The following is a 56,773-nucleotide window of genomic DNA, read 5'->3' as shown; positions in this document are numbered from 1 at the left end:
CACGGTTTGGACATCATCCAGCGAGGGTGGGAATATGAAGCCCCCCTGACCGCAGATATCATGGCCGCTATTCTGCTGGTGCTGGTTCTGGAGGGTATACGGCGTGCTGGCGGTTCTGTGTTGCTTATAACCGCGCTGTTGTTTGGGACATTCCCGCTTTATGCCGGACACATGCCGGGCTTCCTTTGGGGCACACAGTTCTCGCTATTGGAAACTGTACGGGCCCATGTTCTCGGGGTCGAGAGCGTCGTTGGAATTCCGATGCAGGTTGTGGCCGAGCTAGTGATCGGGTTTGTCATTTTCGGCTCTGTTCTTGTTGTGACCAAGGGCAGCGAATTTTTCATGGATCTGGCGGCTGCGTTGCTGGGCCATCGCAGGGGGGGACCTGCCAAGGTTGCCGTTCTGGGATCGGGTATTTTAGGGTCCCTGTCGGGGAGCGTGATCTCCAATATCCTCACATCCGCCCCGTTTTCAATTCCAACCATGCGCCGTGTCGGATATCCGGCAAGCTATGCCGCCGCGATCGAGGCCTGTGCCTCGACGGGAGCTACGTTGATGCCGCCAGTGATGGGGACTGTTGCTTTCGTTATGGCCTCATTTCTGGGCGTGCAATACTCTACAATCGTGATTGCGGCGATCATTCCGGCCCTGATGTTCTATGTGGCGTTGCTGTTGCAGGTTGACATGTTCGCGGCACGCAATGGGCTGCAAGGTCTGCCCCGTTCCGAGATACCGAAAGTCTGGCCCGTGCTGATAAGAGGTTGGCCCTATCTACTGAGCCTTGCTGTTCTCATCTATGTGCTGATGGTGCTTCGGCTTGAGTCGCGGTCGCCTTACTATGCTTCGGTCGTGATGCTGGTCGCGACATCGTTCCGCAAGGACAGCCGCCTCACGCTGGTGCGCGCTCAACTTCTGCTGATGGATATTTCTGTCAATGTAGCCAAACTGGTCGCAGTTCTGGCCGGTATTGGGCTGGTTGTTGGCGGGCTTTCTTACACAGGTGTGGCGGGCGCATTCTCGCGAGAGTTACTTCTCTATGCGGATGGGAATGTGCCGTTGATGTTGCTTGCCGGCGCAGTTACCAGTTTCGTGCTGGGGATGGGGATGACGGTGACGGCGTGCTACATCTTCCTGTCAATTTTGTTGGCACCGGCATTGATACAAGCAGGGCTTAATCCTTTGGCCAGCCACTTGTTCATTCTCTACTGGGGTATGCTGTCCTACATCACGCCGCCCGTCGCGCTGGCGGCCATCACCGCGGCGCACGTGGCTGGCTCCAAGCCGATGGAGACAGGGTTTCGGGCGATGCGTCTGGGGCTGCCTCTGTTCATTCTGCCCTTTATCTTTGTTTATGACCCCGCCCTGATCATGGTGGGCAGCGTCATTAACATCGTAGAGCGGATCGCGCTGACATTGATTGCCATCTGGGCGATTACGTCGGCCTTCGAGAGCTGGATTTACGGGGTCGGCCAGATTGGCCTGACCAGCCGCGGCCTGTTTTTGGCGGGTGGCCTGTTAATCATCGTGCCCGTGTTCATAACCGGCCTTGTGGGTGCGGCTCTTTTGATTGCGGTGATCGCAGTGAATTTGATCCTGCAACGCCGCAAGAACGCAGCAAACCTTTAAGGAGTGGGGCCATGGATAAGCGGTGCAAGGATCTGGTCGAGGCTGTTGACCCAATAAAAGACGGCGCGCGGATTATGATTGGCGGTTTCGGATCGTCAGGTATTCCTTTTGGTCTGATTGATGCGCTTTTGGGAAATGGCGCGCGGGGGCTTACCATTATCGCTAATAATGCGGGGGCGGGCGAAACGGGTATCGCCAAGCTGCTCAAGGAAAAACGGGTGGCGAAGGTCATTTGCTCTTACCCGCGTACACCTGGTTCCATCTGGTTCGAAAAGCGGTACGAGGCCGACGAAATCGAACTGGAGATCGTTCCGCAAGGTACGCTTGCAGAGCGTATCCGCGCAGCGGGGGCGGGCATTGGCGGTTTTCTGACGCCCACAGGGTATGGCACGCTGTTGGCCGAGGGCAAAGAAACGCGCGTCATCGACGGACGCGGCTTTGTCATGGAGCAACCCCTGCCTGCGGACTTTGCGCTGCTGCGCGCCGAGCAGGGTGATCCTTGGGGCAACCTGAGGTATCACGGCACCGCACGGAATTTCAATCCGATCATGGCAACCGGGGCGCGCCATTCCATCGCCGAGGTCCGCCATCTTTCACCTGCCCCCCTTGAGCCTGAGCACGTTATAACGCCAGGCGTTTTCATAAAAAGTGTCGTCGAATATAAGGTGCGCCCATGATCCATCTCAGTGATAATGCCTTGGCCGCGCGTGTGGCACGCGACATTCCCGACGGCTCGTATGTGAACCTAGGGATCGGAAAGCCGACCCATGTGTCCGCCCATATGCCTGAAGGCCGCGAGGTCATCTATCATTCCGAAAACGGGATACTGGGCGTAGGCCCCACGCCGCCCGACGGTCAGGAGGATCCCGAGATGATCGACGCGAGTAAGCGGTTCATCACGGCCGCACCTGGAGCGTCATTCTTCGAGCACTCGGATAGTTTTATGATGATGCGGGGCGGGCATCTCGATATTGCTGTTCTGGGCGCGTATCAGGTGGCCGAGAACGGGGATCTGGCAAACTGGGCGACGCTTGACCAGAAATTTCCGCCAGCCGTTGGCGGTGCGATGGACCTTGTGGTCGGGGTGCCCACGATTTTTGTGATGATGCGACACACCAACCGCGATGGCAGCCCCAAACTGATGCGCAAATGCACATATCCGCTGACCGGATTGGGTGTGGTCAATCGGGTCTACACCGATCTTGCGGTGCTTGATGTGACCAAAGACGGGTTCCGCCTGGTTGAGCTGACAGAGGGAAACACGGTTGCGGATGTCCAATCCGCCACCGAAGCGACCATTCACACATAGGGCCTTTAACCGCGATATGTGTGAATGGTCATTGCAAGAGGCTTGGCAGATATAGAACCAGATCCGGAAAGGCGACCATAAGGCCAAGGATCAAGATGTCCGCAAAAATGAACCACATCACACCGCGGAAAATCGTGCTAGTGGATATCTGCTCGCCCATCACACTTTTCAGCACAAAGACGTTCAGTCCGATTGGCGGAGTGATCATCCCAATCTCCAGTAGCTTGACGACCAGAATACCGAACCACAGCAGGTTAATTTCGGCGGTTTCGATCAGCGGTAGCAGGATCGGCATTGTCAGCAGCATCGCCCCGATCGGCTCCAGAAACATACCCAGCAGAATATAGAGCAACGCCACCACCATGATCAGCAGCAACGGACTGACGCCCATTCCCTGAACGATCGCCGCGATCTCATCACCAGCCCCGGAATAGGCAAAGAACCGGGTTAGCATGCTTGCCCCGATGGCGATGATGAAGATGGAGGAAGAGATCGTAAGTGTCTCCATTAGGGAAGACCAGATTCCGCGCAAGTCGATGGAGCGTTTGAAGAACGCAATCGTCAGCGACATCGCGGCACCAACCCCACCCGCTTCCGTCGGGGTAAAGACACCGGCAAAGAGCCCGCCAAAGACGCCAAGAACCAGCACGAGGACCGGCCAAACATCCGCCAGCGCGACCAGGCGCATCTTCCAGCTGATCTCTTCCGCAATCGGGGGGGCCAGATCCGGATTGCGCACCACGCGCACGATGATCACGGCGCTATAGGCGGTTGCGGTCAGCAGGCCAACGGCCAGACCGCCAAGAAATAGCTGGCCAACCTGCACCTTGACGATGATGCCGTACAGAATGAACAGGATAGAGGGCGGGATCAGCGCGCCAATCGTCCCTGCCGCGGCGATGGATCCAGCCGCCAGACCCGGATCATAGCGATAGCGCAGCATCTCGGGCACCGCGATCCTGCCCATAGCAGCGGCGCAGGCGACCGACGACCCGGTCACAGCTGCAAAGCCTGCAGACCCCAGAACCCCGGCAATTGCCAACCCGCCCGGCAGCGCCGACAGCCACAATCGCGCCGCGCCGAACAGACCCTTGGTCAGCCCGGCATGGAAGCAGAAGAACCCCATTAGAACGAACATCGGGATCGAGGACAGATGCCAGGTTGCCGAAAAGGCGTAAGGAAAGACCCCAAGCGCGCCAAAGGCCGGGCGTTCGCCCACCAGTATAAATATCCCACCGAAGGAGACGGAAATCAGGGCCAGACCAATAGGCACCCGAAAGGCGATCAGGGCCAGAAGCACGGCAACGCCAGCATACCCTATCTGAACATCAGTCATGATGTCGGGCCTCGATTTCTGTTAGGCTTGTGTGTTGGGCGAAGGAAGGTGTCATACGGTCCCCTGGGTGGTCACGTCATTTTTGGCGGGTGGGGTATCATCCCCGTAGCCGGTGAAATAGCAGGCCAGCTTGTAAAACATAACGAGCGTGAGTAGCCCTGTACCAAGCGGTACGATGTAATAGGTCGGCCATGTCAGGATTTTATGGCCTTGCTCATAACTGAAGGTGCCTACGGAATATTTCCGCCCTGCCTCGATCAACGCGCGCCAGGTCAGCAGGCCGAACATGATCGTGCCAAGGGCACAGGCCAGCATCGCGATGAAGTCTTGCATCCTCTTGGGGAAATTCTGGACGATGATCTCGACCGAGATATGAGAATTGGCACGTTCCACCATTGCCAGCGGCAAGAAGGTCGCGAAGACCATGTAGAACTGCGAAACAATTGGAATTGTGCCCGGTAGGGGCTGGTTGAAGACGAACTTCCCGATCACATCCGCCGTGATGTGAAGCATCATCAGCGCCACGGAAATGGCCCCGATCACCGCATAGGCGCTGGCCACCGCAGCGAGTATCTTATTGGCTTGCTTCATCACATCCTCCTTATATGCGTCAAAAAAAAGGGCGGCCGCATCGCACCCGCCCCTTCAATGAATTTAGTCCATGTAGTAGGTGTCAGGCGCGACTTTCGAAAAGATTTCTGCCGCATAGACTTGCGCCAGAGCGTCTTTGTCGTTGTAGATTCCGTCAGTCAAGCCTTTCCACTTTTCAATCAGAGCGATGATGATTTCGACTTTTTCATCAACGTTCTGTAGGCCATAGTCATTGGCAAAGTTGGTCTTGATCAGCTCAATGTCCTGTGTGACGAAAGCTTCGGTCGCATCCCGCAGCGCCTGCGGTGCCTCGATGATTTCGACACCCATTTCTGTGGCCTTTTCCAGATCGGTCGCGGCATTATCTGAATAATTCACCGTCACATAGGAAGTGTTATAGGGGGCCATCGCGATCAGGCGCGCCCGGTCTTCCGCCGACATGTCATGCCATGTGTCCAGATTCACATTCAGCGCGCCAACACCGGAAAAAGATCCGCCGGGTGCATTCAGCGTGATATATTTAGTCACATCAAACAGTTGCAGGTTGCCCAATTCTGGGGCGGAAATCATCGCGCAGTCCACCACGCCCTGCGACATCGCCTCGTAGATGTCGTTGGCCGGCAGCGACACTTTGGTCCCGCCAAAGCTTTCTGCCCAACGGCCCATCGCGGCGATGGAAGAACGCATCTTTTTGCCCTTCAGGTCCTCAGCGGCGCGGATCGGAGACGTACACAGGCTGACGTATTCCGAAGTGCCCATCGCCCCCAGGAATACTTGGTTCTCACGTTTGAATTGCGCCTGACAATCGAGGCAATGCAGCATTGCGTATTCGGTGATCACTCCAGCCATCACAGCGCCCGAAGATTTGGGCGGCGTGCCGATATTGGTCAGCATCGACATTTCTGCCGGCAAGTTGATTTCGGAAAATTCTGCCGGGTAATAGGCGGTGATGACATAGCCCGCATCAGCCAGACCATCGCGCACGCCCGGTGCGGTTTCTTTCAGATTCAACAGCGAGAGTTCAAAGACCTTCAGCTTGACGTCGCCCTCGGCTGACAGCAACTCGTTGAACTCCTTGATGCCGTCGGTTGCGGCACCGCCGGGCGGAAAGCCGATGGCGTAGTTCAGGGTTTCTGCTGCAACGCCTGTGGCGCTGAGAGTAGCCACAAGGCCAAATCCCGCTGTCGTGAGCTTTAGTTTCTTCAGATAGTGCATGTATTCCTCCAGTTCGATATCATAGTGTTGGCGCCTCACTTGTTGATGACGCCGATCATCCGCACGGCATAATCGCACGGGTGTTTCGTTTTGTGGTTAGGTTGTTCTTCTATCGGTTCCCATTGCTCGCGCTGTCCTTAGCTTTGACACGTGATTTCTCCGCGTTCAGACATATTCATGGCATCCAACGCCTGAGGTGACGGCCAAGTTTTGGCAGGATCAGCACCCCGTCGCGCGCAGGCTTCATTCAAATTGCGACTCCAGGACGATAGCGAACATAGCTCACTAGGCGACCCCGAAAGGCGAAGCTTCGATTGTGCTTTGCCAGCGCTATTCGCAAAAAAACTATACCCTCCCCAGAGTTTTTTCCGCTCGTTGCCGATGGCAGAGTTTCATGTGCCAACGGCGAATCGCCGAGTCCTATAGATTTCTTATACAGAAGATCGTTCTTCCGAAGAAATAGAAAAGTTCCTGAATTCAGTTTTCATTTAGACGCACCCAAGAATTTGAAAATGCATGAATATTTTGAGCTCCCGGTGTTGCTGAGTAAGTAAATGGGCGCTGAAGCGGCTCGCCTCATGGAGCTGCCCCCTCAACCTAACCTGAGAGATGAGGTGTTTGACCTGCTGATTGGTGGCGCACACCGCCCCGCCCACGCGTTGTCCTGGCCGGTGCCTCCAAGCGGAAAGAATAGGACGGCCGAAACCTTCTGGTGTTGGAGGGCATCAAACCCCAATCTGTGTGGGGCGCATGTCGGGGGCGGGAGAACTGTCGCGAGCCCACAGATCGACCCGCCCGGTCCGTTTTGTAGGCGTACAGAAGAAGCGGCTCGGCCACACGCAACGGTTGCAATCCCAATGACGGAGCGATTTCAGCGCGCCAAGCCCGGGCAGGGGCCTGGCCTGGCGCAGAGGTGTCTCGCCTGTGCGTGATGATGTCCTCACCCTTTTCCGAGCGGCGCCTCTATTGCGAAGGTGGTCAGTATCAACCTTGTTCACAGGCTGGCTGATGGCCCGAACTCCTTACGCAGCACCTCTGTGTGTTCGCCTGTACCCGGCACCCGGCGTGACTTGATATCATCACGCACAGGCGAGGCCGGAAGTGTAGCGGTCTGGTCCCCCTCCAGTGAGATGTCGATCCGGCGCAGGGCGGGGTGGGTGGACAAATCGGGCAGGGTGGAAACATTGGCCCAGGGCAGTTTCCAGGCATCCAGCCGTTTTGTGATCTCAGCGCGGGTAAGCGTGGCGCAGACTTTGCCGATAATTTCGAACAATGACTCCAGGTTGGCGACGCGGTCCGCATTGCTGATAAACCGTTTATCCTGGGGCAGGTCAGGCATTTGCAGCACGCCCTCACAAAAGCGGAGCCATTCTGAGTGCTGCTGACAGACCAGAATGATATCGCCATCCTTACAGGAAAATTTGCCGTAAGGGGCGATCACCGTGTGCGCCAACCCAACCCGCTTGGGTGTTTTCCCGGCATAATCGTAATGCAGCAACGGCACGCTCATCAGTTCGGCCATCACATCGAACATGCGGATTTCGATCGCCTTGCCTCTGCCGCTGATGCCGCGTTCCAGCAGGGCTTCGAGCACGGCTGAATAGGCGGCAATGCCAGTGCTGAGGTCTGCGACCGAAACGCCTACCTTTACAGGCTCTTCCGGGGTTCCCGTGACGTCGCAAAGGCCACTTTCCGCCTGAATCAGCATGTCGTAAGCCAACCGTTTGGCATAAGAACTGTTCTGGTCATAGCCAAAGATATCCACCACAATCAGGCGCGGGTATTTCTCGGCCAGATCTTTCGCATCCAGCCCAAGCCGTGCCGCCGCACCGGGCGCAATGTTGCGAATAAAGACATCTGCCGTGGCGATCATGCGTTCTAGCACATCACGATCCGATGGCTCTTTTATGTTCAGCTCGGCGCTTTCCTTGCCACGGTTCAGCGATGCGAAATAAGCGCTCGTGCCTTTCACAACGGCATCATAATGGCGCGCGGTTTCTCCGCCGACGCGCTCGATCTTGATGACCCGTGCCCCGGCATCCGCCAGCCGTTGGCTGGCCATCGGCCCGGCAACGGCTTGCTCCAGTGAGATAACAAGAAGCCCGTTTAATGGTTGCATGGTTCAACTCCTCAATTGGATCGCGGCATGCCCGGCACATTCGGGGCTTCTTGGCGCCGCGCGCTGTTTGCGTTCTGATCATGCGCGCGTGACCGGGGCGATCAGAACGAATGTCGGCCGATTTATCAGTTGGGTTCTGGTCGGTGCTGCGCATCATGACAAGCCTTTGTTGACGGGGTGTCTGGGCGTTGATATAAATGTCCGGACAATTAGTCCAGCATCGAACGGGATTACCTATGAGAAAAATCGGTGAGAACCGCTATCGCGCCGAAGTTGGCATGTATTTCGAGGATTTTAAGGTTGGCGACATTTACGAACACCGCCCTGGTCGCACCATAACCGAAACCGACAACATCCAGTTTTCACTGCTGACCATGAACCACCACCCGGCCCACTGCGATTCGGCCTTTGCGGAAAAGACCGAGTTCGGCAAGCCGCTGGTCAATTCGACTTTGACCCTGGCAATCGTGGCAGGCATGTCGGTGCCCCAGATCAGCGGGCAGGCGGTGGCCAATCTGGGCTGGACCGACATCAAGCTGCCCGCTCCGGTTTTTCCCGGGGACACCATCTATGCGGAATCCGAGATACTGGGGCTGCGCCCGTCGAAATCGCGCCCAGGACAGGGCATCGTGACGGTGCGCACTCGGGGCATAAAACAAGACGGCACCGAATTCATGAGCTTTGTGCGCAGCGCACTGGTGCATTCGCGCGAAACTGCGGTGCAGGGGAAAGCAAACTATTGATTTAGTTGGCGCAAGCATCGCGGGCGCAAGATGGCAAAACGCCGTTTTACAGGGCTGCCTGAGGCTTGATGCTGTTTTGTTTCAGGTGTCTTGCTGGTTAGGGCTGGCTGGCTGGCTTGGGTCTGGCTGCCTTCCGTCCTGAAATCACACCGTTCTTTGAATATACAAAACTCTGGGAGAGAGCCAAATGACAGATGAGACGCTAGGCGCGAACGGGCTGATTGCTCCGCAGTTGGGAACCTTCGTGGCGAACCTGGATCATGACGATATCCCGGCGGATATCCGCAGCCGTGCGTGCCATTTGATCCTTGACGCTGTCGGGATTGCGCTGGCCTCGACCCGGTATGACTTTGCCCATCGCACTTTGTCGGCTCTGTCCAGCTTTGGGTCGGGTGACGGGCAGGTGATCGGCATGGGCGCTCGTCTGCCGTTGCGCGATGCGGTGATGTTGAACGGGCTGCTCGTGCATGGGCTGGATTATGATGACACTCATGTCGCAGGCGTTACCCACGCCACCGCAGCGGCCTTTCCCACCGCCCTTGGCATGGCTGCGGATCGTCGTGCCAGTGGGCGCGACATGCTCAGCGCCTATATTGCGGGAATGGAGGTTTCCACCCGTCTTGCATCCGTTGCCAGGGGCGGTTTTCATCAGGTCGGTTATCACCCGACCGGTATAATTGGCGTGTTTGCCGCGACTCTGATTGCCAGCCGCCTTCAGGGGCTGAGCGCTGCACAAATGGCCGATGCGCAGGGCATTGCCCTGTCGATGGCTTCGGGCAGCATGGAATTTCTGCAGGATGGGGCCTGGACCAAGCGGATGCACCCTGGTTGGGCCGGGGTGGGCGGCATCACGGCGGCGGGGATGGCCAAAGCCGGGTTCGTCGGCCCCAAGGCGGTCTACGAGGGGCGCTTTGGGCTGTTTCCGCTGTATCTGCACGCGGCCGAACAGGCGGAAATGGACCTGTCGCTGGCCACGCAAAACCTGGGCGAAAGCTGGGAAATCAACAATGTGGCGATAAAGCCGATCCCTGCGTGCCATTTCACCCACGCCTGCGCCGATGCCGCCATGGCGCTGCGGGGCAAGCATGGGGTCATGGCCGAAGATATCGCCAGTATCCGCGCCCTGGTGCCTGCGGGTGTGCATAAAACCGTCTGCCAACCGGTTGAGACAAAGCAGCGGCCGCAGAATTCATATGATGCGCAGTTTTCGATCCCTTGGGCGGTGGCCTCGGGGCTGGTGCGCGGCTGTTTCGGCCTAGAGGAGCTGGACGCGCTGAATGATCCGGCCCTGCTGGCCATTGCTGCCAAAGTTACCTGTGGGGACTACCCCGATGCGCCCTTCCCGAAATACTATTCCGGCGACGTGATCGTGACCCTCAGGAATGGCCAGACACTGTCCCACCGCGAAGAAATCAACCGGGGCAATCCAGACCGCCCGCTGGCCAACGCCGAAATTGAAGCGAAGTTTTTCGAAACCGCCTGCACCGCCGTCGCCCGCAGCCGCGCCGAGCATATCCGCGATGCGGTTCTGGGGCTGGACGGGCTGGCGAACGCCAACAGCCTGGCCGCGCTTTTGGCCGGCAATCCGGAGTAACGGCCATGAGCAATGACAACGATGCCATCATCCTTGACGCGCTGGAAAAATTCCTGACCGCCGAGGTTGACCCATTTGTGCATGACCTCGAGGCCCGCGACGAATACCCCCACGAGATCGTCGAGAAAATGAAGCAAATGGGGTTGTTCGGCTGCATAATCGCCGAAGAATACGGTGGGCTTGGCCTGTCCACCAGCACCTATGCCAAGATAGTCACCCGCATCACCCGCAGCTGGATGTCGCTTTCGGGGATCATCAATTCGCACCTTATCATGGCCTCGGCGGTGCAGCGCCACGGCACCGATGCCCAGAAACAGCATTACCTACCCCGCTTCGCCACCGGTGAATTGCGCGGTGGGGTTGGCCTGACCGAACCCGATTGTGGCACCGATCTACAAGCGGTGCGCACGGTGGCAAAGCGCGTGGGCGATGACTATATCGTCAATGGCACCAAGACCTGGATCACCAATTCGCTGCACGGAAACTGCCTTGCGCTGTTGGTCAAAACCGATCCCAAAACCACCCCCGCCCACAAGGGCATGAGCCTGTTCATCGCCGAAAAGCGCGAAGGGTTCACCGTGGCGCGCAAACTTGAAAAGCTGGGCTATCGCGGCATTGATACCTGCGAATTGCTGTTTCAGGATTACCACGTTCCTGCCGATTGCCTGATTGGCGGGGTTGAAGGGCGCGGGCTGCAACAGATCCTGTCGGGGCTGGAGTTGGGCCGCATCAATGTGGCAGCGCGCGGCGTGGGCGTGGCCGAAGCGGCGTTGGATCTTGCGGTGGCCTATTCCCAGCAGCGCAAAACCTTTGGCAAGCCGATCTGCGAACATCAGGCGATCCAGCTGAAGCTGGGCGAAATGGCCACCCGCACCGAGGCCGCCCGCCTGCTGACCAATGCCGCCGCCGAGGCTTTTGACAGGGGCGAGCGTTGCGACATGGAGGCAGGCATGGCCAAATATGCCGCCACCGAGGCGAGTATGGAAAACGCCGCCGAAGCTCTGCGTATCCACGGGGCCTATGGCTATTCCAAGGAATACGATGTGGAACGTCTTTATCGCGATGCGCCGCTGCTGGTCATCGGCGAGGGAACGAATGAATTGCAACGCATCCTGATCGCCAAAGAGCTGATCAAAAGGCACCCCGCATGACCACGCCCCGCTATGCAATTGTGGCACAAGCCCTGATTGATGGCATCCTTTCGGGCCAATATCCGGTGGGTAGTCATCTGCCCCCGGAACATACCCTTTGCAAGCAATTCACCATATCCCGCCACACCGCCCGCGAGGCGTTGCGCCGGTTAGAGGCAGAGGGCCTCGTCACGCGCCGCGCCGGGGTTGGCACCATTGTGCGGTCCAGCCGGATCAGGCCGCGATATACACAAGTGGGCGATACGGTGTCGGACCTGCATCAATACGCACAGGATGTGTCCCTGCATTTGCTGGACGTCGAAGAAATCCACGCGTCAGGCGACATTGTTGATCTGCTTGACTGCGCGCAAGGACAGAACTGGTTAAGGCTGCATGGATTGCGCAAGATTGCGGATAACCCCTTGCCGGTGGCGCTGACCGACGTGTTCGTGACGGGGGCGTACCGCGATGTGCAGGCAGACGTCGAAGGCTCATCCTTGCCGATCTGGTCGCTGATCGAGGCCCGCTTTGGCGTCACCCCCGCCGAGGTCCGTCAGCAGATCACCGCAACCAGCCTTAACGCGCAAGAGGCCGAAAAGCTGGGTGCGAAAAAGAGGGATGCGGCGCTGCGCATCACGCGTCACTATCAAACCGATGACCACGAAACCTATGAGGTTGCCATCAACCTCTATCCGGCGGACCGGTTCACCTATTCCAACAGATTGCGGGTGAAAACATCCGCTTTGCCCTGAAAGGCCATCATGCATAATTGTTTGTTATTTGTCCCCGGAGATCGCCCCGAACGCTTTGCGCGTGCCACCGCAAGCGGTGCGGATGCCGTCGTGATAGATTTGGAAGACGCGGTTCAGCCCGATGCCAAATCCGCGGCCCGCGCCCATGTCGCCGAATGGCTGGCCGCAGGTGGCAAGGCTATTGTGCGTATCAACGCCATTTCAACCGACTGGCACGAGGCCGATTTGGCCATATTGAACAGTCCCGGCTTGTTGGCGGTGATGCTGCCAATGGCCGAAGATCCGGACAGCCTGTCCCGGTTCACATCTGGTTTGCCGGATGGTTTGCCAGTGATTGCCCTGATCGAAACCGCGCTTGGCCTGTGGAACCTCGGGGATCTGGTGAAGGTTGATGGCATCAGCCGACTTGGCTTTGGATCGATCGATTTTCAGCTGGATACTGGCGTCGAAGACGAAAACCAGGGCCTGTTGTTTGCCCGTTCGCGGATTGTGGTTGCCTCGGCCATGGCCGGGCTTGAGCCGCCGCTTGATGGCGTGACGGTCAATCTGGATGATGAAACGGTTCTGGCAAGCGATACCGCACGCGCACGCAGGCTGGGCTTTGGCGGAAAACTGTGTATCCACCCGGGTCAGGTTGAAGGGGTCAAATCCGGTTTCATGCCCAGCACCGAGGAAATCGAACAGGCCCAACGCATCAAGGCTGTCGCCGAAGAGGCCGGTGCCAAGGGCGCGATCCGGCTTGATGGTCGGTTGATTGACGCCCCCGTGGTCGCCCGAGCCCTGCGCCTGTTGGAAGGGCTGGAATGAGCGCTCTCCAGGTGCGCGATGACGAAATGGTGCCGCTGCGCCAGGCGATAGAGCTGGATGGGCGCGATGTGCTGGATCTGGGGTGTGGCGGCGGCGGCTTCGCACGCCGTATTCTGGCGGAAACCAGCGCGGCCAGCGTGACGGGCGTTGATACTGGCGATGTATCTGCCAACAAGCCCGGCCAAGGCGTGCGGTTTTTGACGGGCGAGGCACAGGCCCTGCCGTTTGGCGATCACGGCCTGGATGTGGTGGTGATGATGAAATCACTGCATCATGTGCCGATCGACGCAATGGACGGGGCCTTTGACGAATTGTCCCGCGTTTTGCGCAAAAACGGACATGTCTATATCTGTGAACCGGCCTATGCTGGGGATTTCAACGATATTCTGAAGATATTTCACGACGAAGGCATCGAACGCGCGGCCGCGCTTCGCGCGCTCGAACGGGCACAATCGCGCAGTTTGTTTCGCCTTGAGGGGCGGCACGACTACATCCGCCCGCTGCGCTTTGAAAACCTCGACCAGTTCCGCCGAAATCTGATGCACCTGCCCTGGCTGAAATCCCGGATCACGCCGGAAGTTGAACAACAAGTGGCGCAAAAATACTCCGAGAGCGCCAAGCCGGACGGCAGTGCCAGTTTTACTTCGCACATGCTGGTCTTTGGTCTGACCTGTTCCAGATAGACGGGATCAGATGCAAAACCGTCCCTTCGATTCTTTGACAGTCTTATCCTGCGGCTGATTAGGGGGCGGCTCTGTTCCCCCGCTCCGATCTTATGTCCCGGCGAAAGCCGCAGCCCGCGCCTCTGACAGCAATAGTCAGTTGACAAATCGGGCAATTCCCGCAATAACCAAACAATCGTTTGCTTAGTTAAGGGACCGCAATGACAGGTTTGGCACCCAAGGCCAGAATCAATAACCGCCGAGAGCTCATTCTTGACGCATCTGCTGCGCTGTTTGTTGAGAAGGGCTTTGCCAGCACCTCGACCCGCGATATCGCTCGGGCGACCGGCATGTTGCCCGGCTCGCTGTATTATCATTTCGCCTCCAAGGAAGATCTGCTTGTCGCGGTGTTCCAAGAGGGCGTTCAGCGGATCAGCGAAGGCGTGGATGTGGCCTTGGCGACGGCGGGGTTGGACCCGTGGATGCGGCTACAGTCGGCCTGCGAGGCGCATCTGGCGATGCTGCTGGGGGCCAGTAACTATGCCCATGTCGTGATCCGGACGCTGCCATCGGATGTCCCAGACGCAGAAAAGACGCTGGTTGGTTTGCGTCGCGAATACGAGGCGCGTTTCACAGCGCTGTGCGATGCGTTGCCCTTGCCGTTACAGGTCGACCGAAGCGTTCTGCGGCTGATGCTGATTGGCGCAATGAATCATGCCCCGGTTTGGTATCGCAAAGGTCGCGATAGGCCAGCCGGACTGGCCCGTAAATTCATTGGTAATGTACGCGGCGCACAGGCCTGTGCGGACACGTCAGTTGAAGTAAATTTTGAGGAGGATCGAGGATGACCGAAGTTCTTTTGGCCCCGGCGCGTGTGCTGGTTACCAAGATCGGCCTGGACGGCCATGACCGGGGCAGCCGCATCATCGCGGCCTATCTGCGCGATGCCGGGATGGAGGTGATATACACCAACCCCTGGCAGGCGATCGACGCGGTCGTGGCGCTGGCGCTTGAGGAAGACGTGGATGTCATTGGTATCAGCTCTTTGGCGACAGATCACCTGTTGGTTCCGAAATTGATGGTTGCGCTGGATGCGGCCGGGCTTGGCCATGTGCGCGTCGTCGTGGGTGGCATTGTGCCGGACGAGGACGAGGCGGACCTGTTGTCTGCGGGCATCTCCAAGGTGTTTCATCCGGGTGCCGTGCGCGAAGAAATCGTGAGCGTCGTGGAGCAACTTGCCATTGCTGCGAATAACGAACGCCCTGTGGACTAGGGAAAGGCCAAAATAATGAACAATATCGACAAACCCACATCGCCGACCAGATCCGATACGCAACAGGCGGCCTTTGATACATGGCAACAGAACTACGACGCCCTGATCGGCGAAGACAAACCTGTCAAAAACCGCTCGGGCATCGAGGTTAAACCGCTGTACTGGCCCGGCAGCGATCCCGATGGTGCCTATAACGAAAAACTTGGGTTTCCAGGCGCCGATCCGATGACGCGCGGCATTTATCCAACGATGCATCGCGGGCGCACATGGTCGCAGCGCCAGTTGATCGGGCTGGGCCGTCCGGTGGATTTCAATGGGCGGATCAAGAAAATACTGGCCTCAGGGGCCAGCGCACTCAGCATCATACCGTGCAATTCGGTCTACCGGGGGATCGACTGTGATGAGGTAGAGCCAGAAATTCTGGGCACTTGCGGGACCATTATCAATACCGAAGAGGACATGGACATATGTCTGGCAGACATCCCGATTGACGAGATTTCGATCGGTCTGAACGATCCAAGCCCGTTCACCATGTTGGCGCAGATGTTGGTGGTGGCCGAAAAGCGCGGGATCGATTGGAAAAAGGTCACCGGAACGTCAAACCAAAGCGACTACATCTCGCATTTCGTCGCCAACCACATGTTCTATCGCCTGTCTTTGCAAGGTGCCCGCCGGGTGCAGCTGGACACCGCCGCCTATCTGGCCGAGCATGTGCCGAACTGGAACGCCTTTTCGATCGTTGGCCAGCATATGCAACAGGCCGGGGCGACCCCGGCACAGGCGATGGGGTTGACGCTGTCCACCGCCATCCAATACGCCGAGGATTGCAAAGCGCGCGGGATGGACCCGGAAAAATTCCTTGAACGGTTCACCTTCTTTTTCGACATCTCGATCAGTTTCTTTGAAGAAGTGGCCAAGTTCCGCGCCGGACGGCGTATCTGGAACCGGCTTGTGAGCGATCGTTTCGGGGTCACCAATCCGCGCGCCAAACGGTTCAAGTTTCACGCCCAGACATCGGGCTGCGATCTGACCCGGCAACAGCCGCTGAACAATATCGCGCGGGTAACGATACAGGCAATGGCCGGCATCCTTGGCGGGCTGCAATCCATGCACACGGACGGCTATGATGAAGTTCTGTCAACGCCTACCGAAGACTCTGCCAAGGTTGCCGTTTCCACCCAGAATATCCTGAAACACGAGGCGCATTTGTGCGATGTGATCGACCCGTTGGGTGGGTCCTATTACGTTGAATCCCTGACCGATGCGATGGAGGTGGAAATCCTGAATGTCATTGCGGAAATTGACGCGGAAGGCGGCATGTTCAAGGCCGTCGAAAGCGGTTTTGTGCAAGAAATGATCGGGGCCAGCGCCCTTGAATTCCAGGATCAGGTGGACAGCGGCGAACAGATCGTTGTCGGCGTCAACGCATTCAAAGAGGATGAAGACGCCTCAGCCCGACCTTTCCTGAAGCGCCCCTCGCAGGTACATATGAAACAACAGGTAGAGCAGCTGAAAAAGATCAAGGCTGCCCGCGACCCCGCTTTGCTGAACAATGCATTGCAGGAATTGCGTCAGGCCGCGCGGTCCGAAGATATCAACGTCTTCGCCGCCGAGATCGACGCGGTGCGTGCTGGCGCCACACTGGGTGAAATCGTCAAGGTGTTGCGGGACGAATTGGGCTTTGGCCAACCGCTTGTAGTCGCCTGATCACCGTGCAGGATCAAACCGCCGAAAAGCCGGGGCTTTTGGCGCGTCTGTTGGCCGGACAAACCGCCGCACTTGCCCGCGCAATAAGCATCGTCGAGCGTGATGGTCCAACTGTCAGTGCGCTGTTGAAAGCAATCCAGCCGCATCTGGGCCGCGCGATCGTGGTTGGCTTTACCGGCCCGCCGGGTGCTGGAAAATCGACGCTGGTGAATGCGTTCATCGGGGAAATGCGGGGGCGGGGGCGGACAGTCGCAGTCGCCGCTGTCGATCCTTCCAGCCCGATTACCGGCGGCGCGGTTCTGGGTGACCGGATCCGGATGGCAGAGCACACGATGGACGCCGGCGTGTTCATCCGCTCGCTTGCATCGCGGGGGCATCTGGGCGGCCTGTCGGCTTCGGCCGCGCGGGTGGCTGACCTTATGGACGCTGCGGGCTTTGACGTGATCGTTCTGGAGACCGTGGGTGCAGGGCAATCCGAGGTCGAGATGGCGGAAATGGCGGATGTCAGGATTGTCATCTCGGCGCCGGGCCTGGGGGATGACGTTCAGGCGATCAAGGCAGGCATTCTCGAGATCGCCGACATTCTGGTCGTCAATAAGTCCGATTTGCCGCTGGCCAAACGGACAGTTGGTCAGTTGCAGGCAATGTTGGCCCTGCGTGCGCCGGGCGACTGGAAAGTGCCGGTCCTGGCGACCAATGCAGTCGATCGGACGGGCCTGTGCGAACTGGCCGACGCAGTCGATCACCGGGCCGCGACGCGCAAAATGAAAGGCCCGCGTGATGCCCTTGGCGGGCGTACCCGGCGCTTGCTGGCACAATCCGTCGCCAAATATGCAGAACATCGCGTTCTGAACGATACATGCGCAACCATCGACGCGGTGGTTTCGGACCTTCAACAGGCAGGAATCGGTCTGGACGATGCAATTACAAAGGTCCTGATGCGACTATGCGAAAGCCAAGACAATGGATGATTCTGCAACCGACCTACCGTCACTTGAACTGTTGAAGGCGCAATTTGTGGCGCGCGACGGTTATATGCAGTCGTTGGGCGCTGAACTGGCCAAGATGGGTCGCGGTCATGCAATTGTCCGGATGCCGGTCCGTCAGGACAGTCTGAACTTCAACGGAACCTGCCATGGCGGCGCGATTTTTTCAGTCGCGGATTGTGCCTTTGGGGTGGCGTCGAACAGCTATGGCACACTGGCGGCAGGCATTGACGTTCACATCACCTACAACGCCGCAGCCCGGCTTGGGGATGTATTGACCGCGACAGCAACCGAAGTTTCTCGGTCTCGCAAGATCGCGGTCTACGAAGTGACGGTCAGCGGCGACACGGCAGGGCATATAGCGTCCTTTACAGGCACGGTCTATATCATTGGCCACAAGAATTTTACCTGACTTTGAAACCGGGTTGACAGGATGTCGCCCGACACCTAACAAGTGTTAGGTAGGTAAATTTTTGTAGGGCACGATGGCACTCTCGAAAACAGTTGCACAAAACGCCGAGGTAGGCCGCACGGGCATTCTGGATGCGGCCGCCTTGCTGTTAGGCCGCCAAGGATACGGGGCGGTATCTCTGCGCATGATCGCCGAGGCCGCGGGGATCAAGGCCGGCAGCATTTACTATCACTTCGCCTCTAAAGATGACATTATCACGGAAATTCTTGATGCAGGAATCCAAGCGGTTCATGACGAGGTCCGCGACAGGGTGGCGGCCTTGAGTGCAGATGCGCCCGCGCGTGACGTATTTCGTGCAGTACTCCGTGGGCATCTATGTGCTTTGCTGGAACATGGCGCTTACACCTCGGCCAACGTGCGCATCTTCGGCCAAGTGCCACCTGTAGTGCGCGACGCCAACCTACCGGTTCGCCGCGCCTATGAGGCTTTCCTGGATAATCTGTTGTCAGAATTGAAGGTGCGGGACGCGATCCGCAGCGATGTCAATCTGCCCCGGTTTCGCTTGCTGCTGATCGGCGCGCTGAACGCGACGCTTGAATGGTTCGACCCCCAGAAGGGCAGCGCCGAGGATCTTGCCGATGACTATGCCGACACATTCTTGAACGGGATTCTCAGCCAAAGCGGAGACAACACATGAGCCGCATCGCAACCCGGATAGATACCCGATCCCCGGTTTTTGAACAAAACTGGGCGCAATCACAAACCTTGTTGGGAACTCTGCGAACACGCATGGCCTTTGCCACAACTGGCGGCGCGGAAAAGCTGCGCGCCCGCCACCATGAGCGCGGAAAGCATCTGGTGCGCGACCGGATCGACCGATTGATCGACCCGGGCACGGCCTTTCTGGAACTGTCGCCACTTGCCGCCTGGGGCCAGTATGACAATCAGGTCCCCGCGGCCGGAATCGTTACCGGTATCGGCCTTGTGAAGAGCAAGCATGTGGTTATCATCGCCAATGATGCTACCGTCAAGGGCGGCAGCTTTTTCCACGAGACAGTGAAAAAACACCTGCGCGCGCAGGAGATCGCCGAACAGAACCGTATGCCCTGCCTTTATCTGGTGGATTGCGGCGGGGCCTATCTGCCGGAACAGGACCGGGTGTTCCCCGACCGCGACCATTTCGGAAATTCGTTTCATCGCCAGTGCCGCATGTCGGCTGCCGGATTGCCGCAGATATCGGTGGTGTTTGGCGGCTGTACCGCCGGTGGTGCCTATATTCCGGCGCTCAGCGATCAGGTGATCATGGTTGATGGCAACGCACGCATCCATCTGGGCGGCCCGTCAATCGTCAAGGTTGCGATCAACGAAGAGGTTGACGGCGAGACTCTAGGCGGCGCCGCGATGCACACGCGGATCTCTGGCGTAAGCGACCATCTGGTGGCGGATGAAGACCAGGCGTTGGCGCTGGCCCGCACCCTGATCGGCGAGACGAATTTTGAGCGTAAGCCAGCAAAGGTCGCGCCGGTGCTGTCGCCGCGATACCCCGCATCAGAGCTTGGCGGGGTGATCAGCGCCGATCCCAAAATGCCCTATGACGTGCGCGAAATTATTGCGCGCACCGTGGATGACAGCGGTTTCAGCGAATTCAAACCTGAATGGGGCGAAACGGTTGTCTGCGGCACCGCCCGCATACATGGTCATATGGTAGGGATAATCGGCAATAACGGCGCGCTATTATCGCAATCGGCACTGAAAGCCGCGCATTTCATAACCCTATGCGATCAGCGCAACATCCCGCTACTGTTTCTGCATAACATCACCGGCTTCATGGTTGGAACTGTCGCCGAGCGCGAAGGCATAGCCAAGAACAGCGCCAAGATGGTTTACGCACAGGCAGTCGCGCGGGTGCCCAAGCTGTCGGTCATCGTCGGCGGTTCTTATGGCGCGGGCAATTACGGCATGTGCGGGCGCGGCTTTCGGCCGAACTTCCTGTTCGCATGGCCAAGCGCGGTGCTGGCCACGATGTCGGCCGATATCGCCAGCAACGTGATGCTGGAACTGCGCCGGACCAATGTCAAAGCCCCCACCGCCACGCAAGAAGAACTGGACGAAATCGAATCCCGCGTGCGCGCCCAGTACGGCGAACAATCGGACCCGTATTTTGCCACCTCACGGCTTTGGGATGATGGCATCATCGAGCCAGCGCAAACCCGTGAGGTGTTGGGTCTTTGTCTGTCGATCGTGTCCAGCACACCTGATGCAATGGGACACTCCCCAGTTTACCGAATGTAGGACCGTACTATGACCAGCCGGACATTCCAGACCATCACTGTTGAAACGGACACGCGCGGCGTGGCGCGCCTGACGCTGAACCGGCCTGCCAAGCACAACGCGTTGAACGGTCAGCTGATTGACGAGCTCAAACAAGCCGCAGATTTGTTGGTGTCGGATGACAGCGTCCGGGTTGTTGTCCTCACCGGCGAAGGCAAAAGCTTTTGCGCGGGAGGTGATTTCAACTGGTTCAAAGGCAATGCCGCAGCCGACCGTGCCACCCGTATCCGCGAAAGCAGCAAGCTGGCGCATATGCTGAATGCGTTGAATGCGCTGCCCAAACCGCTGATCGGGCGGATCCAGGGCCCGGCCTATGGCGGCGGGGTCGGGATGATTTCAGTTTGTGACATCGCCGTGGGTGTCGATACCGCACGCTTTGGTCTGACAGAGGTGCGTCTGGGGCTGATCCCGGCCAATATCTCGCCTCATGTGGTGGCACGCATCGGCGCGGCCAATGCGCGGGCCACGATGCTGTCGGGGGCCTTGTTCAGCGCAGCAAATGCCGAAAAGATCGGGTTGCTGAACGAAACGGTAACGCCTGACGATCTGGACGCGCGGATTGACTCGATCATCGCCGACCATCTTGAGGCGGCCTTGGGTGCAGTCGGTGAAACCAAGCGACTGATTGCCTACGTCGCCAGCCACAGTATCAACGACAGCATGATTTATACCGCCGATCGCCTGGCGGACGCATGGGAAACCGACGAAGGCACCACCGGCATCAACAGTTTTCTGGGCAAGACACTGCCCCCATGGCGGACCGGCAAATGAATTTCTCAACCGTTTTGATCGCCAACCGGGGCGAGATTGCCCTGCGCCTTGTGCGGGCCTGTCAGGGTCTGGGCCTGCGCGCAGTCGCAGTCTATTCCGACGCGGACAGGGAGGCACCGCATGTGGTTGCCGCCGAGACGGCGGTGCATATCGGCCCGTCCGAGGCCGCCCAGAGCTATCTGGATGGTGCCCGGATTATTGCGGCTGCCAAACAGGCCGGCGCGCAGGCTGTTCATCCCGGTTATGGGTTTCTGGCCGAAAATGCAGGTTTCGCGCAGGCCTGCGCTGATGCCGGTCTGGTCTTCGTTGGACCGTCGCCGGAAAACATTGCGCTGATGGGCTCAAAAATCGCGGCCAAAGCGGTTGCGGTTGCGGCAAACGTGCCGGTTGTGCCGGGCTACTACGGCGATGATCAGTCCGACGACCGGCTGCTGGCCGAGGCGCATATCATCGGCGTGCCGCTATTGATCAAAGCCAGCGCCGGGGGCGGCGGGCGCGGTATGCGACAGGTGCATGATCTGGCCGATTTTACCACCGAACTGATTGCCGCTCGGGCCGAGGCTGAGGCTGCCTTCGGCGATAGCCAGATTTTGCTGGAACGCTATGTCGGCACCGCGCGCCATATCGAGGTGCAGATCCTTGCGGACCAGCAGGGTAATGTGCGCCACTTGTTTGAACGCGATTGTTCGCTGCAACGAAACCATCAGAAAGTGATCGAAGAGGCACCTGCGCCACTACTGCCAGCCGACGTTCGCGCCAGCCTTCTGGAAAGCGCGGTGCGGCTGACCAAGGGCATCGGCTATGACAGCGCGGGTACGGTTGAGTTCCTGCTGGATGCCGATACCGGCGAATACTATTTTCTCGAAATGAACACCCGCCTGCAGGTGGAACATCCGGTGACAGAGGCGGTCACCGGCATCGACATTGCCGCATGGCAGTTGCGTGTCGCCGGGGGCGAGTCGCTACCGTTCGCGCAAGACGATATCACCTGCTCCGGCTGGGCGATCGAGGCCCGCATCGCCGCCGAAGACCCGGCCAACAACTATCGCCCCGAGATCGGAAAAATCACCAGCTACGCCGCCCCCGACATGCCCGGCTTGCGGCTCGATAGCGGTGTGCGCGCGGGCAGCATTGTCAGCCATTATTACGATTCCATGCTGGCCAAGCTGATCAGTTCGGCACCGGATCGCGCGTCGGCGATCCGGCTTTTGGATCAGGGGCTGGCCAAGTATCACATCACCGGGCCCGGCACCAATATCGCCTTTCTGCGCGATCTTCTGGCCTTGCCGGATTTTGTCGCCGGAACGCACAGCACCGCATCCCTTGGTGCGGCTCATCCCGATGGCTGGCACGCGCCCATACCCGGCCACCATCAGTGGGCCGAGGCCGTTCTGACAAACTTTCTGGCCAGCAATGACCGGGGCGGACATGATCCCTGGACCGCATTGGGTGCCTGGCGCGTGACCGAACCGTCCGGTCGACCAGGTGGCGCCATTTACCGGATCAACGGTGAAGATGCCCGCATCGAGGGGCGCGACGGGACCTATATCGTCACCCTTCATGATCTGGCCCCTATTGAAATGGAAAACGCCAGCCTGCGTGGCGGCATACTGTCTTATGAAACTGACGGCATGCGCCATAGCGCAAGCGCCGAAATCGACGGTGAGAAAGTTTCGTTGGATGGTCAAACCGGTCGCGCCTCGTTTGTTGTTCTGGACAGCGACAGGATCATTCAAGCGGCTGGCGAGGCCGCACTGGGTGGCGGCAATCAGGTGCGCGCACCGATGCCCGGCCTTGTCTCGGACGTTCTGGCCCAACCCGGTGATGTTGTCATCGCCGGACAACCGGTTGTTGTAATCGAGGCCATGAAACTTTTGCAAACCCTGACCGCGCCCTGTGCGGGCACTGTCGCCCAAGTCAATTATGCAGCCGGAGAAAACGTCGATATGGGCGCCGTGCTGATCACCATCGACCCCGAGGAATGACCATGACCAACCCATATTTTTCCGACGAACTGACCATGCTGCGCGAGCAAATCCGCCGTTTTGTCGAGGCCGAGATCGTGCCGCACGGCGACGCCTGGGAAGAAGCAGGCAAAGTCCCGCGCGAGGTATTCGCCAAGATGGGCGAGCTGGGCTTTCTTGGAATGCGTTACCCTGAGAAATATGGCGGAGCGGATCTGGATACGATGGCCAGCGTCGTGCTGGCAGAAGAGCTGGGCCGCTGCACATTCGGAGGCTTTTCAGCTGACCTGCTGGTGCACACGGATATGGCCAGTCCGCATCTGGCCAATGTAGGCACACCCGAACAAATGGCACGCTGGATGCCGGGTATCACGTCAGGCAAAAGCGTCTGTGCCGTTGCCGTAACCGAACCCGGTGCCGGGTCAGACGTGGCAGGAATGCGCACACGCGCGGTCCGCGACGGCAATGGCTGGGTGATCAACGGTACCAAAATGTTCATCACTAATGGTGTGCATGGCGATCTGTTTTTCGTCGCTGCCAAAACCAACACCGAAGCAAAAGGTTCGCGCGGGGTCACGATCTTTGCAGTCGAAAAAGGCACAGCGGGATTTTCGGTCGGCAAGAAGCTGAACAAGACTGGATGGCTGTGTTCGGATACTGCCGAACTGGTTTTTGACAACGTCCGTGTCACAGGCGACCATATTCTGGGCGAGGTTGATAAGGGTTTCTACGCCATCATGAAGAACTTTCAGAACGAACGAACGGTTCTGGGAGCGATGGCCATGGGTGAGGCGCAGAAAGCCATCGAACTGACGCTGGATTATGTGAAGGATCGTCCTGCCTTTGGCGGTGTTCTATGGGACAAACAGGTGATCCGTCACCGACTTGCCGAGCGCGCCGCCCAGGTCGAGGCTGGCCGGCAACTAGTCTACAGCGCGGCGTGGAAAGACGCTCAGGGGATGGATTGTGTCAAAGAGGTTTCGATGGTCAAGGCCTATTGCGGCGATCTGGTCAACAAGGTGATGTATGATTGCGTTCAGTTTCACGGCGGCATGGGCTACATGCGCGAAACCCCGGTTGAACGGATGTCTCGCGACGCGCGTATTCAGGCCATTGGCGGCGGCGCAACCGAAGTGATGTTGGAAGAAATTGCCAAGCGGCTTTAGACGGCAAGAACTGGATTCCGGATGAATTAACGTGTTTGTTGAACTGAGAGGTTAACGCTCTTTGCGGTGCCATTGGCACGAAACCCCACGGTATCGATCTGGCACGTGTAACTACTCTGACTTGTCACGAACATCTGAAATTGACCGAAACTCATTTCGCCTCGTCCTCCGCTCAAAAGTTCGCAGATTTTGCTCAGGTTTAATGCGCCATCTCGGGCGCTAAATGCGTTCAGAAACATGGGGGAGCCAGCTTCACAGCCGGATCGACGCGGGGTTTGAGAGTTTTCCACGCGCGAAATCATAAGACGTAGCGAGGATTTTCAATGCTGTTTCGATCTCGGCTGTGTCCCGCGCGGCGAACACCATGACGGCGGTTGCGGGGATCATGCCTGAGGCCGCCATCGGGTGCGGCTCGCCCCATCCTTTAGCGAACAGTTCAAGCGTACATTCGATTGGCAGCATCAGATGCATGGAGCCGTCATAATGCGGATGCACATGGGCAAACTCATTTCCCACCATAAAAGATTCTTGACAGCCGTGGGCATGATCATGTGCCAGCCAAAGAGCTTCGGCTCCGGGGACAGAGATAATGCTGGGGCGACGCTCGACAAAGGGAAAATCAAATGCGCGCTCTTTGAGCTTTTGATAGGTACTGGCATCGGGGTTTTGGCTTACCTGCTCGTGAGGCGCGCAATCGGTAGTCTCTGGTCGCGGGCCGATGCGGGGCGTCAGTTCAAACATTTCCAGCCTTTCTGGTTTATATGGTTAGGACCCCAGAGCCTTGCGGACATCCGGTGCAACGCGGGTTCCCAGGATCTCGATCGCGTTCATCAGGGATTTTTGATCGAGCCGCCCGATCGCCATCTGAATGGTAATCCGTGTAAAGCCGAAGATTTCATGATGGGCGAGGATCTTGTCGGTCAGTTCTGCGGGGCCGCCCACGAACAACGCGCCGCTGGGGCCGCTCATGGTATCAAACTGTTCACGGGTTGCCGGGGGCCATCCGCGTTCTGCGCCAAGTCGGGTCATGACCTCGTTATGCGGGCCACTGTAAATGTCGCGGGCGGCTTGACTGGTTTCGGCCACAAACCCATGCACATTCAGTGAGGTTTCAAAGATGGCCGGGTCGTGCCCGGCCTTGGTGGCGGCAGAGCGGTAAAGATCGAACAAAGGCGCAAACCGCACAGGTTCCCCGCCAATTATACCAAGCGCAAGAGGCAGGCCAAGTGTGCCGGCCCGCACCGCCGATTGTGGGGTTCCCCCGATACCCAGCCAGATCGGCAGCTTGTCCTGATAGGGACGTGGATAGACGCCCTGATGATCGACCGCAGGCAAATGTTTTGTGCCAGGCCAACTTATGTGTTCGGCTTCGTTCACCATCATCAAAAGCTGGAGTTTTTCAGCAAAAAGGCCGTCGTAGTCATCCAGCGCATGACCAAACAGCGGAAAGGATTCAACAAAGGCACCGCGCCCGACCATGATCTCGGCGCGCCCCTGGGTCAGGTTGTCCAGCGTCGAAAACTGTTGGAAGACGCGGATCGGATCATCGGAACTAAGCACAGTGACGGCGCTGGAAAGGCGGATGTTTTTGGTTTGTGTAGCCGCCGCTGCCTGCACCACAGCAGGATTTGAAACTGCATAGTCGGGGCGGTGATGTTCGCCAACGCCGAACCAATCCAGCCCGACCTGATCGGCCAGCACGATTTCCTCAACCAGATTGCGCAGCCTTTGGGAAGGGCTGACGCTGCCAGCTTGATCGGCGCCCGACTCTGCGAATGTGTATATGCCTATTTGCACGATATGGCCTTCTTTAGGGCGGGGGCGAATGCCTCGCCCCCGCAGATATTTCCGTGGATTCTAAACGCCAAATAGGGCCCGAACAGGTGCAAACGCATCCTTCCACGAAGCGCGCGCCTCAAGCCGTTCGATCCAGGCCGCGACGTTCGGGAGATCGTCAAGCGAGATATCAGACTGCACACGGTACATGAATGTCGAGGCCAGCGCGAAATCCGCAACGCTAAGATCGCCCGCGATCCAGTCCTTGCCCGCAAGGCCGATTTCCAGCACTGCTAGGAACTGATCTACGTTCTTCAACTCGGCGTCTATGACGCTTTGATCCGCTTCTCCCATGCCGAACTTCGCTTTCAGGAACCACTCGAACGACAACTTTTGCATTGCCGGGCCAAGGTGAATTGTCTGCCAGTAAAGCCACTGATCCACCGTTGCTCGGGCCTTTGGGTCGTCAGGATAAAGACCGCGCTCGGGTTTCTTGCTTGCCAGATAGGAATTGATGGCGCGGGATTCCCATATCACGAAATCGCCGTCTGCCAGCACCGGCACCTTGGCATTGGGATTCATCGACAGGAATTCCACGCTGCGGTTGTCGCCGCCGCGTATGTCGACCTCGATGATCTCAAGATCGATCCCCAGTTCCAGGGCAACCGCCCGCACCCGAAGGGCGTTGGGCGAGAAATTGGCGTTGTAAAGCTTCATCATGGTTTCCTTATTGCGCCGGTGGGGTTAACAGGGCCGCCTTGTTGCCAATCAGGAAATCACGCGCCGACTGTCCGGCCTGTCCGGTCAGTTTTTCCAGATCGTCCGATGCAACGCTCAAGTAGTCCTTGGCCATCGCCTCGTCGAAGGACGCAAAAACCTTTGCCATGAACTCTGGCAAACCAGCGCCGATCATGGCCTTAACCAGATCGTCGGTTGAGATCGGGATATAGGGGATATCCTTGCCCGAGATTTCCGACAGGATGGCCGCGATGTCCCCTTGGGAAAGCGCCGCGGGGCCGGTGATGTCCAAAACGCTTGAACCGGTTTCCTGCATCAGCGCCGCTGCAGCGGCGCGGGCGCAATCGGCGCGAGTAACATAGCCGGTTTTCCCCTCAGCAGCAGCGGCGAAGTGTTGCCCCATTCCAATGCTTTGCCCACCACCCATCAGCACCAGATCGGTGTAAAGGTTGTTGCGCAGGATGGTATAGTTGACACCGGTGTCCTTGATTAGCGCTTCGGTGTCGCTGTGATCTTTGGAGAACGTGATCGGGCTTTCCTCAACCGGGTTCGTCAGCGAAGTATAGACGATATGTGTGATCCCTTCCTTCGTCGCGGCTGCGACGGCGTTTTTATGCGCTTCCAGTCGCTTGCCTGGTTCCAGATCGTCGGTCGAAATGATCAGCAGACGCTTGCCACCGGCAAAAGCCGCGCTCAGCGATGCGGGGTCGTTGAAATCACCCTTACGGGCCTCGATGCCCTTGTCAGCCAGATCGGCCAGCTTTTCCGGCGAACGGGAGACGCCGATGATCGGACCGGCACCGGCCGCAATCAGATTGTCGATGACCTGTCGGCCAAGTTGGCCGGATGCACCGGTGACGATGAAAGGGCCGTTTTGAATGTTTGTCATTGGGTATTCCTCGATTTTTCGGGTTGGATTTGGATGTTCAAGCGTCTGATGGGATTCAGCCAAAGGTAAACGCGCTTTCGACTGCTCCGAGCACGTGATCCTCCAGCGTTTTCACGCCTTTGTCGGCAAGGGCGGCCCCCGCGACAACATGCAGCGGAATCAGATGTTCTTCGCGCGGGTTGGCATCGCGGGCACCAGGGGCGGCGTCCCACTGAGCCAGCATTTGATCACGCTCTGCTGGATCGGTGCGGGTGGCCGCATCGCTCAGCCAGCGGTCAAATTCCTGCCCGTTCACGGCATCGGTGACGCCACCCCGCATCGCACGCATCATTTTTTGCATGTTGTGATAGGTGTTCCCCGAACCAATGATCAGCACACCTTCGTCGCGCAACGGCGCCAGTGCCCGCCCGACCGCAATATGCGCAGTTGGGTCAAGATCGCTGCGCAGGCTAAGCTGCACACAGGGAATGTCTGCCTGCGGAAAGGCCACCTTGAGCGGAATGAACACGCCGTGATCGTAACCGCGCGCCTCATCAACGGGGCAGGGGAACCCGGCCGCCTCGACAAGCGTCTGCACCCTGTCGGACAGCGCGGGGTCGCCAGGCGCGGGCCAAGTCAGTTCGTAGGTGTGAGGTGGAAACCCGTTATAATCGAACAACAGCGACGGGGCCGGGTTTTTCTGCACTGTGAACTGCTGCTCTTCCCAATGGCCTGAAATCACCAGCAACGCCTTGGGGGCATCCGGCAATGTTGCCGGTACATCCGCAAGGAACTCGCGCTGTCGGTTCCAGGTTTCTGGCGGGTCCCAGTCCATGAAGAAACATGGGCCTCCACCGTGTGGAATGAACATCGTTGGCATTCGGGTCATGTCCCGCATCCTTTCCTCTTTATTGCGGGCGACGCCTTACGCCCCAGCCCGCGCTTGTTTGCCCTAGAGTTCGGTTACGCCGCGCGATACAGCAAATCACCGTAGGGCGACTTCTTTTCGCGCACCCGGTTTTGCGTCAGGAACGACACAATCAGCGCAATCCAGGCAACAATCGCCGGCGGCCAGCCCGGATCGCCCGCAGCCATATGCGCCGAGGCGGCCAGCATCAGGTGCCAGAACATCGCCGCATAGGCGAAATCGGACAGAAACGTTGACGGGCGCCAAAGGATGACTACGGCCGCCACAATCTTCAGCATGGCCAACGGCCATATTATGTAGGTTGGGTATTTCAACAGGCCCTCATACATTCCCGCAACCATGTCATGCGCGGTGATGTAAAATGCCGCTCCGCCCAGATAGACCAATGCAACCAGCCCGGTTGCAGCCCAGTACGTAATTTTCGCAGATTTGTCGCTCATCTAGACGTCCTCTATTTCGTACAAATTGCCCGGGCATTCTTCCCTATGGGTTACCCTTGCTAGGTTTTTCTTTTCACTCTAGTGTTATAAAGCGCCTTAGTTTTTAAAGGGAAGCAGGCACGTAAAAGTAACTACCCTTGGAGAACCTCAAAATGAAACAGAAAATACCGCCCGCATGTCCCATGGACTCCATTCTGCGCCTGCTGATGGGGCCTTGGACAACCTATATTCTCTGGGTTCTTAGCGACGGCGGGCCGCAACGCTTCGGTGCTCTGAAACGGGCAGTGCCGGGAATTTCAACCCGTGTGCTGACGGAGCGGTTGCGAATGTTGCAAGCGGCCGGAGTGATCTGGCGCGATCAGACTCAAACGATCCCACCCGCGGTTACCTATGGTCTGACTGAGCGAGGTGACGATCTGCGCCAAGTGCTCGAATCCTTAGGTGAAGTCGCGCAGCGCTGGCAATCCGAAGGGGCGTTTGAAACGGTTGATGTTGCTGCAGAATGATCAATTCGACGATGTGGTGGTCCAAACGATGCTGATCTGCTGCCGCGAAACTTGCCGAATTGAGCTGGAATTTTTCATATTGATCTGGCGTTCGGGAGAAGTAGGCCCAGTACGCACGAAGGGGGGTAGAAACGGCAAGATTTTTCAGCTGGGATGGGTTGTCTTCTTTATCCTGTCAATTGTAGCCACGCCGACGTTGAAATGTCGAGCGATGGCCCGGATGGATTGTCCTTCTTGCAGCATGGTTCTGACCTGATCCTGCTGATGCGTGGTTAGTTTGAATTTTCGACCAAACTTCACGCCGCGTTTTTTTGCTGAGGTCCTACCGTCATTTGTCCGTTCATTGATTAGATTGCGTTCCAGCTCGGAAAGCCCTGCAAAAACAGTTAGTAAGAACTTTCCCATCGAGCTTGTAGTGTCAGCCCAAGGCTCTCGCAGAGATCGGAACGATGCCTCAGATGCTTCTACTCTCTGGGTGATTACAAAGAGATCATGAGTGGATCTGGCCAACCGGTCCAGGCTGGTGACGATGAGAGTATCACCTGGTTGAAGGGTTTTGAGCATCTTTTCCAGCTGAGGACGGCGGCGGTCGAACCCGGTCAGTTTTTCCTGGAATATCCTGTCGCAGCCCTCGGCCTGGAGGTGCTCGATTTGGGTTTCCAGGTTTTGTCCTGTCGTGGAAACACGTGCATAGCCGATCAGCATGGTTTTTTGCCTAATTTGGAGGCTCTGATACGGAACAGAATTACGGATTCTGCAAGGTGCTGATTTTGCGCGCAGAAAATGTCGTTCCGAATATTATGAATTTCGCTCCACACTACCAATAGCGATTGTTGACGGCCAGCCAACTGTGGCTGATGGGCCTGTCATAAACAGCGCTACCTACAGAACTAAATCGTCCCCGTAGAGATCGAGCACCCAATTGGGAAGCTGCGGCAAGGCAAAGGCGAGGGTTCCGTTTGTGAATGACAACGCCCGCACCGGGGGCTGGTTCAACTGGGAGCTGTCAAAGACATGACCGATGTCACTGCTCAGAATCGCTTGGCGGATCAGGGGGCCGGAGCGATCATATCGGTTTCTGATTTTCTCTTCAGGTACGGGATGACCACCCTCAATGACCCTTTCACCGACGCGAGCGACGGATAGGTCGGGATGCGCTACCGAGATATGAAACGTCATAACGCGATACCCTAGGGCTTTGGCTTGGGTAATAAGGTCAAGCTTAGAAGGATGAGAGAACACGGTTTCCGTGGCAAAGCTTTTACGATCCGCCATCAAGGACGTGCGGCGCTCGGTGGCGATTTGTGCCGCCTCGTACGCTGCATTGACATCACCGTCTTTGAGCTCATCACGCTGGATGACGTCGGCGTTGATAAAGGGCACGGCAAATTTTGGCGCGATCCGCGTCTCGTAAAGCGTGGATTTGCCTGATCCGTTCGGACCTGCCAGCATCACGAGTATTGGACGCGGGACAGGGGCCACGCTCAGGCTGCGGCCTCAGGGTAGACCAACTCGCCTTTGTCATTCAGCCCAACACCACGGCCCAGCTGACGACGCTGTGCAAAGAAGGCCTCTTCTTGATCAGACGGCGCGGTCATATCTTCACCAAACTGCGCAAACCAGACTTCTTGCTCTTCAGCGCTCAGTTCGTCGGGGGAAAGCTCCCCTGCAAGGGCGGCATTGATGTGTTGATAGTCAAACGCGCTCGATTGCTCGATCGCGCGACCGATGTTGATCCAATGGGTGATTTGCCCGGCAACGGACCGGCTTTGCAAACCAGACTCGCGGCGGACAACTGACATGACATCATCAGACAGCTTGATAGATTGGGCCATAACAACTCCATGCTTGGAAAAGGTAGCAAAATGCCACCTACACCTCATATATGGCGATAAATCTGTAAATGTCCAGTTAATAGACTGTCCTGACCATCAGGTTTCACCCTTTAAAGTCGGAAAGCAGCTCTCTGTCTGTGGCTGAGTCAAGGGTGTTCTTGAACCGGTTGTTGGCTTTGAGGACGGCAAGCTGATCGGAACTGAGCGGGAATATTCGGACGGCAAGTTCACCCGGCACGGTCGCGAAGATCAAAAGGCTCTGTTCTGCGCTGCTGGATGGCGGGGCTGGCAAGCTGCTGGCAAAGCCGAGGAAGAAGCCAAGTATGAGTTCTGGATCAACAACGTGCGTGCCAACATCTTTTGGCAAAGCCAGTTGCTAGATCAAGACAATGACTTTATCCAAGACCGCTTCCCGTATCCATTCATTGAAATGAACGCTGACGATATGGCCGATTTGGGTATATCCGCCGGTGATTTGATCGAGATTTCAAACGGAAATGGCGCAACACAAGGCATGGCCTATCCAGTGGAGACAGCCAAACCTGGTCAGGTCGCGATGGTGTTCGGCTCGCCTGCGGGCAGCCAAGGCAATGTGGTGAGCCCAGGTGTTAATGAACTGGTTCTGCCAGACTACAAACACACATGGGGCAATATTCGCAAGCTTGCGAATGCAACACCTCGCTCCAAAGCTGTTTCCTTCAAGTCCAAGGAATACACTGCCTGAGTTGTTTAATAATCCGAAAGAGATGGGCGGCAATCTTGCCGCCCTTTTTTTTCTGTTGAGGGATCAATATGACGCTAGATAACATATTTCGCCGCCGATCCGTGTCCCCACGACGGCTTATCGAGCCTGGCCCGAGTCTTGAGCAAGTGAGGACAATGATTGACGCGGCTTGCGCAGCACCGGATCACCGCCGGTTGCGGCCATGGCGTTTCATTCTGATCAGAAATGATCAACGGACGTTGCTCGCAAACTTATTCGAAGCTGCTGCCTGCGAAACGCACAATACACTCAGCGAGGAGCAAACTGAGAGAGCCCGTGAAAAAGCCTTTAATGGAGCCTGTCTGATCGCCGTGGTTGGTGCGATCCGCGACAATGTTCCGGACACGCCGCCCCATGAGCAGTGGGTGTCAGTAGGGGCAGCGGTGCAGAACATCTTGCTGACCGCGACATCGTTTGGGTTTGGGTCGATGATTGTTAGCGGGGATAAGGTAAAGACCCGCGCACTTCAGAAAGGCCTTGGGCTCAGCGTCATAGAACAGCTTTTGGGATTTGTCGCGGTTGGCACTGTGTCAAAACTTCTGCCAGTGCCAGAAAGGCCAATAGTGGAAAATGTCCTGTCGGTTTGGCCACCAGAAGAAACGGGTATGTTGACATGAAGAAAACCGGGGCAAAATCTGCAGTAGACTCATGTAGTGTGGACGAACGCACAGGGACACGAGAATTGATTTCCTTGGCCTTCGCGGTTGAACAGAGCCTAGCGCTTGCCAGTCCGGTGAACATTTCAGAACTCGTCGGATTGGAAAATGCCATTGGGCGGGTGCTGGCGGAGGACTTGGTGGCACCTTTTCCCCTTCCACCATTCGATAACTCTGCCATGGACGGTTATTGGCCCACTTCCGGTTCTCGCATCCTTGGCCAGTGCTGATGATAGTCGTCTATGACAATTGGATGGCTGTGGGTTCTGCCATCCTGCACATGCGGGTGATCTCTTGGGAGATCGTCATGTGAGTGCTGCATTGAACCGTTATCCTCCTTCGGCCACAAAGCGACTCCACCCACCAATCCAGCAACCGCGAGCAATGCAAGAACTGCAAACGCAGTCACTGGACCAGCCACGGTGATCAACCAACCAGCGAGGGGGTATGTCACCAGCCAGCAAGCATGTGACAGCGCAAACTGAGCCGCGTAGACAGCTGGTCGATCCTCAGCGTGTGCGGATCGTTTGAGCAGCCGTCCTGATGGGGTCAGCACGACGGAATATCCGATCCCTATGATGAACCAGCCAGCAAGCAGTGTGAGCCACTGCGTGTCGTATAACAGTGTCATCAGAGACAGGCCCAGAAGCGAGACAGCCAGCACTGCCGCTCCGCCGATCATCACCGGGCGGTCAGGGCGGCTGTCCAGAAGTCGGGGAAGCAAGAGTGCCGCCAGCATCGACCCGCCACCGAAAGCACCAAGGGCGACTGCCACCTGCGCATCGCCAAGGCCCAGATCGGAGCGGACCAGAACCACAGTGTTCACCAGCACCATCGCGCCCGCCGCCGCTGCGGCGAGGTTGAGCGACAAAAGCCCCCGCAGGCGCGGAGTCGCTAGGTATATCCGCATGCCGCGCGTTGTGCGGTCATAGATACCCCTCGGTGCTGTTGGTTGCGGGCTGGGCAGCAGGACCGACACGACCAGCAGGGCCGATCCGACAAACCCGATCACGGTGCCGACAAACAAGACATGATAGCTGACAAAGGCGAGCAGGATCGCGGCCAGCATCGGGCTGATGATGTTCTCAAGGTCATAGGCCAACCGCGAGAGCGACAAGGCGCAGGTATAGCGGTCTTCTTCTGGCAGGATATCGGGGATCGTGGCCTGAAACGTTGGTGTGAACGCCGCAGATGCGGATTGCAGCACAAAGATCAGGATGTAGGCCTGCCAAACTTCGGTAACGAAAGGCAGGCATATTGCCACAGCGGCCCGGACCAGATCGAGGCTGACCAGCATGGTTCGGCGCGGCCAGCGATTGGCGAAAGCTCCTGCAATCGGCGCGATGCCGACATAGGCGACCATCTTGATCGTGAAGATCGCGCCCAGAACCATGCCGGCCCTTTCGCCAGACAGGTCGTATGCCAGAAGACCCAGAGCGATGGTCGCAAGCCCAGTGCCGAGCAGCGCCACGATCTGTGCCAGAAACAGGTGGCGATAGGTGCGGTCAGATAGGACGGAGAGCATAAGTTGTCCTTCATAGATACTTGATGATCGCTTTAAATTCAGGGGCAATAGTGGAATCGTCGGACTCAATAAGGGCGTTATCGAAGCAATGGTCGATGTGGTCCTGGATCAGCGTGCGTTTGGCCTGCTGGATCGCCTTCTCAACGGCATGCAATTGCTGCGCGATATCGGTGCAGTGCTGTGCGTCTTCAATCATCTTGATGACGCTCACCAAATGCCCGTTGGCGCGTTTCAGCCGTTTGACTATTGCCGGATGGGTTGCATGAGGTACGTGTTTTGTCATATCAGATAGGTAACCCCCCTAGGGGGATGAGGCAAGTGGGCCAAGACCTTCAGAAACGAGTTGGATGAGACGGCAGATAAAAAGCTATCTTGGAGTTATACTGACCATCGCTTTGACGGTGGGCATGATCGCGTCGTTCAACTCCCGTATGGTTTCTCACGACATCACCAACCTTCCTCTGATTGTTGCAGACCAACATGCTGAGATCGAGGAACATGGCCATGTGCACGACGAAGTTGTCAGTGTGATGGATGCTTATCATGGCCACGCCCATGATGTAGCAGATCACGACCATTACACCGCATTCCTGCCACCTCGCATATCATCGCGTATGGTGCCATCGACACGAACAAACTGGGCATTGGCCCATTATGCCATGCCGGATCGTAGGGGCTTCGATCTGGACCGACCTCCGCGCGTGTGATGCTGCGCCCTTCGGGCGCTGTCATCCCACACTTTCACAAAGCGGAAAATCATAATGATACACAACCGATCCTACGGGTCGGGGGTCTGGTCGCATCCCATGCGGCAACCCCTGATCCTCATGGCAATGGTCCTGTTGGCGCTCGTCGCCTTTGCGACCACGGCCTATGCCCACGCCGTCACCGCAGGTGACAAGGGCTATATCCAGGAGATCAGCGGCATGAAGCTGATCCCCTTCATGTATCTGGGGGCCAAACACATGGTCACCGGCTACGACCATCTGCTGTTCCTGTTTGGCGTCGTCTTCTTCCTTTACAAGATGAAGCACGTCGGCATCTACGTCAGCTTGTTCGCCATCGGTCACTCCACGACGATGCTGGCCGGGGTCTACTTTGGCTGGAACTTCAGTTCCTATCTCATCGACGCCATCATCGGACTGTCGGTGGTCTACAAAGCGCTCGACAATCTTGGGGCCTATCAGCGCTGGTTTGGGGTCCAACCCGACACCAAGGCTGCGACCTTGATCTTTGGCTTCTTCCACGGATTGGGATTGGCGACCAAGCTGCTTGAATATGACATCGCACCGAATGGTCTGATCCCCAACCTGCTGGCATTCAACGTCGGCGTCGAGATTGGTCAATTAATAGCTTTGGCGATGATCCTGATCGTCATGGGCTATTGGCGCAAGACAACCAGCTTCTGGAAACATGCCTACACCGCAAACGTCGTGATGATGTCTGCCGGATTCATTTTGGTGGGATACCAGATGACCGGCTACTTCGTCGCCTAACATTTTGGAGAATAAGAAAATGCACAACGGAAACAAACCAAACCCCGATGAACTGCCAACCTCAGCGCAGCTTATCAAGTCTACGATTCTGGCTGCAGTCGCGGCGGTCGCGATCCTCGTCACGGTCGTCTTGCCTTCAGAATACGGGATTGATCCCACTGGCATAGGCAAGGCCGTTGGCTTGGCAGAGATGGGTGATATCAAGGTCCAGCTTGCTGAAGAAGCCGAAGCCGACCGCCTGCTGGGGCTTCAGAACACGAGCACCATCGAAGAACAGTCAAGCCTTGGCGGCGGGTTCTTCAGCTTTTTTGTCGGGGCCGCCTATGCTCAAACCACAGAGCCCGAATGGACAGATCAATACAGCGTGACGCTGACCCCCGGCGAAGGCATCGAGGTCAAGCTCGTCATGGAAGAAGGCGCAGAGGCCGAATTCCTGTGGGTTGCTGAAAACGGTGTCGTCAACTTTGACCTGCACGGCGATGGCGGTGGCAATAACATCAGCTATGCAAAAGGCCGTGCGGTTGAGGAAGAAGAGGGCGTCCTGACGGCGGCATTCACTGGCAATCATGGCTGGTTCTGGCGGAATCGCGATGGGCAGGACGTTACCGTCACGCTCTATGTCAGGGGCGACTACAGCGAGATGAAGCTTCCATAAAATATGTCGATGGCCCCTGCGTAAGATCGTGGGGGCCACGGCCTTCTGTCGTTCCAGAGCAACTGCAAACTAGCGGTGAGCATAGAGGATCTGACAGTCTTAGCAAAGCATTGCATATCGCCAGATTGATTGTATTTTGCTTAAATTTAACATAAGATTGATTATGCGTCTTTTATCAATAATATATTTAGAGTTGCAATAATATACTAATGAAGTCATGCTGCTTGCACCCTACTCGATAGGATGCTTCACATGCTTCGCAGATTTCGAAAATACTCAATTGTCGCCGTACTTGCACTTGTTGGTTCGTCCGTAGGCCTTGCCAATCGTGTGCAGGCTCAAACTTATCAGATCGATTGCGCAATTTTGCTGTGCCTCTCTGGCGGCTGGCCAGCGTCAGTTCCATGTGCCCGTGCACGCGCTGAATTCATCCGCCGGATCACGCCTTGGCCCGTTGAGCCGCCATTGCAGATTTGGCGGTGCCCAATGGGCGCATCCTATGATCCAGATGCCCCGTCAGATAATCGAAGTCGTTTCTACGATATCATGTTCACTAGTCAGGATCGCCCGCGACCACTTCTGTCGCCAGCAACCGAACCTCTGCCTTCTGAAAATGCCGTTTTCGACATTGCCGGACCAAAGCCTCATCTGCTTCCGGAAGGATTTGCGCTCCATTTGGTCCAAGACCGCGCCGACATCGACATCAGCGGCCCCCAATTCAACTTTGTACGCTCAATCCGCGTTTACGATGTCCGATATGCACGCCAAAACGAGTCCGGCCGCGACGGAGACTGCAACCGATCTGCTACCATTTACCTCGGCACCTATGGAACCCAAGGTGATTTTTCATGGGCTCGGTCTGCTCCAACGGCACTGCCTGAGGCACATACTGGCCTTGAACGATGGGGATACAATTGCCCGAGCATTTTCCATCGCTCGGTCTTCGTTGATTGGCGTGATTACGAAGGAAACTACGGCTTCGAACAGGTCAATTACTGACGGTTTGTAAGGTTTCTTATCTAATATTTTGGATCTGACCTCATCAGACGCCAGCCCCTCGGTCTATCGGTAACGATAACTAGGAATTATGGTGACCAGTCGCATATCGTAACTTACGAAAACCCGACAAAGTATACCTTCAGCTACGGCTAGAACAAAAAGTGAAAACATCTACGCCTTCGGATTGAAAATTTGCGCAGAGTGGGGTACATCTTGGGGTCCTGCGGCCCCGACTCACAATATGGGCCGAAAATCATGAGGTCTCTACCTTGGCTGAACATGAGTACTCCGTTGTCGGTCACAGCCGATCCAAAATTGGGATGTGGATATCCTTTGCAGCTGGCCTGATCGCGGGCGGGCTAGTCGTCGGTGTCGGCCTGCTGCTTGCATTGGCAGAAGATCGTGGTCTGATAGATGTGCCTGAAATTGTCTTCTGGCCATTGACTGGGGCTGCTGTTTTCGGTGCTCTTTTCTTGCTTTTTGACCGATCTGGATGGCGTTGGAAGGGTGTCCGTTCGGTGGTTGGCATTCCCGACATATCAGGATCATGGGATCTAGAAGGCAAATCGTATGACCAGGATAACGAACCTCAATGGGACTGGGCGGGAAAGATCGAGATCACACAGCGCTATGAGCGAATATTCGTTTGGCTAAAGACAGCGCAAAGCCAGTCTCATAGCGTTTCAGCGGCCATCCTGCCCGAAGGTCGCGCTGGATTCAGACTAATCTATAGCTACCGCAATAAACCAAAACCAGGTGAGGCGGAGCTTCAGGCACACATAGGTCACTGCGACCTGTTGTTCGCACCTGATCTCCAAACGGCTGAGGGATCGTATTTCAACGGCGGCGGCCGCTTCACGCATGGAACTATGAATTTGAAAAGGAGAGCGCCGGATGCCGCGTGATTTTGACGAACGACTTTCGCGGCTCCGTTCGCGCCGAATGGATGACAATAACACCGTCCTAATGTCTGCCGGGCATGGCGAAGCCTATGAGAAGAGAACGGCCAACAAGGCAACGAAGTATGCTTTAGGATCGATGCAGGAGGTCGATCCACGGTCCACGCAGATTTCGCATGAAGAAGCAGAGAAAGTTGAACGGAACCTAAGTGAAGGGCTTCGCGATGAGCATCTCTATCCGGAATTCAAACTTCAAGGTTCCGTCCCGCTTAATGTCCATATCCGAGGTGCCAGCGACGTTGATCTTCTTGTAATGGAAGGGCGTTGTTTGCGTGTGAGCCCGTGCGTAAGCAGTCTGAAATCCTACGTCGATTTCTCAGGAAATGTGAAAGACACCGTTTTAGACCTGCGGCGCAAATCAGAAATTGTCCTAGATCGACGCTTCTGGGGTGCGACTGTCGATAAAACACCCGCGAAATCCATTGCACTCAGCGATGGCGGTTTCAGACGTAAAGTAGATGTCGTTCCAGCTAACTGGCTTGACTCGGCAGACTATCAGCGGTCTCTTGATGAAGCGTCTCGCGGCGTAGAAATCGTCAACAAATACACTCTGGAGCATATTGAAAATTATCCATTTCGGTACATTGCTGAAATTGAGGCAAAGGCGGGATTAACGAACGACGGAGCGCGTATGGGTATCAGGTTGGCCAAGAACCTCAAAAACGACTCTGATGCCGACATCGAGCTGAGCAGCTACGATATCGGTAGCCTGATCTACCATTGCCCCAGCCATTATATTACCCACCAAGTAGCGCGCGATCTGATGGTACTGTCAGGTGTTGAACGCTGGCTTGATGAATTAAGCAAAGATCGTAGTACGGCGATTGCTCTCATGACCCCGGACAAGACCCGCAGGATTCTCGATGAGGACGCAAAGTGGACAGGGCTGCTTCGTCTAGCCAGCGATGTCACAGACTTAGCAAAAGCTGTCGAGAAGGAACTCGTCGGACCCTACTATTTCGACCATTCAGACAGAGAGACTATCCGGAAGCATCTTAACGAGAATGCCATCCCGCTTGCACCAGAATTTGTGGGTTCGAGATTTTGATAAGGTGAAATAGACAGGAGCTTCTGCTTGCCACAAAAATCAAAGACAGATTTTCTACGGGGCGTTCGCGAATTCAACCCAAGTGCGTATGGAAAGCCGGGTACAGCGCAGGAAGTGGCACGCTTGAAAGCCAAAATTGATGACTATGATGCACAATCTGGAGGAACCTGGAACTACGATAGCCTATACTCGACGTGCATATCCTATCTAAAAGGCATTCCTCACGAGCAGGCTGAGAAATTTCTGGAGTCTCTTGATGGTCCCGGCGAGGCCAAAGCAAAGCTGTCGATTTTCAATGCGCTGTGCAAGTCAATACCTTTTGATCGAGCGCAACATGTTAAAGATGGTCGCAAGACGGTTTCTTTCGGTAAACGACAGGCAACTATCGCACCAGATTTTAGCTATAAGACAGATAAAGGCGTGTTTTGTGTTTTCGTCTATCCCTATAAACAACCAGCCCTTAAGCAAAACCAGCGGATGGCGATAGTCAGCACACTTGCGTCGCCACCTCATTCCGAGCCACACTTTCTCCAACTTGTCGAATATTCCGAGGTAGCGGGACAGCGTCGCGTCGCGATTGAAACGTTTGAGTTTTCTTACCGAAGCCTAGGCGACGACTTCTTACTGCACATGTCTGGTTTTTACGAAGTTCTGGATACTTCTTCGGGCACAGGCGACCTCTTCGGCTGATAGTGTTGAACTCTGCTTTCCTGTTTCCATACCAGTTTGCAAGAGTAAATCCGGGGCCTACTCAAACCTGTCAGTCTGGCATGTTCACGACAGTCACCCCCTTGATGGTGTCGCGTGCCAATTCGACCAGATGGGCGTGATGCGTGAAGAGGATTGCCTGTCCGTTCGTGCCGATCTCGGCACAAAGCCGCAAGGCCGCTCGCGCGCGCGTATCGTCAAAGGTTTCCATGATGTCGTCAAGGATCATCGGCAGTGGGCCCGGCTCGCGGGCAAAGCTGCGATATCCAGCGAGGCGCAGCGCAAAATACAACTGACCCATTGTGCCCGTTGACATCTGTTCAACTGGAACCGTGCTGCCGTTAGGTTGGATACCGACGAGCTTTTCGCCTTCCGCCTGGCTCCAAACATCAACTCCTTTCCACTTGGGAGCGGTCATGGTGACAAAGGCCTCTTCGACGTCGCGCAGCATGCCACTGCGCCGCTCTGCCGCAAGTCGACGCAGCGCCCCGCGCGACGCCAGCACCCCGAGCCGAGCTACAGCCGCCTGACGCGCGCCGCTCCGGAGTTCTTCTAGCAGTGTCGCCTGTTCGGTGGCGAGATCGCTGCGGTCGGCAGCCTCAAAAGCTTCGCGATACAGGCGGGCAGCCTCGCGCTGCGCGTCTCGGGCGGTATCGCGGGAGTCCTGCGCATCTTTCAACGCCTGTTCCAGCTCTGCTGCGCGTGTGGCGTCCGGCATCCGGTTCAGTTCCTCTGCAAAGAGATCGGCGTCTACACTATCACGGGCCTTCTGCCGATCGCGGTCCGCCGTTGCCTTATCTGCGCGCAGACGATCACGTTCAACCAACTTTGCGACCCTGTCGCGCGGCGCGAGGTCTTGCCCGCCCTGCCCATTGAAGCAGCCATCTAGGTCACCGATTGCGGCTTGAAATTCGGTCTTTGCGCGGCTTTTTAAGCTGGCGGTTTCATCGCGTCGCGATGTGGCCTCAGCTCGTTTTTCGTCAGCCCGCATGGATGCCGCCACGCGCACACGCGCACGGTCGATGACTCGAACGGGGTCGATATCAGGCTCTTCCTCAGGATCATCCAAAATCCGATTCAGACTCTGCGCGCCATCGGCAAGGGCGGCAACCGCCTTCTCTAAGGCCTCGATCCGAGCGGAAAGCTTTTGATGCTCGCCATAAAGCTGCTGCAGGCTGCGCAGGTGCGGCAAAGCGGCTCGAATTGCCTCAAGAGAGTGATCAGGCAGAGGCAGCGCCGCAGTCAACCGGTCAAGCTTCCCTTGCGCCGTTTCGCAGTCGGTTCGGCATTCCTCCGACTTGCTGTCCAGCTTGGCTATAGTCTTCTCGCCGTCCTGCCATTTCGCCCAAGCCTTGCGATCACTATCCTCCAAAGTCAATGCGCGTTGTACCTGAGTGGGTAGAGCACCTTTCGCAGGGTCAAGTCCAAGGGGCCGCGCAGCACCAATCAGCGCGTCGCGGGCCGCCTCCTGATGGGCAAGACGGGCTCTTAACGCTTCTTTCGCATTGGAATGATCGGCAGCAGCTTCGGCCGCTGCGTTCAGTGTCTGCTGGCGCGCGCTGAAGGCTGAGGGGGCCGCGTCTTCTTCCAATCCTAGTGCAAGCGCCAATCTGGAACAGCGCTCCGACAGGCGGTCACGGAGAGTGACCAGGTCGTCGTGACGCGTCTTTGCGGTTCCATGCCTTGCGTCGGCGGTCCGCTCCTGACTTTGTGCCGCGAGCAGTCGCTGCCGGGCCTCTGCGCCGGTCAGGTAATGCGCGCGGGTGCCATCATCAGCATACATCGCCGCCTCGAATTGATCCGCGGTCTTGGTGGTCAGATCGCCCCGGTGCTGCTGCCATACCATGTCACGCCGACGCCGGGTCTCTTCGGTAATGACGATGTCAACAGCGTCAGGTGCAGCCTCATGCGCGGAAAGGTCGCCCCGCGCCTCGGCCAGTTCTGCCGCGCGCGCGTCGAGGTCATTGCTCGCCGACGCAAGGTCGGCGGCCAGGGCCGCCCAGTTCCGACCGACTTCGTCGAGCGTTTCGCGCGTCGGAAGGCCCTCGGAGATCAGTTCTTTCCAGGACCCCGGCAGACCAGCAGTGACCTTAGTCAGACGCGCCAAAGCTTGGCTTTGATCAGTCTCTAACGCGGTAAGATCGGCCACAGTCTTCCAAAGATCGAAGGCGGCTCGCAGCGCAGTCAAGTCTTGCGGTTCAGCGGGCGCATCGCCCTGTTGGACGCGGGCTGCTTCGACGGCCTTTCGCGCGGCGTCCGCTGAAATACTAGCGGTCAAGCACTCCTGGACTGCAGCCGCGAGATGCTCAAGAACGCTTGCCTCCAAGGCAATTGTGGATGCCGGCGCATCTGGCACCTGGAGGAGCCGCAAAACGGTGTCTATTTGGCTACTGAGTTTTTCCTGATCTTCGCTGCGCCGGGCAAGATCGGCCCGCGCAGTGCTGGCCCGCCCCATCAGCGGCGCTCCGTCGATGGTCAGTTGATCGAGCCGTTCCAACTCTGCCGTCAACAGTTGGGCCAGCATGTCGACCGGATTGTCTGCGATGATCCGATCTTGCTTGGTGATCTCTTCTTCCGCCTCCGTGATCCGGATCGTTTGCGCCGCGATTTTTTCGACAAGGCCCGCCACGCGCTCTGCCGCGCCAGGAGGAAGCTCGGGGCCGTCGGGGAAATCGACCAAGGCCTCTGTCAGCTGCCCTTTCTCCTCGGTAAGATCGTACCAGACCTCTGCGGCTTTCGACGCAGCTTGTCTTTGATGGGCTTGCCGCAGCTCGGCATCGACCCCCTCAAACTCCGCCGCAGCCCGGTCCCGATCATGACGCAGGTTGCGCTCTCGCTCGGTCGTCAGGCGATCAGCCCTCAGCTCGCGACCAATCTCTTTCAGGCGGTCACTGCCTGTTTTAAGAGCGTTCCCTCGACCGCGTTTCTTGTGAAATTTGTCGGCCCGCTCCGCCAACGCGTCCAGCGTTTGTGCCATGCCTGTCAGGCCAGAGAGACCCGCATGCAGGAGCTGGCCAAGGTCCCCTTGCGCCCCGGCGATCCGTTCTCCGCCTTCCCGCAAACCCTTTTCGTTGAGCGAAAACCGTTCCTCGTATGTATCTCGCGTCAAGCCGTACAAAGCACCCGACAAGATCGCCTCGTTTATTGGGCGGTCATTTGCGTCCAACAGCGATTGGGACCTCTTGCTATTTCGGCGCAAAGCCATGACCCCGCGGCCAGGCAGGTCAAGTTCTGCTCCTACCAAAAGGTCACTTCGGTCGAAACGAAAGGCATAAGGGTGCGCCCCGCCTTTGAACCCGAAGAGCAATTCCAGAAAGGCGTGATAGGCCGTGGACTTGCCCGCCTCATTCGGACCAAAGATCACTGTCACGTCGGACACGCCTTCGTCACGCTTTGGAAAGGTAATCTCGGCGTCTTTGAAACGGCCATAGCGGATCAGGTCTAACCGGTTCAGCCTCATTGCGAGGCCCCCGCGTGCAATGTCAGAGAGACTTCCGCAATCGCTTCCTCCAGAAGCGTATCCAGCCCGCCCTCATCCAACTCGTCCATGATTTCGGATGGCAGGGCGAGGCGTAGTTCTTCAAGCTGTTGCAGGGCGGCCTGTCGAAAGCCTTCTTCGGCCAGTTCGTCCTGCATGAGGCGGACAAGATCGTCGGTCTCGGCACCCGGTTTGCGGGGCGGCGGGACAGATTTGACCTTGTCGAGGAATACGCGATCGATGCTATCCAGCACTTCGGCCGCCAGTTCCGTCACCAGTTCTGTCCCGTGGCGATCCGAAGTGACGTGCAGGCGCACCGCCATATCGCGTTCCGGCACTTGCGCGGACATCAACGCGTCTCCCAAGCTGCGCAAGACCTCTTGTTGGTCAGCACAGGCGCTCAGATCCAGCGCACATTCGGAAAAGCCAAGGTGCCCAATGGCGCGGCGTTCGAACTCCGGCGTGCCCTCGCCCAGCGACACAAAGGTCACGGTACCACCGTTGCGCTCGCCAGAGTGACGCGGCTGCGGGATACCGGGCATGACCGCCAGAATCGGTCCATCGACCCGCTCAAAAGGTGCATGAATGTGCCCGAGGCACCAGAGGTCGTACCCATGCGCCATCAGGTCCCGTTCGGCGCAGGGTGCATAGGGATCATGGCCCGGGGCACCGTCAAGCGAGGTATGCATCAGCCCCACGTTGCGCTTGCCCGGCACCGGTCGCGGATAATCGGGAAGGAAGCTCTTCGCCACATGGGCCGCATCAAAGGAGAGGCCATGGAAAGCCGTGCCGCCGATCTCGACCGTTGGTGCGCCCTTGTGCAGCAGATGGATGTTCGGCCCCAAATCTCCATGCGCCTTGTGATCTAACAGCGCATCGTGGTTACCCCTGATCAGCACCGTGGGCACACCAGCTTCGGAGGCACGCGCCAACTGGGCAATCAGGAAGGCGCGGGATTTCAGGTCCGGGTAACCATTGTCAAAGATGTCGCCCGCCAGCACCAACGCATCGACCTGTTCCGATATCGCCAGATCGACGATCTCGGCAAAAGTATCGCGGCTGGCCTGTTTCAGCCGGTCGCCGAGGTCCGGGTTGCGTAACGCCACGGATCGGATGGGTGATCCAAGGTGAATGTCAGCTGAAACGAGAAGGCGCATTATGTTCCGTCCGTGTTTCCGCGAAAGATGCGGCTTTTCTGTTGATACAACAAGTTATCAGTTGGTCTTCTCAGTAAGGTCGTTCATCGATAGAAATAGCCAGCCTTTGACTACGTTTCTCTGATCGATTAGCCAATCACTTGCTCATACAAGTCGCACAGACTGCGCCCAGCACTTATCTGTATCCAAGCGCAGACTGCCTGAACTATTAGCGCCGCAGCCACTCGTCCCGGATCTCATGGATGGCAAGGTCCTTCCACTGTTCTTTCCATAGAGCCCAATAGGGAATGTCCGTCGATGCCGGCCCAGTTGTGCAAACATCAATCTGCACCACAGATGGAAGTGCGATCGATTCTCCGACAAGCAGCGCCTCTCCCTGCTTGAAGGCTGGCATTTTGTCGATCAGAGAACCCAGTGAGTCCGGCAAAAGCTTACGCACATATCCTTGATCAACGGGATTAGTCAGACGCATCGCAATGAAACTGTTGCACTGCGAGAAAATGGTTTCGGAGATCTCTGATGGCCTTTGGCTCGCGAGAAGCAAAGTAACGCCGTACTTCCGTCCCTCCTTGGCAATGCGTTCGATTGACATTTTCGACGCACGAAACTTGGAAAGATCGCTATTCGGTACATATTTGTGCGCTTCCTCGTAAACGAGAAGGATGGGCGCGTCATTGTTGATCTTCTCGTTTGGATCAGCCGCAGAGCGCAACCGCTTGTAAAAATATCCATGCTCGAAAATCAAACGCGAGATCAGCGAAACCGTAATGCTAAGAACCTCAAAAGGGACGCCACTCAGATCGATAACAGTAACATTTTTTGGCTTTTCTGTACTGTAGCCGAGAATTGAGCGGAGCGTTTCTTCGAAGGTGATGGTTTGCGACTTCTCCCCCAAAAAAAACTCGAGCCGGCGGTCGTTGATCTTGCTCTCAAGCCGGTTCACAAAATTTGTAAGGCGCCCATTGAGGCTACCTTGGGTGAACTTCGTCTGGCCCTTCTTTGCTCCGGAGGCGAAGACCTCGCCAGTATCAATCATCTCGCCATTCCGAGCAATCACGTGCTTGAGAACATCACGGATGTTGAAAGGAAGAGGCGTATCCATATGGATCCGCTCCTTGACGTCTTCGGCACCAGAATACTGGGCCTTCCTACTCTGAAGAACAGCATCTTTGAACACGTTGCGTTGGTTGTGATCGTTCGCCTCGGTATCAAGAAAGAACTCTTCCAGTTCCTCGCCACTCAGCATCCAGTAGGGAAGCACAAGATTTGCGCTGTCCAAAAAATTCGCGTCCGGAAAAGCCGCTCGATACTCGGAATGGATATCGAATATGATCACGTGCGAATTGTTCAAGGCATAATCGCCCTTCTCAGCTACAGCGTTCTGAACAATCTTCGCCACTGTGTGAGATTTCCCGGAACCAGTCGAACCGACTACAGCGATATGCTTATTGAAGAACTTGTTCCCGTCGACTGGAACTTCAACTTCTTGGTTCGTCGCCAGTCTTGAAAAGCAAAAGCGATCGTTTAAAGGTAATGCACTGCCATAGATGAGCCGGATGTCGTCTATAGTGGCGGGCTCAACCGTCTTTGGTGGGATTGCAAGGGCGTCACCGCCCCGTTCGAATTTTTTATCGCGCAGAACACCGAGCGGAAACGCGTCGATCACGTAGTCCCGGCTACCGTCGTCTTGAGCCTGAATCTGAAAATTTTCAATAATTGCAATCAGAACAGCGTTTTCGTTGTCAGATATCTTAAGATAAGATCCAACCCGCAAAGACTCTTCCGCTACACGAAAATTTTCGAGATCATCGACAACAATCTTAACCTTGTCAGGGAACACCGCGACCACTTCAGCTTTTACATTGCTCATAGATTTACCCCTAAATTATGCTTTCGATATCTTTATAGTCTGGAACTTGGAGCCTAACGTGCTTTATGGCGTCGTCGCCAAAGTCAGCCACGGGCGTGATTTCATAAAATTCATAAATTTCCCGGGATCGTAGGAAAGATTGAAAAGTCTGTTGTGCTTCAAACAGGTAGGAAAATATTCGCAAATCAGGACCGTTGCTGTGAGTCGCAGAGCGAGAGATTGAGGCTCCGTCAAACTCGGCGTCTTTGAAATCATATCCGTCGAGGAAACGAAGACTCTCATTGTGCAACTCCTGCTTAAGGGCTGCGATCTCTGCATCGTCGATGCCACAGAGCAAAACGTACGGCGAAAACGGTTTCGCCTCTCGCGGTGATAGTTTGGAGTACTTCCGTGAAATTGTCTTGAGCAGGCCTTTAACAGCGCCCCTCTGATACGAACTTTCGCTCACATGGATAATGAAGAGCCGATCTGCCGATGAGATATTCAATCCATTGACGAAAAATTCATTGCGGAGCTTTTGATAATACTTGGCTTTTCCCCTCTTGGCGACGAACCACTCGTCGAAGAGGATTGAAGATGTATCTATTCGCTCAAGAAACTCTTGCCTTGTGATGATGCGCAAGGCTTCATCGGTTTGGGTCGACAATTCCTTGATAACGCGAAGTGCGCTGTTGTAATAGAAGAACTCGGCCGTAAAGAGCGAGCAATCAAACCGCTTGGCGAGCGCACCGATGATGGTATTGAACTGGTCGTCGAACTTTGCGGCATCTACGTCGATCGAGAGGGCTTCCAAGAAGCCCTTGAGCTCTTGATCGCTGACGTTCAATTCCTCATGTTTTTTTTCAGTGATTTTTTTCGATGTAACGGTGAGGAAATTTTCTTTGAGGAAATCAATATTGAACGGCATGACGAGTTTGCTTTGACCGGACTCGAAATAGCCACTGAGCTTATATTTTATCGAAGGCCGGCCTGCCGTAAGACCGTCTTTGTAATGCGAAAGCATAAAAATTATGGCTGGCTTGATTACCGAATGATTGTATTCGGTCTTCTCGTAATATTTGCATTGGACAGCAGTGAAGTCCGTCGCTGTTCGCACATCGATGTCTTCGATGCATTCAATTGCCACGCTTTCCGTAGCTTCGGCGAGTTCAAGAATGCTCAGGATCGAGCGATCAAACTGATAAAAATAACCACGGATTGTGGGAACAGCGCTGCGATCTGTCAAAAGCATACCTCCGCGGCAAAAAGTTGAAAAACAGCGTCGATATGTGTTCGATAACAGCAACTCACGATTCTACCTGCGTTCTTTCGCTTATTATATTACAATCAGTTAAATGAAGATCATAGTGAGATCGGATTGCCAAGGACGGGCCTGAAAGCCGCTTGCTCTGGTCAGCCAAAAAATCAGTTTGGAATTCACACCGAACTTCAACTTCTCGCCCTAGCGTTGGCAGCAAGAGCTGTGACTACACTTTCAAGGCATTTTGGCTCAAGCCTAGATGAAATCGCATCCAACTCCAATAATTCGCGCGTCAAATGCGGGTGAAACTTCTCGGTCAGCAGGTTTCCAGCGCCTGCAAATAGATCAACATCTTCACCCTCCCCAATCCTGTTGAGAACCTCGGTTAATGGCGGAGTTTCTTCCCCAGCTTCCACTTGAAGGAAACCATCATATTGTTCGACAGAAAACCCAAAGCTTCTCAGCGCAAGCGCCAAGGTTGTCGTTTTCATTGTCCCTACTCGTGTTGCGATAATTGATGTTTCTTCCCCCAAATTGACAAGCGACCCGTTAGCAAACCCCATCTGCGCATAGTTCAGCCGCGCCTCCTCAAGCATTTCAAACGCATTCGCGTCCATGTAGAGGGGCTTGGTATCGCCCTCCAACACATCGAACATGCGCGCGATTACCTTGTCATGGATCTCGCCCGGGTCCCCACCAAAGACAGGCGGCACACCTGCTTTGGCAGGTTTGACCATAATTACCTTTTCCCGGTCATGGATTTCCTGAACCAGCCAACGGCGTCCGGAAAAGATGAGCATCATCCCAGGTGAGAGGATGTTGTCGATTGGCAATGTCCCAAGATCCCGACCGTTTGAAACCAGCCGGTATTCTTCGGGCGTCTTGAACACCGCGTAAAAGCTATAATGCTCGACTAACCGCTCTCCGTTTTGGCCCAAGAGCAACAACCCCCCGTCCGTTTGCTCTATCAAGCCAGTTTCAGGATTACCGAGCGCGCGCAGCACATCAGTGAACATAGCTGTGGTGACTTGCCGAAACGGGCCTTCGCGACACAGCACGTTGTATAGAATATTTGCCGGAGCCCCTCCCCGTTGTGCGATCACTGAAAGGATTTGATGGACAAGTGTCGACAGATGCAGCGCTTGCGGCTTGGGTGGTTCACACCAGCCCTCCAACAACAGATCAATCATCGCAATCGACCGGATCAGGCCTAGTCTCAGACGATCCACAAAGCTGCTATCCGAAGTGAGCCTCGTTTCTACCGCGTATTGTCGAAGGATGGCTGGCTGGCCCTCCCTACGTCCTGAACGTCCCAATCGCTGCCGCAGGGCTGCGACGGTGAAGGGTGCGCCGATTTGGGCGACACAGGTCACATCGCCGATGTCGATGCCAAGCTCTAGTGTGGACGTGCAGACAGCTGTGGTCGGTTTGCTGCTGTCTTTCAGGCGCCGTTCAACAAAATCGCGGTGATCGCGTGAAAGGCTGGCATGGTGCGGGTAGAACTCTTGGGGAAGGTGCTCTTGCTCGCAAAGATCACGCAGCCGGTCAGCATAGATCTCGACACGTTGGCGGGAGCCTGCAAACACAAGATTGTCGCTTCCCCTTAGATGCTCGAATAAATGCGCTGCGACAGCATCCGTGGCAGATGGGGTGTTGTCGTCTTCTCCACCGGAAAGATAGCCACGCAGCTGGAGTTTAAGTTCAGCTTCTCCACCCTCCGCTTCGATCAATGCGACGTTTTCCGCATTGTCAGGCCGCAGATAAGCGCGGGCGAGATCCATATCCCCGAGCGTCGCAGATAGTCCAATCCGGCGGATGGGCCTTTTGATCGCCAACTCAAGACGTGTCAGCAGGGACCGCAATTGCACCCCGCGCTCACTATCGAGCACAGTGTGCAATTCATCGATTACCACAGCTCGGGTTGCACCGAACAGGCGCGCGATTTCCAAGCCCCGACGGACAAACAATGCCTCCAGCGACTCTGGCGTGATCAATAGTATCCCCTTAGGGTTTTTCATCGCGCGCGTTTTGACTGATTGCGACACATCGCCGTGCCACGGCACCACTGGAAGCTCCGCCTCTTGACAGATGCCTTCGAGCCGCCCCGCCTGATCGGTGATCAGCGCTTTGAGTGGTCCGATGTAGAGCAAGTCGAACCCGCCGCCCTCTGCCGGTGCATCCAGCACCTGAGAGATCAACGGAAAAAATGCGGCCTCTGTTTTACCACCGGCCGTCGATGCCGCGACGATGAGGTCGTTGTCAGTTTCGTGAATAGTCCGAATTGCACGCGCTTGAATGTCGCGCAGCTCACGCCACCCCTGCTGTCTGATCCACTTCTGGACGGGGCGGGCAAGTTGGTCAAAGGCGCTACTCATCCTAGAGGCTCAGAGCTTGAAGCTGATCAAATCGTCGTCACCATTAGGTTGAGCACCAGTCGTTTCCTCTACTTCGCTCATATCCTCGCCTCGGTCTTCTGAGACGTCGATCTTCTCGATCAGGTCACTCCATTCAACGCCTGGATTTTGCTCCAGCACGGACAGCAAATTCACAAAAGCAGTGACGGTATTGCGCGGCGTCCTGAAATAGGCTTCCCCAATCCGATCAGAGCAATGGTTCATAAAGGCTTCCAGCGCTGTATCCGGCAAGGCAGTTTCATCATCCTGCATCACGCGTCTGACATTGGCCAACAGAACAAACAGATCTTCCGGCGTCAGGCTGGCCAGCCGCACAACCGGCCCCGACAAATCGACGAGCCCATCGCGGGCGAAGGTGTTTTCTGCCAACCGCGATTGCAGGGCTTCATAGCTATAAAGCCCACGGCGTGTGTTCATCAAAAACTCTGGCGTGCCTCCCATGAGAAACCCAAGATTCTCGGCACTGCCCTGAAGTACGTCGTTCAGAATCCGAAGAATCTGCTCGTAGTTCGCATTGCGCGCTTGGGACGATGTCAGCTTGAACAGGTTCACCATTTCATCAAGGCCGACAAGTAGCCCTTTGTAACCCGCCTCGCACACAAATGCCGACATCAGCTTGAGATGATCGTAAACGCTCGCATCATCGACAATCGTGCGCACGCCAAGTGCTTTGCGCGCATCCGTGCGGGTTGCGAATTCTCCCCGCAACCAACGCAGAGCAGCGGACTTAAGTTCGTCATCCCCGTTCTCATGGCCTTCCCAATACCGGCGAATGACCTCTGCAAATTCAAAGCCGCCAGTAAGTTCTTCAAAATGGCTCAGACGCTCACGTATGATGGTGCCCGTTGGCACGTCTTTTTCCTCGGCGTCTCGGTGCGCTTGGCTGACAAACCGCTCAACCACACTGGCCAAAGCACCACCATCGGGCTTTGTGCGCGTTGACAGGTTGCGCGCCATCTCTGCGTAGAGGCCGCGCGCTTGTCCACCTGTCGCGTGAATACGCCGGTCGGGTGCAAGATCAGCGAACATCACCACCAGCCCTTTTTCCAAAGCCACTAAACGGATCAGGTTCATAAAGAAGGTTTTGCCGGATCCATATTCCCCGATAACAAAACGGATGGCGGAGCCGCCGTCCGCGATACGTTCCATGTCCTTCACAAGTTCTTCGATCTCGCGAACGCGCCCTACCTGAATATGACGCAGGCCCAGTTTTGGCACGACCCCCGCCCGTAACGCCTGAACAATTGCATCGCGCTCACGTGGCTTTAATTTAGACATGACGCTCCTCCCCTTCTAATTTTTGTTTTACCGCATCCGCAATTTCCGGAGACACGTCGTAACCATCATATTCATCCAACAAGGCTTCATCATGTGTCTCAAAGGCCCACTCGTTGACGGCCTCCAATGCACCTGACGGCATCAATCCATGCTTTCCACAAAGCTGCTCGAATGCGTCCTCGGTCCAGTTCTCTTGACCCACCAAATCCAACAGCAAAGCGCCATGTTTTGCATCTAGCCCGGTAAACAGCGTTGCACTCTTGGAGTCCCTGCCCTCTTCTGCCTCTTCCTCAGCCTCAAATATCTGCCCTAGGACAGAAGACACCCGCGCCGTATCTGATCTGATGGCCGCGATCCGCGATGCATCCAGTACGGGCCCGGTTGCCTTTTGTCGTTCAGGAATGGCCTCTCCAGAATTGCCCGGCTGGGCCGCACGAACAGTGCGTGGCGCGTCTGCAATCTCTCCAGCGTGAAGGTCGGAATAGGCGAGTGATGGATCAAGGCCCAATGCCTTGTACACCTTTTCAATGCTGGCGACTTCTTCGGATTGAATGACGCCATCGGCGTGTGCCGCACCCACCAATGCCGCACGCATCGCCTTTTGGTCTTCCACACCAACATCTTTGAGTTTGCGGCGCAGCAGCGTCATGTCAGGCGGCACAGCAAGGAACCATACCATATTTGCTTGAAGGCGGTGCCGCTCTTGCTCACTCAGCCCCTCAACAGATGCGATTTGAGCCTCCAACGCTTTGCGTTCAGCATCGGCGATACGCCCGTCTGCATGGGCAACAAACGAGGCAAGAGCCAACTCCATCAACGCTGTTTGATAGCTTGCCGAAACATCTTCCAGCTTTTCGATCTGCTCGCCAAGATCAAACAGAACTACGGGTTCTTCCGGTTTCGGTGAACGCAGTGCAAAGCGTGGATCAGGTGCGAGCCCAAATCCAAGACGCGCCAAAGCATCTGCCGCCCCTGTTAGCTGTCGCTTGCCAATCTTCGTGCTACGCTGTCCTTCAAGCTTTTCGATCACGTCGGCCAGCGGAATAAGTCCGCCGCTCTGCATGATCCCCCTCGCCCACTCTTTCAGCGCTTCCATTTGTGTCGACGGAAACAGGCTCCACAGATCTAGTGGCAAGAGGGCGTGCGCTTCGATGCTTCCCCTGCCCTCGGGGTTCCGACCAAGATAGCGGCTCAGCTTATCAAGATCGTTTATGACTTCATCTGCAACTTCCTGCGCAATCTCGATCGGTTTTCGCAATCCGGAAATATCAGGAACGGGTTTGCCGTCGGCTGTCGGATTGAGAGTCCCTTCGAACTCGCTTGAGGCTGCGCGATACGTTGCTTTGAGGTGTTTGCGCGGCTTGCTGACCTTTAGCCCATTTGGAAAGCGATCGTCGAACCGAATCTTGAACAACGCCAGGAATTCATCACGGCACCGCGTTGCTGGCGTGCGCAAATGGCTTTCTGGATGGCACATCAACCAGCTCAGAACCCAGTCTGCACTCAGGTTTTCTCCCTTATCAAGACGAGCGCCAATCGCATACTTCAGCGAAAAAGGAAGCTCCCAACCCTGGCGTTCAAAGATCGGCTCCAGCGCCTCAAACTCAGTTTCGGCAAGTGTCGCGATATCAAGAAATTCTCCCAAGTATCGCTTCACCGAATGGTTTTCGGGATAGACGGAAATCAATCTCCGAACTTCTGCGATGATATCCTTTGCATCAGCATTGGATTGATCGACGAAAAATCTCCGTTCCAACCCGTAAAAATACAAGAACATATAGCCCGGATCATAAGATGAATCAGAACGGCCGCTCGCCAACCATTCAAGATAGGTCGCCCTGCTTCGTGCTGAAATATCAGAATACCCAGGCCAGTATGACATGCCCTCCCCTGCCCTATCGTCCCCTGTCCTCGCGACGGAGAGAGAAGGGTCGATGTAGGCCCTGCATTTGTCGCGATAGCCATGGTGATTAAGCAATGGCGGCGTGCCGACATAGACCATTCCGCCAATATCTCGCGCAGCAACGGTCACGGTCTCTGCCGCTGGTATCCAGCCATTTTTACGTGAATTCGTTTGCGTCTTGTGTGCTGTTGGCCGCGGGTTCTCATACTGCTTTGCGATTGCCGAAAGTGCTGGTGCCGCAGACTGGCCGGCACGCACGATTTCCGAGTAGTCCTGTTTTGGTGGTTTGGGCAGCGCTGTCGACGATGATTGAAGAGCATTCGCTTCGCGCGTTCTCTCTCGCTCACGCTCGGTGCGTTTTTCGTGGGCACTTACGCGGGCCACTGGCTCGGATTGAGTTACTCTTGTGTTTGTGCTTTCCGCGGCAAGCACTTTGGCTTCCACTTTTCGGGATCGTCTCTTTTCTTGCCACCAGACCAAAACGATAGGTAAGCCGAAGGCAAAGAGCATTTGACCGCCAATAGGCCAACCTTGCAACACGGTCACTACGGCAACCATGCACAACAAAAAATAGAGCGCGTAAAAAAATAGAACTCGAAAAAGCTTTAGTATTGATGACATTAACGAAACCCTCTTTCGGAACACACTAGATTGCGTGATTTGCGATGCAATCACTATCGCTTAGGTAGAAGTACAGTTTCCTTTTTAAATTCAGCGCTCTCGCCTTGCTCTACCGAAGTACAAAGCCGCTATACTTAGGTGAATGCCGCAACCCGCTCCCTGCAAAGGGCAATCATAGCCTCTGCCCGCTCCTCGATATCACGGTCCATACCGGGAAGATCAGGCAGAGAAATCTTGTCTATGGCTTCGGCGAAGCCCTGCAAGAAATGATCAATCTCTTCGCCCACACCGGTTGCAGCCAAGCCGGCGATCGCCGCCACCTGCATAAAATCACGACGCCGCAAGCGATCATCTTTGCCGTTCAGCTTCAGGGCCATGCGATCATGTTCAAGACTCGGGAACACCCGCGTCGTGACCGCATCATAGAGCGGCGCGAGGCGAATTGTGCTGAAGCGATCCGCAACAGGGTCGGCAATCTTTAGAAGCGCTAAATTCTTCAGGTGCATATCGCCGTCGCCGATCAACCAAGCGAATAAGGCGCGCTTGATGACCAACTGAAGATCTTCCCCGGCAGATGTCGACAGCGGTCGAACAGCACGCGTTATCCTCTCGATTGTTCCATCATACTTCGCATCGGGGGGCAGATCGAGGACCGAACACAGATCCTCCAAAGCAAAGCGGCGTTCATCCTCGGGCGATGTGCGAATATCAAAGCGCTCGACCAGTAAAGCAGGGGGCATGTCATCCGGCATTGCTACCAAAGCAATGTCGGGTGACGCCAACCCTGAAGCACGGCCAAGAGTCATGGCAAGATACTCGATCACGGGAAGCGCCTGAAATCCGCTAGTTCCCGCCGGCTTCAAAATGTGAGTGAACGGCAAGCCCGCGCTCGGCGACAATTGGCCATCCTGCGCTAAATACATTGGCGCCTTGATCTGAACGCCAGACAGGCGCGGTGTGTCCGCCCGCTCATAAAGGCGCGCCAGCCCGGCCTCGAAATCTGCTTCAAGCTTGCCGCGCCCGGGGCCGGCATAGTTTCCGGTAAACAAACCGTCGCGGGCATATCGGGACAACGACACGGATAGCATGTCTACGGGGAGCGATGCGAGCTCGGTTGCGTCTTCGCTGATCGTAATGTTGGACATATATCGTTTGCCCGAGCGCAGAACCGCACGCTCGTCATTGTCTTTGAGAACCTTCTCGAGCCATCCCTCAGGCAACAGTGAGAGGATGAAGGGGGGTAGCCTGCCAGGAACCCGCTGTTGCACGAGCGGCAAGTTGAAATTGTCTTGCGGCTGCCATCGCCATTCAAAACCGTCATGACCCAGCTGACCGACGATTTGCCCATGCCAAGCAACCGAGAACGTTAGTGCTGCTTCGTTGCGAACATCCACCGCAACAGCAGAACGCAACAAATATCGCTCTGCATGCTCCCCCTCGCGATACCATTTGTTTTCGCGCGCTAGCGCCCAAACCGCATCCGCCGCGGCAGACGGGCTGCCGTATTCTTCAATAAGACGCGCGGCGATCTCGGTCCGCATCCCTTCATCAATCGCGCTGGCGTGCTCGCTGCGTTGCCGAAAAGCTTCAAGAAATCGCTGCCGCATCGACGAGACGGCGACTTTGAACTCCCCTGCCCCATCATCGACAATGGCAGTCGCGACCGCTGGCTGATCTGGCGCTACGTTCTGGATGATCTCCAGAGACCTGATCCGAGTACGCTGATTTCGTTTCCCGCTTATGAATAAGCGACCATCTCGCGTAGGTGCGAGCAGAGTGGCGCTGGCTGCCGAGAGATACGCCTTTGGATAAAGATAATGCGCAATCCGCACCGCATTCCGCAGAACAATTGCATCTATGTCTGCGTCGGCGTCGACATAGATGCCTCGCATAAGTTGAACAAGTTTTCCTGTCTCAGCTTGGTAGTGAGCACGGTCCTTGTCGAGGTTTTCGCCAATGAGATAGAGCAATATTCTAACTTTCGCGCACTTGAGATACGAGATAGTTAGATTTTTTTATGGCACCCGTCAAGAAATTCCAACTATCCCGCACATGACATGCGCGAAAGTTAGGTCGAAAGCGCCACTCCGAAGAGGCCTCACACGTAGCCACGCGCACAAAAGCCACAACCAAGACCATGTTGTGGTCGTTCAATTTTGGTACGCGTACCTTCCTGAAGGCTCGTCAAAAATGAGTTGGCAAAAGATATCAAGGCCAACTGTCCCAAACCAAAGAGGCAGAGAACGCCGTGATTGCATTAAAATTGGGTCTCTTGCAGCTTTCCAGAACTCACGAACCATCAGCTACGGCGTACCACTTGATAAGCGGAAACAAAGTGCCGTGTCGAGCTTGTGTCTGGGAGCAGCACCGGTCGATCAGCTCGACTGCCACCGACATCTCCACAGTCGCCCCCTACCC

The 56,773-nt window shown here is 56.3% G+C and carries 54 protein-coding genes (1 of these 54 cut by a window edge); 30 read left to right on the top strand and 24 right to left on the bottom strand.

Annotated elements, in window-relative coordinates:
* The 3 genes in view from SULPSESMR1_RS22520 to SULPSESMR1_RS22510 are tightly spaced (at most 11 nt apart) and all read left to right on the top strand, a layout consistent with a single transcriptional unit that may run on beyond the window.
* A protein-coding gene (locus SULPSESMR1_RS22520) for a TRAP transporter permease (RefSeq protein WP_089423430.1) crosses the window boundary here: on the top strand, positions 1 to 1,626 show its 3' portion. 228 nt of this gene lie to the left of the window's left edge; the window shows 1,626 of its 1,854 coding nt (coding positions 229–1,854); its start codon lies off the left edge, out of view; it ends in the stop codon at positions 1,624 to 1,626.
* A gap of 11 nt (positions 1,627 to 1,637) precedes the next feature.
* Positions 1,638 to 2,303 (top strand): 3-oxoacid CoA-transferase subunit A, encoded by a 666-nt coding sequence (locus tag SULPSESMR1_RS22515; RefSeq protein ID WP_089423312.1) that lies wholly within the window; start codon positions 1,638 to 1,640, stop codon positions 2,301 to 2,303.
* A complete protein-coding gene (locus SULPSESMR1_RS22510) occupies positions 2,300 to 2,935 on the top strand; it encodes a 3-oxoacid CoA-transferase subunit B (protein WP_089423311.1) in 636 nt (211 codons plus the stop codon). Before SULPSESMR1_RS22515 ends, SULPSESMR1_RS22510 begins: the two co-directional genes overlap by 4 nt.
* Positions 2,936 to 2,963: 28 nt before the next feature.
* Here SULPSESMR1_RS22510 and SULPSESMR1_RS22505 read toward each other — a convergent pair whose 3' ends face one another.
* The 4 genes from SULPSESMR1_RS22505 to SULPSESMR1_RS22490 all read right to left on the bottom strand — a co-directional run bounded on the left by SULPSESMR1_RS22505 (position 2,964) and on the right by SULPSESMR1_RS22490 (position 8,196).
* Entirely contained in the window at positions 2,964 to 4,271 is a 1,308-nt protein-coding gene (locus tag SULPSESMR1_RS22505) for a TRAP transporter large permease (protein ID WP_089423310.1), read from the bottom strand.
* Positions 4,272 to 4,322: 51 nt separating this feature from the next.
* A complete protein-coding gene (locus tag SULPSESMR1_RS22500) occupies positions 4,323 to 4,862 on the bottom strand; it encodes a TRAP transporter small permease (protein WP_089423309.1) in 540 nt (179 codons plus the stop codon).
* A 63-nt stretch (positions 4,863 to 4,925) separates the two neighbouring features.
* Complete coding sequence (locus SULPSESMR1_RS22495; RefSeq protein WP_089423308.1) at positions 4,926 to 6,077, bottom strand: C4-dicarboxylate TRAP transporter substrate-binding protein; 1,152 nt, start codon at positions 6,075 to 6,077, stop codon at positions 4,926 to 4,928.
* Between the two features lie 994 nt (positions 6,078 to 7,071).
* Positions 7,072 to 8,196: a CaiB/BaiF CoA transferase family protein gene (locus SULPSESMR1_RS22490; RefSeq protein WP_089423307.1), complete on the bottom strand. Its 1,125-nt coding sequence runs from the start codon at positions 8,194 to 8,196 to the stop codon at positions 7,072 to 7,074.
* A 236-nt stretch (positions 8,197 to 8,432) separates the two neighbouring features.
* Here SULPSESMR1_RS22490 and SULPSESMR1_RS22485 point away from each other — a divergent pair, with 236 nt between their 5' ends.
* From SULPSESMR1_RS22485 to SULPSESMR1_RS22410, 16 genes are all read left to right on the top strand, one after another.
* The gene (locus tag SULPSESMR1_RS22485; RefSeq protein WP_089423306.1) at positions 8,433 to 8,939 is read left to right on the top strand and encodes a MaoC family dehydratase; all 507 of its coding nucleotides are present in this window, start codon (positions 8,433 to 8,435) and stop codon (positions 8,937 to 8,939) included.
* 187 nt (positions 8,940 to 9,126) lie between these two features.
* Positions 9,127 to 10,533 carry an MmgE/PrpD family protein gene (locus tag SULPSESMR1_RS22480; protein WP_089423305.1) on the top strand — a complete coding sequence of 469 codons (1,407 nt, stop codon included), beginning with the start codon at positions 9,127 to 9,129 and terminating at the stop codon, positions 10,531 to 10,533.
* Between the two features lie 5 nt (positions 10,534 to 10,538).
* Positions 10,539 to 11,684: an acyl-CoA dehydrogenase family protein gene (locus SULPSESMR1_RS22475; RefSeq protein ID WP_089423304.1), complete on the top strand. Its 1,146-nt coding sequence runs from the start codon at positions 10,539 to 10,541 to the stop codon at positions 11,682 to 11,684.
* Positions 11,681 to 12,415 carry a GntR family transcriptional regulator gene (locus tag SULPSESMR1_RS22470; protein ID WP_089423303.1) on the top strand — a complete coding sequence of 245 codons (735 nt, stop codon included), beginning with the start codon at positions 11,681 to 11,683 and terminating at the stop codon, positions 12,413 to 12,415. The genes SULPSESMR1_RS22475 and SULPSESMR1_RS22470 overlap by 4 nt, the downstream gene beginning before the upstream one ends.
* 9 nt (positions 12,416 to 12,424) lie before the next feature.
* Complete coding sequence (locus tag SULPSESMR1_RS22465; protein WP_089423302.1) at positions 12,425 to 13,222, top strand: HpcH/HpaI aldolase/citrate lyase family protein; 798 nt, start codon at positions 12,425 to 12,427, stop codon at positions 13,220 to 13,222.
* The gene (locus SULPSESMR1_RS22460) at positions 13,219 to 13,905 is read left to right on the top strand and encodes a class I SAM-dependent methyltransferase (RefSeq protein ID WP_089423301.1); all 687 of its coding nucleotides are present in this window, start codon (positions 13,219 to 13,221) and stop codon (positions 13,903 to 13,905) included. The genes SULPSESMR1_RS22465 and SULPSESMR1_RS22460 overlap by 4 nt, the downstream gene beginning before the upstream one ends.
* Positions 13,906 to 14,105: 200 nt before the next feature.
* Complete coding sequence (locus SULPSESMR1_RS22455) at positions 14,106 to 14,732, top strand: TetR/AcrR family transcriptional regulator (RefSeq protein WP_089423300.1); 627 nt, start codon at positions 14,106 to 14,108, stop codon at positions 14,730 to 14,732.
* On the top strand, positions 14,729 to 15,157 hold the full coding sequence (locus SULPSESMR1_RS22450) for a cobalamin B12-binding domain-containing protein (protein ID WP_089423299.1): 429 nt from the start codon (positions 14,729 to 14,731) through the stop codon (positions 15,155 to 15,157). The genes SULPSESMR1_RS22455 and SULPSESMR1_RS22450 overlap by 4 nt, the downstream gene beginning before the upstream one ends.
* A 15-nt stretch (positions 15,158 to 15,172) precedes the next feature.
* Positions 15,173 to 16,864 carry an acyl-CoA mutase large subunit family protein gene (locus SULPSESMR1_RS22445; RefSeq protein WP_089423298.1) on the top strand — a complete coding sequence of 564 codons (1,692 nt, stop codon included), beginning with the start codon at positions 15,173 to 15,175 and terminating at the stop codon, positions 16,862 to 16,864.
* Positions 16,865 to 16,869: 5 nt separating this feature from the next.
* Positions 16,870 to 17,835 (top strand): methylmalonyl Co-A mutase-associated GTPase MeaB, encoded by a 966-nt coding sequence (gene meaB / locus SULPSESMR1_RS22440; RefSeq protein WP_089423297.1) that lies wholly within the window; start codon positions 16,870 to 16,872, stop codon positions 17,833 to 17,835.
* Positions 17,828 to 18,262 (top strand): PaaI family thioesterase, encoded by a 435-nt coding sequence (locus SULPSESMR1_RS22435; RefSeq protein WP_089423296.1) that lies wholly within the window; start codon positions 17,828 to 17,830, stop codon positions 18,260 to 18,262. The genes meaB and SULPSESMR1_RS22435 overlap by 8 nt, the downstream gene beginning before the upstream one ends.
* 73 nt (positions 18,263 to 18,335) lie before the next feature.
* Positions 18,336 to 18,959: a TetR/AcrR family transcriptional regulator gene (locus tag SULPSESMR1_RS22430; protein WP_089423295.1), complete on the top strand. Its 624-nt coding sequence runs from the start codon at positions 18,336 to 18,338 to the stop codon at positions 18,957 to 18,959.
* On the top strand, positions 18,956 to 20,554 hold the full coding sequence (locus SULPSESMR1_RS22425; RefSeq protein WP_089423294.1) for an acyl-CoA carboxylase subunit beta: 1,599 nt from the start codon (positions 18,956 to 18,958) through the stop codon (positions 20,552 to 20,554). Before SULPSESMR1_RS22430 ends, SULPSESMR1_RS22425 begins: the two co-directional genes overlap by 4 nt.
* Before the next feature lie 9 nt (positions 20,555 to 20,563).
* Positions 20,564 to 21,364, top strand: a complete 801-nt coding sequence (locus SULPSESMR1_RS22420; protein WP_089423293.1) for a crotonase/enoyl-CoA hydratase family protein — start codon at positions 20,564 to 20,566, stop codon at positions 21,362 to 21,364.
* Entirely contained in the window at positions 21,361 to 23,349 is a 1,989-nt protein-coding gene (locus SULPSESMR1_RS22415) for an acetyl/propionyl/methylcrotonyl-CoA carboxylase subunit alpha (RefSeq protein ID WP_240311205.1), read from the top strand. The genes SULPSESMR1_RS22420 and SULPSESMR1_RS22415 overlap by 4 nt, the downstream gene beginning before the upstream one ends.
* Before the next feature lie 2 nt (positions 23,350 to 23,351).
* Positions 23,352 to 24,494, top strand: coding sequence for an acyl-CoA dehydrogenase family protein (locus SULPSESMR1_RS22410; RefSeq protein ID WP_089423291.1), 1,143 nt, complete (start codon positions 23,352 to 23,354; stop codon positions 24,492 to 24,494).
* Between the two features lie 252 nt (positions 24,495 to 24,746).
* On the opposite strand, the gene SULPSESMR1_RS22405 is transcribed toward SULPSESMR1_RS22410, so the two are convergent.
* The 6 genes from SULPSESMR1_RS22405 to SULPSESMR1_RS22380 all read right to left on the bottom strand — a co-directional run bounded on the left by SULPSESMR1_RS22405 (position 24,747) and on the right by SULPSESMR1_RS22380 (position 29,244).
* On the bottom strand, positions 24,747 to 25,235 hold the full coding sequence (locus tag SULPSESMR1_RS22405; protein WP_089423290.1) for a luciferase family protein: 489 nt from the start codon (positions 25,233 to 25,235) through the stop codon (positions 24,747 to 24,749).
* A gap of 24 nt (positions 25,236 to 25,259) precedes the next feature.
* Positions 25,260 to 26,291 (bottom strand): Atu2307/SP_0267 family LLM class monooxygenase, encoded by a 1,032-nt coding sequence (locus tag SULPSESMR1_RS22400; RefSeq protein ID WP_089423289.1) that lies wholly within the window; start codon positions 26,289 to 26,291, stop codon positions 25,260 to 25,262.
* A gap of 60 nt (positions 26,292 to 26,351) precedes the next feature.
* Positions 26,352 to 26,990, bottom strand: coding sequence for a glutathione S-transferase family protein (locus SULPSESMR1_RS22395; protein ID WP_089423288.1), 639 nt, complete (start codon positions 26,988 to 26,990; stop codon positions 26,352 to 26,354).
* 7 nt (positions 26,991 to 26,997) lie between these two features.
* A complete protein-coding gene (locus SULPSESMR1_RS22390) occupies positions 26,998 to 27,897 on the bottom strand; it encodes an SDR family oxidoreductase (protein WP_089423287.1) in 900 nt (299 codons plus the stop codon).
* A gap of 55 nt (positions 27,898 to 27,952) precedes the next feature.
* A complete protein-coding gene (locus SULPSESMR1_RS22385) occupies positions 27,953 to 28,765 on the bottom strand; it encodes a DODA-type extradiol aromatic ring-opening family dioxygenase (RefSeq protein WP_089423286.1) in 813 nt (270 codons plus the stop codon).
* Between the two features lie 74 nt (positions 28,766 to 28,839).
* Entirely contained in the window at positions 28,840 to 29,244 is a 405-nt protein-coding gene (locus SULPSESMR1_RS22380) for a DoxX family protein (protein ID WP_089423285.1), read from the bottom strand.
* A gap of 182 nt (positions 29,245 to 29,426) precedes the next feature.
* On the opposite strand from SULPSESMR1_RS22380, the gene SULPSESMR1_RS22375 reads away from it, so the two are divergent.
* Positions 29,427 to 29,750: a winged helix-turn-helix transcriptional regulator gene (locus tag SULPSESMR1_RS22375; protein ID WP_089423284.1), complete on the top strand. Its 324-nt coding sequence runs from the start codon at positions 29,427 to 29,429 to the stop codon at positions 29,748 to 29,750.
* Between the two features lie 144 nt (positions 29,751 to 29,894).
* Here SULPSESMR1_RS22375 and SULPSESMR1_RS22370 read toward each other — a convergent pair whose 3' ends face one another.
* The 4 genes from SULPSESMR1_RS22370 to SULPSESMR1_RS25640 form a co-directional block, all read right to left on the bottom strand.
* Positions 29,895 to 30,455: a recombinase family protein gene (locus SULPSESMR1_RS22370; RefSeq protein ID WP_089423283.1), complete on the bottom strand. Its 561-nt coding sequence runs from the start codon at positions 30,453 to 30,455 to the stop codon at positions 29,895 to 29,897.
* 177 nt (positions 30,456 to 30,632) lie between these two features.
* Positions 30,633 to 31,232, bottom strand: a complete 600-nt coding sequence (locus SULPSESMR1_RS22365) for a zeta toxin family protein (protein WP_275888342.1) — start codon at positions 31,230 to 31,232, stop codon at positions 30,633 to 30,635.
* Positions 31,233 to 31,234: 2 nt separating this feature from the next.
* Positions 31,235 to 31,585, bottom strand: a complete 351-nt coding sequence (locus tag SULPSESMR1_RS22360) for a TA system antitoxin ParD family protein (protein WP_089423281.1) — start codon at positions 31,583 to 31,585, stop codon at positions 31,235 to 31,237.
* A gap of 103 nt (positions 31,586 to 31,688) precedes the next feature.
* Positions 31,689 to 31,952 (bottom strand): hypothetical protein, encoded by a 264-nt coding sequence (locus SULPSESMR1_RS25640; protein WP_240311207.1) that lies wholly within the window; start codon positions 31,950 to 31,952, stop codon positions 31,689 to 31,691.
* Between SULPSESMR1_RS25640 and SULPSESMR1_RS22355 the strand changes: the two genes are divergently transcribed.
* The 3 genes from SULPSESMR1_RS22355 (at position 31,929) to SULPSESMR1_RS25900 (ending at position 33,234) form a co-directional block, all read left to right on the top strand.
* Positions 31,929 to 32,309, top strand: a complete 381-nt coding sequence (locus SULPSESMR1_RS22355) for a molybdopterin dinucleotide binding domain-containing protein (RefSeq protein WP_240311208.1) — start codon at positions 31,929 to 31,931, stop codon at positions 32,307 to 32,309. The genes SULPSESMR1_RS25640 and SULPSESMR1_RS22355 overlap by 24 nt on opposite strands.
* A gap of 68 nt (positions 32,310 to 32,377) precedes the next feature.
* Complete coding sequence (locus tag SULPSESMR1_RS22350) at positions 32,378 to 32,965, top strand: nitroreductase family protein (protein ID WP_089423280.1); 588 nt, start codon at positions 32,378 to 32,380, stop codon at positions 32,963 to 32,965.
* The gene (locus tag SULPSESMR1_RS25900) at positions 32,962 to 33,234 is read left to right on the top strand and encodes a hypothetical protein (protein WP_089423279.1); all 273 of its coding nucleotides are present in this window, start codon (positions 32,962 to 32,964) and stop codon (positions 33,232 to 33,234) included. Before SULPSESMR1_RS22350 ends, SULPSESMR1_RS25900 begins: the two co-directional genes overlap by 4 nt.
* Here the strand turns inward: SULPSESMR1_RS25900 and SULPSESMR1_RS22340 are convergent.
* Entirely contained in the window at positions 33,192 to 34,529 is a 1,338-nt protein-coding gene (locus SULPSESMR1_RS22340; protein ID WP_089423278.1) for an MFS transporter, read from the bottom strand. The genes SULPSESMR1_RS25900 and SULPSESMR1_RS22340 overlap by 43 nt on opposite strands.
* 10 nt (positions 34,530 to 34,539) lie before the next feature.
* Positions 34,540 to 34,812 carry a metal-sensing transcriptional repressor gene (locus SULPSESMR1_RS22335; protein WP_089423277.1) on the bottom strand — a complete coding sequence of 91 codons (273 nt, stop codon included), beginning with the start codon at positions 34,810 to 34,812 and terminating at the stop codon, positions 34,540 to 34,542.
* Positions 34,813 to 34,876: 64 nt separating this feature from the next.
* Here SULPSESMR1_RS22335 and SULPSESMR1_RS22330 point away from each other — a divergent pair, with 64 nt between their 5' ends.
* The 7 genes from SULPSESMR1_RS22330 (at position 34,877) to SULPSESMR1_RS22300 (ending at position 40,376) form a co-directional block, all read left to right on the top strand.
* Entirely contained in the window at positions 34,877 to 35,236 is a 360-nt protein-coding gene (locus SULPSESMR1_RS22330) for a hypothetical protein (RefSeq protein WP_089423276.1), read from the top strand.
* A gap of 120 nt (positions 35,237 to 35,356) precedes the next feature.
* Entirely contained in the window at positions 35,357 to 36,025 is a 669-nt protein-coding gene (locus SULPSESMR1_RS22325) for a HupE/UreJ family protein (protein WP_275888343.1), read from the top strand.
* A 19-nt stretch (positions 36,026 to 36,044) separates the two neighbouring features.
* On the top strand, positions 36,045 to 36,680 hold the full coding sequence (locus tag SULPSESMR1_RS22320; RefSeq protein WP_089423275.1) for a transmembrane anchor protein: 636 nt from the start codon (positions 36,045 to 36,047) through the stop codon (positions 36,678 to 36,680).
* A 243-nt stretch (positions 36,681 to 36,923) separates the two neighbouring features.
* On the top strand, positions 36,924 to 37,679 hold the full coding sequence (locus SULPSESMR1_RS22315) for a hypothetical protein (protein WP_434223026.1): 756 nt from the start codon (positions 36,924 to 36,926) through the stop codon (positions 37,677 to 37,679).
* A 269-nt stretch (positions 37,680 to 37,948) separates the two neighbouring features.
* On the top strand, positions 37,949 to 38,584 hold the full coding sequence (locus SULPSESMR1_RS22310) for a hypothetical protein (protein WP_157729102.1): 636 nt from the start codon (positions 37,949 to 37,951) through the stop codon (positions 38,582 to 38,584).
* Positions 38,574 to 39,686, top strand: a complete 1,113-nt coding sequence (locus tag SULPSESMR1_RS22305) for a hypothetical protein (protein ID WP_089423272.1) — start codon at positions 38,574 to 38,576, stop codon at positions 39,684 to 39,686. Before SULPSESMR1_RS22310 ends, SULPSESMR1_RS22305 begins: the two co-directional genes overlap by 11 nt.
* Positions 39,687 to 39,713: 27 nt before the next feature.
* Entirely contained in the window at positions 39,714 to 40,376 is a 663-nt protein-coding gene (locus SULPSESMR1_RS22300) for a hypothetical protein (RefSeq protein ID WP_157729101.1), read from the top strand.
* 70 nt (positions 40,377 to 40,446) lie between these two features.
* On the opposite strand, the gene SULPSESMR1_RS22295 is transcribed toward SULPSESMR1_RS22300, so the two are convergent.
* The 8 genes from SULPSESMR1_RS22295 to SULPSESMR1_RS22260 all read right to left on the bottom strand — a co-directional run bounded on the left by SULPSESMR1_RS22295 (position 40,447) and on the right by SULPSESMR1_RS22260 (position 56,328).
* Positions 40,447 to 43,854: an AAA family ATPase gene (locus SULPSESMR1_RS22295; protein ID WP_089423270.1), complete on the bottom strand. Its 3,408-nt coding sequence runs from the start codon at positions 43,852 to 43,854 to the stop codon at positions 40,447 to 40,449.
* On the bottom strand, positions 43,851 to 45,029 hold the full coding sequence (locus SULPSESMR1_RS22290; protein ID WP_089423269.1) for a metallophosphoesterase family protein: 1,179 nt from the start codon (positions 45,027 to 45,029) through the stop codon (positions 43,851 to 43,853). Before SULPSESMR1_RS22290 ends, SULPSESMR1_RS22295 begins: the two co-directional genes overlap by 4 nt.
* Before the next feature lie 208 nt (positions 45,030 to 45,237).
* A complete protein-coding gene (locus SULPSESMR1_RS22285) occupies positions 45,238 to 46,899 on the bottom strand; it encodes an ATP-binding protein (RefSeq protein WP_089423268.1) in 1,662 nt (553 codons plus the stop codon).
* 10 nt (positions 46,900 to 46,909) lie between these two features.
* The gene (locus SULPSESMR1_RS22280) at positions 46,910 to 48,130 is read right to left on the bottom strand and encodes a DUF4297 family anti-phage-associated protein (protein WP_089423267.1); all 1,221 of its coding nucleotides are present in this window, start codon (positions 48,128 to 48,130) and stop codon (positions 46,910 to 46,912) included.
* Between the two features lie 197 nt (positions 48,131 to 48,327).
* Complete coding sequence (locus SULPSESMR1_RS22275; protein WP_089423266.1) at positions 48,328 to 50,514, bottom strand: DEAD/DEAH box helicase; 2,187 nt, start codon at positions 50,512 to 50,514, stop codon at positions 48,328 to 48,330.
* 9 nt (positions 50,515 to 50,523) lie between these two features.
* Positions 50,524 to 51,831, bottom strand: coding sequence for an ATP-binding protein (locus SULPSESMR1_RS22270; RefSeq protein ID WP_089423265.1), 1,308 nt, complete (start codon positions 51,829 to 51,831; stop codon positions 50,524 to 50,526).
* On the bottom strand, positions 51,824 to 54,355 hold the full coding sequence (locus SULPSESMR1_RS22265; RefSeq protein ID WP_089423264.1) for a TerB N-terminal domain-containing protein: 2,532 nt from the start codon (positions 54,353 to 54,355) through the stop codon (positions 51,824 to 51,826). Before SULPSESMR1_RS22265 ends, SULPSESMR1_RS22270 begins: the two co-directional genes overlap by 8 nt.
* A 134-nt stretch (positions 54,356 to 54,489) precedes the next feature.
* A complete protein-coding gene (locus SULPSESMR1_RS22260) occupies positions 54,490 to 56,328 on the bottom strand; it encodes a type II toxin-antitoxin system HipA family toxin (protein WP_089423263.1) in 1,839 nt (612 codons plus the stop codon).
* Between the last annotated feature and the right edge of the window lie 445 nt (positions 56,329 to 56,773).

It is taken from the genome of Pseudosulfitobacter pseudonitzschiae (genome assembly GCF_002222635.1).
Classification (GTDB): Bacteria; Pseudomonadota; Alphaproteobacteria; order Rhodobacterales; family Rhodobacteraceae; genus Pseudosulfitobacter; species Pseudosulfitobacter pseudonitzschiae_A.
Note: the sequence above shows the minus strand (reverse complement) of the source record. Positions and strands in the feature narration are given on the sequence as shown.

Excerpts from the sequence above, each read along its gene's own strand:
- SULPSESMR1_RS22515 (WP_089423312.1), top strand. The coding sequence starts at position 1,638 with ATGGATAAGCGGTGCAAGGATCTGGTCGAGGCTGTTGACCCAATAAAA.
- SULPSESMR1_RS22510 (WP_089423311.1), top strand. The coding sequence starts at position 2,300 with ATGATCCATCTCAGTGATAATGCCTTGGCCGCGCGTGTGGCACGCGAC.
- SULPSESMR1_RS22505 (WP_089423310.1), bottom strand. The coding sequence starts at position 4,271 with ATGACTGATGTTCAGATAGGGTATGCTGGCGTTGCCGTGCTTCTGGCC.
- SULPSESMR1_RS22500 (WP_089423309.1), bottom strand. The coding sequence starts at position 4,862 with ATGAAGCAAGCCAATAAGATACTCGCTGCGGTGGCCAGCGCCTATGCG.
- SULPSESMR1_RS22495 (WP_089423308.1), bottom strand. The coding sequence starts at position 6,077 with ATGCACTATCTGAAGAAACTAAAGCTCACGACAGCGGGATTTGGCCTT.
- SULPSESMR1_RS22490 (WP_089423307.1), bottom strand. The coding sequence starts at position 8,196 with ATGCAACCATTAAACGGGCTTCTTGTTATCTCACTGGAGCAAGCCGTT.
- SULPSESMR1_RS22485 (WP_089423306.1), top strand. The coding sequence starts at position 8,433 with ATGAGAAAAATCGGTGAGAACCGCTATCGCGCCGAAGTTGGCATGTAT.
- SULPSESMR1_RS22480 (WP_089423305.1), top strand. The coding sequence starts at position 9,127 with ATGACAGATGAGACGCTAGGCGCGAACGGGCTGATTGCTCCGCAGTTG.
- SULPSESMR1_RS22475 (WP_089423304.1), top strand. The coding sequence starts at position 10,539 with ATGAGCAATGACAACGATGCCATCATCCTTGACGCGCTGGAAAAATTC.
- SULPSESMR1_RS22470 (WP_089423303.1), top strand. The coding sequence starts at position 11,681 with ATGACCACGCCCCGCTATGCAATTGTGGCACAAGCCCTGATTGATGGC.
- SULPSESMR1_RS22465 (WP_089423302.1), top strand. The coding sequence starts at position 12,425 with ATGCATAATTGTTTGTTATTTGTCCCCGGAGATCGCCCCGAACGCTTT.
- SULPSESMR1_RS22460 (WP_089423301.1), top strand. The coding sequence starts at position 13,219 with ATGAGCGCTCTCCAGGTGCGCGATGACGAAATGGTGCCGCTGCGCCAG.
- SULPSESMR1_RS22455 (WP_089423300.1), top strand. The coding sequence starts at position 14,106 with ATGACAGGTTTGGCACCCAAGGCCAGAATCAATAACCGCCGAGAGCTC.
- SULPSESMR1_RS22450 (WP_089423299.1), top strand. The coding sequence starts at position 14,729 with ATGACCGAAGTTCTTTTGGCCCCGGCGCGTGTGCTGGTTACCAAGATC.
- SULPSESMR1_RS22445 (WP_089423298.1), top strand. The coding sequence starts at position 15,173 with ATGAACAATATCGACAAACCCACATCGCCGACCAGATCCGATACGCAA.
- SULPSESMR1_RS22435 (WP_089423296.1), top strand. The coding sequence starts at position 17,828 with ATGGATGATTCTGCAACCGACCTACCGTCACTTGAACTGTTGAAGGCG.
- SULPSESMR1_RS22430 (WP_089423295.1), top strand. The coding sequence starts at position 18,336 with ATGGCACTCTCGAAAACAGTTGCACAAAACGCCGAGGTAGGCCGCACG.
- SULPSESMR1_RS22425 (WP_089423294.1), top strand. The coding sequence starts at position 18,956 with ATGAGCCGCATCGCAACCCGGATAGATACCCGATCCCCGGTTTTTGAA.
- SULPSESMR1_RS22420 (WP_089423293.1), top strand. The coding sequence starts at position 20,564 with ATGACCAGCCGGACATTCCAGACCATCACTGTTGAAACGGACACGCGC.
- SULPSESMR1_RS22415 (WP_240311205.1), top strand. The coding sequence starts at position 21,361 with ATGAATTTCTCAACCGTTTTGATCGCCAACCGGGGCGAGATTGCCCTG.
- SULPSESMR1_RS22410 (WP_089423291.1), top strand. The coding sequence starts at position 23,352 with ATGACCAACCCATATTTTTCCGACGAACTGACCATGCTGCGCGAGCAA.
- SULPSESMR1_RS22405 (WP_089423290.1), bottom strand. The coding sequence starts at position 25,235 with ATGTTTGAACTGACGCCCCGCATCGGCCCGCGACCAGAGACTACCGAT.
- SULPSESMR1_RS22395 (WP_089423288.1), bottom strand. The coding sequence starts at position 26,990 with ATGATGAAGCTTTACAACGCCAATTTCTCGCCCAACGCCCTTCGGGTG.
- SULPSESMR1_RS22390 (WP_089423287.1), bottom strand. The coding sequence starts at position 27,897 with ATGACAAACATTCAAAACGGCCCTTTCATCGTCACCGGTGCATCCGGC.
- SULPSESMR1_RS22385 (WP_089423286.1), bottom strand. The coding sequence starts at position 28,765 with ATGACCCGAATGCCAACGATGTTCATTCCACACGGTGGAGGCCCATGT.
- SULPSESMR1_RS22380 (WP_089423285.1), bottom strand. The coding sequence starts at position 29,244 with ATGAGCGACAAATCTGCGAAAATTACGTACTGGGCTGCAACCGGGCTG.
- SULPSESMR1_RS22375 (WP_089423284.1), top strand. The coding sequence starts at position 29,427 with ATGGACTCCATTCTGCGCCTGCTGATGGGGCCTTGGACAACCTATATT.
- SULPSESMR1_RS22370 (WP_089423283.1), bottom strand. The coding sequence starts at position 30,455 with ATGCTGATCGGCTATGCACGTGTTTCCACGACAGGACAAAACCTGGAA.
- SULPSESMR1_RS22360 (WP_089423281.1), bottom strand. The coding sequence starts at position 31,585 with ATGGCCCAATCTATCAAGCTGTCTGATGATGTCATGTCAGTTGTCCGC.
- SULPSESMR1_RS22350 (WP_089423280.1), top strand. The coding sequence starts at position 32,378 with ATGACGCTAGATAACATATTTCGCCGCCGATCCGTGTCCCCACGACGG.
- SULPSESMR1_RS25900 (WP_089423279.1), top strand. The coding sequence starts at position 32,962 with ATGAAGAAAACCGGGGCAAAATCTGCAGTAGACTCATGTAGTGTGGAC.
- SULPSESMR1_RS22340 (WP_089423278.1), bottom strand. The coding sequence starts at position 34,529 with ATGCTCTCCGTCCTATCTGACCGCACCTATCGCCACCTGTTTCTGGCA.
- SULPSESMR1_RS22335 (WP_089423277.1), bottom strand. The coding sequence starts at position 34,812 with ATGACAAAACACGTACCTCATGCAACCCATCCGGCAATAGTCAAACGG.
- SULPSESMR1_RS22330 (WP_089423276.1), top strand. The coding sequence starts at position 34,877 with ATGAGACGGCAGATAAAAAGCTATCTTGGAGTTATACTGACCATCGCT.
- SULPSESMR1_RS22325 (WP_275888343.1), top strand. The coding sequence starts at position 35,357 with ATGGCAATGGTCCTGTTGGCGCTCGTCGCCTTTGCGACCACGGCCTAT.
- SULPSESMR1_RS22320 (WP_089423275.1), top strand. The coding sequence starts at position 36,045 with ATGCACAACGGAAACAAACCAAACCCCGATGAACTGCCAACCTCAGCG.
- SULPSESMR1_RS22315 (WP_434223026.1), top strand. The coding sequence starts at position 36,924 with ATGCTTCACATGCTTCGCAGATTTCGAAAATACTCAATTGTCGCCGTA.
- SULPSESMR1_RS22305 (WP_089423272.1), top strand. The coding sequence starts at position 38,574 with ATGCCGCGTGATTTTGACGAACGACTTTCGCGGCTCCGTTCGCGCCGA.
- SULPSESMR1_RS22295 (WP_089423270.1), bottom strand. The coding sequence starts at position 43,854 with ATGAGGCTGAACCGGTTAGACCTGATCCGCTATGGCCGTTTCAAAGAC.
- SULPSESMR1_RS22290 (WP_089423269.1), bottom strand. The coding sequence starts at position 45,029 with ATGCGCCTTCTCGTTTCAGCTGACATTCACCTTGGATCACCCATCCGA.
- SULPSESMR1_RS22285 (WP_089423268.1), bottom strand. The coding sequence starts at position 46,899 with ATGAGCAATGTAAAAGCTGAAGTGGTCGCGGTGTTCCCTGACAAGGTT.
- SULPSESMR1_RS22280 (WP_089423267.1), bottom strand. The coding sequence starts at position 48,130 with ATGCTTTTGACAGATCGCAGCGCTGTTCCCACAATCCGTGGTTATTTT.
- SULPSESMR1_RS22275 (WP_089423266.1), bottom strand. The coding sequence starts at position 50,514 with ATGAGTAGCGCCTTTGACCAACTTGCCCGCCCCGTCCAGAAGTGGATC.
- SULPSESMR1_RS22270 (WP_089423265.1), bottom strand. The coding sequence starts at position 51,831 with ATGTCTAAATTAAAGCCACGTGAGCGCGATGCAATTGTTCAGGCGTTA.
- SULPSESMR1_RS22265 (WP_089423264.1), bottom strand. The coding sequence starts at position 54,355 with ATGTCATCAATACTAAAGCTTTTTCGAGTTCTATTTTTTTACGCGCTC.